The 52831-nt window shown below is 59.4% G+C and carries 41 protein-coding genes and 1 pseudogene (1 of these 42 cut by a window edge); 21 read left to right on the top strand and 21 right to left on the bottom strand.

Annotated features, from left to right (window positions below):
* Window positions 1-396 precede the first annotated feature (396 nt).
* The 3 genes from ACT53S_RS14155 to ACT53S_RS14145 all read right to left on the bottom strand — a co-directional run bounded on the left by ACT53S_RS14155 (window position 397) and on the right by ACT53S_RS14145 (window position 2904).
* A complete protein-coding gene (locus tag ACT53S_RS14155; protein ID WP_476067456.1) occupies window positions 397-918 on the bottom strand; it encodes a GNAT family N-acetyltransferase in 522 nt (173 codons plus the stop codon).
* A gap of 238 nt (window positions 919-1156) precedes the next feature.
* Window positions 1157-2179 (bottom strand): ATP-binding protein, encoded by a 1023-nt coding sequence (locus ACT53S_RS14150; RefSeq protein ID WP_476067455.1) that lies wholly within the window; start codon window positions 2177-2179, stop codon window positions 1157-1159.
* A 35-nt stretch (window positions 2180-2214) separates the two neighbouring features.
* Window positions 2215-2904 carry a response regulator gene (locus ACT53S_RS14145; protein WP_476067454.1) on the bottom strand — a complete coding sequence of 230 codons (690 nt, stop codon included), beginning with the start codon at window positions 2902-2904 and terminating at the stop codon, window positions 2215-2217.
* Here ACT53S_RS14145 and ACT53S_RS14140 point away from each other — a divergent pair.
* Window positions 2812-4230 carry an efflux RND transporter periplasmic adaptor subunit gene (locus ACT53S_RS14140; protein ID WP_476067453.1) on the top strand — a complete coding sequence of 473 codons (1419 nt, stop codon included), beginning with the start codon at window positions 2812-2814 and terminating at the stop codon, window positions 4228-4230. The two genes, ACT53S_RS14145 and ACT53S_RS14140, sit on opposite strands and share 93 nt — an antisense overlap.
* A 10-nt stretch (window positions 4231-4240) precedes the next feature.
* Complete coding sequence (locus ACT53S_RS14135) at window positions 4241-7354, top strand: multidrug efflux RND transporter permease subunit (RefSeq protein WP_476067452.1); 3114 nt, start codon at window positions 4241-4243, stop codon at window positions 7352-7354.
* Between the two features lie 187 nt (window positions 7355-7541).
* On the opposite strand, the gene ACT53S_RS14130 is transcribed toward ACT53S_RS14135, so the two are convergent.
* The 7 genes from ACT53S_RS14130 to ACT53S_RS14100 all read right to left on the bottom strand — a co-directional run bounded on the left by ACT53S_RS14130 (window position 7542) and on the right by ACT53S_RS14100 (window position 14203).
* Entirely contained in the window at window positions 7542-7934 is a 393-nt protein-coding gene (locus ACT53S_RS14130) for a hypothetical protein (protein ID WP_476067451.1), read from the bottom strand.
* Between the two features lie 46 nt (window positions 7935-7980).
* Complete coding sequence (locus tag ACT53S_RS14125; RefSeq protein WP_476067450.1) at window positions 7981-8493, bottom strand: VOC family protein; 513 nt, start codon at window positions 8491-8493, stop codon at window positions 7981-7983.
* Between the two features lie 314 nt (window positions 8494-8807).
* Window positions 8808-9800 (bottom strand): GntR family transcriptional regulator, encoded by a 993-nt coding sequence (locus ACT53S_RS14120; protein ID WP_476067491.1) that lies wholly within the window; start codon window positions 9798-9800, stop codon window positions 8808-8810.
* The gene (locus tag ACT53S_RS14115; protein WP_160143214.1) at window positions 9797-10750 is read right to left on the bottom strand and encodes a glycine betaine ABC transporter substrate-binding protein; all 954 of its coding nucleotides are present in this window, start codon (window positions 10748-10750) and stop codon (window positions 9797-9799) included. The genes ACT53S_RS14120 and ACT53S_RS14115 overlap by 4 nt, the downstream gene beginning before the upstream one ends.
* 77 nt (window positions 10751-10827) lie before the next feature.
* Window positions 10828-12282: an amidase family protein gene (locus ACT53S_RS14110; RefSeq protein WP_142071164.1), complete on the bottom strand. Its 1455-nt coding sequence runs from the start codon at window positions 12280-12282 to the stop codon at window positions 10828-10830.
* An 86-nt stretch (window positions 12283-12368) separates the two neighbouring features.
* Window positions 12369-13412, bottom strand: a complete 1044-nt coding sequence (locus tag ACT53S_RS14105; protein ID WP_142071162.1) for an ATP-binding cassette domain-containing protein — start codon at window positions 13410-13412, stop codon at window positions 12369-12371.
* The gene (locus ACT53S_RS14100; RefSeq protein WP_476067449.1) at window positions 13409-14203 is read right to left on the bottom strand and encodes an SDR family NAD(P)-dependent oxidoreductase; all 795 of its coding nucleotides are present in this window, start codon (window positions 14201-14203) and stop codon (window positions 13409-13411) included. Before ACT53S_RS14100 ends, ACT53S_RS14105 begins: the two co-directional genes overlap by 4 nt.
* 194 nt (window positions 14204-14397) lie before the next feature.
* On the opposite strand from ACT53S_RS14100, the gene ACT53S_RS14095 reads away from it, so the two are divergent.
* The 4 genes from ACT53S_RS14095 (at window position 14398) to ACT53S_RS14080 (ending at window position 19495) form a co-directional block, all read left to right on the top strand.
* The gene (locus tag ACT53S_RS14095; RefSeq protein WP_476067448.1) at window positions 14398-15354 is read left to right on the top strand and encodes an ABC transporter substrate-binding protein; all 957 of its coding nucleotides are present in this window, start codon (window positions 14398-14400) and stop codon (window positions 15352-15354) included.
* Between the two features lie 147 nt (window positions 15355-15501).
* Window positions 15502-16458, top strand: coding sequence for an ABC transporter substrate-binding protein (locus tag ACT53S_RS14090; protein WP_476067447.1), 957 nt, complete (start codon window positions 15502-15504; stop codon window positions 16456-16458).
* Window positions 16446-18470, top strand: coding sequence for an ABC transporter permease (locus ACT53S_RS14085; protein ID WP_476067446.1), 2025 nt, complete (start codon window positions 16446-16448; stop codon window positions 18468-18470). Before ACT53S_RS14090 ends, ACT53S_RS14085 begins: the two co-directional genes overlap by 13 nt.
* A complete protein-coding gene (locus ACT53S_RS14080; RefSeq protein ID WP_476067445.1) occupies window positions 18467-19495 on the top strand; it encodes a histone deacetylase family protein in 1029 nt (342 codons plus the stop codon). Before ACT53S_RS14085 ends, ACT53S_RS14080 begins: the two co-directional genes overlap by 4 nt.
* A gap of 69 nt (window positions 19496-19564) precedes the next feature.
* On the opposite strand, the gene ggt is transcribed toward ACT53S_RS14080, so the two are convergent.
* The 7 genes from ggt to ACT53S_RS14045 form a co-directional block, all read right to left on the bottom strand.
* Window positions 19565-21151, bottom strand: a complete 1587-nt coding sequence (gene ggt / locus ACT53S_RS14075) for a gamma-glutamyltransferase (RefSeq protein WP_476067444.1) — start codon at window positions 21149-21151, stop codon at window positions 19565-19567.
* A 175-nt stretch (window positions 21152-21326) separates the two neighbouring features.
* A complete protein-coding gene (locus ACT53S_RS14070) occupies window positions 21327-22127 on the bottom strand; it encodes an amino acid ABC transporter ATP-binding protein (protein ID WP_476067443.1) in 801 nt (266 codons plus the stop codon).
* Complete coding sequence (locus ACT53S_RS14065) at window positions 22124-22903, bottom strand: amino acid ABC transporter permease (RefSeq protein ID WP_476067442.1); 780 nt, start codon at window positions 22901-22903, stop codon at window positions 22124-22126. Before ACT53S_RS14065 ends, ACT53S_RS14070 begins: the two co-directional genes overlap by 4 nt.
* A 10-nt stretch (window positions 22904-22913) precedes the next feature.
* A complete protein-coding gene (locus ACT53S_RS14060) occupies window positions 22914-23723 on the bottom strand; it encodes an ABC transporter substrate-binding protein (RefSeq protein ID WP_476067441.1) in 810 nt (269 codons plus the stop codon).
* Between the two features lie 593 nt (window positions 23724-24316).
* Window positions 24317-26731 carry an aminotransferase class III-fold pyridoxal phosphate-dependent enzyme gene (locus ACT53S_RS14055; protein WP_476067440.1) on the bottom strand — a complete coding sequence of 805 codons (2415 nt, stop codon included), beginning with the start codon at window positions 26729-26731 and terminating at the stop codon, window positions 24317-24319.
* Window positions 26732-26913: 182 nt separating this feature from the next.
* A complete protein-coding gene (locus ACT53S_RS14050) occupies window positions 26914-27897 on the bottom strand; it encodes a LysR family transcriptional regulator (protein ID WP_210244120.1) in 984 nt (327 codons plus the stop codon).
* A 216-nt stretch (window positions 27898-28113) separates the two neighbouring features.
* Complete coding sequence (locus ACT53S_RS14045) at window positions 28114-29604, bottom strand: aldehyde dehydrogenase family protein (protein WP_476067439.1); 1491 nt, start codon at window positions 29602-29604, stop codon at window positions 28114-28116.
* 327 nt (window positions 29605-29931) lie between these two features.
* Between ACT53S_RS14045 and speB the strand changes: the two genes are divergently transcribed.
* The 4 genes from speB to ACT53S_RS14025 all read left to right on the top strand — a co-directional run bounded on the left by speB (window position 29932) and on the right by ACT53S_RS14025 (window position 34749).
* Window positions 29932-30969, top strand: coding sequence for an agmatinase (speB, locus tag ACT53S_RS14040; protein WP_476067438.1), 1038 nt, complete (start codon window positions 29932-29934; stop codon window positions 30967-30969).
* A 59-nt stretch (window positions 30970-31028) separates the two neighbouring features.
* Window positions 31029-31514, top strand: coding sequence for a DUF3237 domain-containing protein (locus ACT53S_RS14035; protein WP_476067437.1), 486 nt, complete (start codon window positions 31029-31031; stop codon window positions 31512-31514).
* 456 nt (window positions 31515-31970) lie between these two features.
* Window positions 31971-34151 (top strand): methyl-accepting chemotaxis protein, encoded by a 2181-nt coding sequence (locus ACT53S_RS14030; protein WP_476067436.1) that lies wholly within the window; start codon window positions 31971-31973, stop codon window positions 34149-34151.
* A 427-nt stretch (window positions 34152-34578) separates the two neighbouring features.
* Complete coding sequence (locus ACT53S_RS14025; RefSeq protein ID WP_476067435.1) at window positions 34579-34749, top strand: hypothetical protein; 171 nt, start codon at window positions 34579-34581, stop codon at window positions 34747-34749.
* A 38-nt stretch (window positions 34750-34787) separates the two neighbouring features.
* Here ACT53S_RS14025 and ACT53S_RS14020 read toward each other — a convergent pair whose 3' ends face one another.
* Window positions 34788-35735 carry a LysR family transcriptional regulator gene (locus tag ACT53S_RS14020; protein WP_476067434.1) on the bottom strand — a complete coding sequence of 316 codons (948 nt, stop codon included), beginning with the start codon at window positions 35733-35735 and terminating at the stop codon, window positions 34788-34790.
* Between the two features lie 148 nt (window positions 35736-35883).
* Here ACT53S_RS14020 and ACT53S_RS14015 point away from each other — a divergent pair, with 148 nt between their 5' ends.
* The 6 genes and pseudogenes from ACT53S_RS14015 (at window position 35884) to ACT53S_RS13990 (ending at window position 44245) form a co-directional block, all read left to right on the top strand.
* On the top strand, window positions 35884-36678 hold the full coding sequence (locus ACT53S_RS14015) for an alpha/beta hydrolase fold domain-containing protein (RefSeq protein ID WP_476067433.1): 795 nt from the start codon (window positions 35884-35886) through the stop codon (window positions 36676-36678).
* Between the two features lie 61 nt (window positions 36679-36739).
* Window positions 36740-37915, top strand: a complete 1176-nt coding sequence (locus ACT53S_RS14010; protein WP_476067432.1) for an efflux RND transporter periplasmic adaptor subunit — start codon at window positions 36740-36742, stop codon at window positions 37913-37915.
* A gap of 139 nt (window positions 37916-38054) precedes the next feature.
* Complete coding sequence (locus ACT53S_RS14005) at window positions 38055-41237, top strand: efflux RND transporter permease subunit (protein ID WP_476067431.1); 3183 nt, start codon at window positions 38055-38057, stop codon at window positions 41235-41237.
* 108 nt (window positions 41238-41345) lie between these two features.
* A pseudogene (locus ACT53S_RS14000) lies at window positions 41346-41990 on the top strand (transposase); the annotation flags it as partial.
* A 498-nt stretch (window positions 41991-42488) separates the two neighbouring features.
* On the top strand, window positions 42489-43517 hold the full coding sequence (locus ACT53S_RS13995) for a four-carbon acid sugar kinase family protein (RefSeq protein ID WP_476067430.1): 1029 nt from the start codon (window positions 42489-42491) through the stop codon (window positions 43515-43517).
* A gap of 2 nt (window positions 43518-43519) precedes the next feature.
* Window positions 43520-44245 carry a FadR/GntR family transcriptional regulator gene (locus ACT53S_RS13990; protein WP_142071114.1) on the top strand — a complete coding sequence of 242 codons (726 nt, stop codon included), beginning with the start codon at window positions 43520-43522 and terminating at the stop codon, window positions 44243-44245.
* 81 nt (window positions 44246-44326) lie between these two features.
* Here the strand turns inward: ACT53S_RS13990 and ACT53S_RS13985 are convergent, their stop codons facing one another.
* Genes ACT53S_RS13985 through ACT53S_RS13975 form a run of 3 tightly spaced genes read right to left on the bottom strand, consistent with a single transcriptional unit; the run spans window position 44327 to window position 47593 of the window.
* Window positions 44327-45448 (bottom strand): iron-containing alcohol dehydrogenase, encoded by a 1122-nt coding sequence (locus ACT53S_RS13985; RefSeq protein ID WP_113378704.1) that lies wholly within the window; start codon window positions 45446-45448, stop codon window positions 44327-44329.
* On the bottom strand, window positions 45445-46401 hold the full coding sequence (gene pdxA, locus ACT53S_RS13980) for a 4-hydroxythreonine-4-phosphate dehydrogenase PdxA (protein ID WP_476067429.1): 957 nt from the start codon (window positions 46399-46401) through the stop codon (window positions 45445-45447). Before pdxA ends, ACT53S_RS13985 begins: the two co-directional genes overlap by 4 nt.
* Window position 46402: 1 nt before the next feature.
* Window positions 46403-47593, bottom strand: a complete 1191-nt coding sequence (locus tag ACT53S_RS13975) for a sialidase family protein (protein WP_476067428.1) — start codon at window positions 47591-47593, stop codon at window positions 46403-46405.
* Between the two features lie 232 nt (window positions 47594-47825).
* On the opposite strand from ACT53S_RS13975, the gene ACT53S_RS13970 reads away from it, so the two are divergent.
* From ACT53S_RS13970 to ACT53S_RS13950, 5 genes are all read left to right on the top strand, one after another.
* Entirely contained in the window at window positions 47826-48701 is an 876-nt protein-coding gene (locus ACT53S_RS13970) for a DMT family transporter (protein WP_476067427.1), read from the top strand.
* A gap of 23 nt (window positions 48702-48724) precedes the next feature.
* The gene (locus ACT53S_RS13965; RefSeq protein WP_174238527.1) at window positions 48725-50224 is read left to right on the top strand and encodes an ABC transporter substrate-binding protein; all 1500 of its coding nucleotides are present in this window, start codon (window positions 48725-48727) and stop codon (window positions 50222-50224) included.
* An 80-nt stretch (window positions 50225-50304) separates the two neighbouring features.
* Window positions 50305-51219 (top strand): ABC transporter permease, encoded by a 915-nt coding sequence (locus ACT53S_RS13960; RefSeq protein WP_113378699.1) that lies wholly within the window; start codon window positions 50305-50307, stop codon window positions 51217-51219.
* Window positions 51220-51229: 10 nt separating this feature from the next.
* Window positions 51230-52147: an ABC transporter permease gene (locus ACT53S_RS13955; protein WP_476067426.1), complete on the top strand. Its 918-nt coding sequence runs from the start codon at window positions 51230-51232 to the stop codon at window positions 52145-52147.
* On the top strand, window positions 52140-52831 hold the 5' portion of the coding sequence (locus tag ACT53S_RS13950) for an ABC transporter ATP-binding protein (protein WP_476067425.1). It continues 928 nt past the right edge of the window; 692 of the gene's 1620 nt are visible here — the first part of the coding sequence; it begins with the start codon at window positions 52140-52142; its stop codon lies beyond the right edge, outside the window. The genes ACT53S_RS13955 and ACT53S_RS13950 overlap by 8 nt, the downstream gene beginning before the upstream one ends.

The following is a 52831-nucleotide window of genomic DNA, read 5'->3' as shown; positions in this document are numbered from 1 at the left end:
CGGGGTGGAGCAGCCCGGTAGCTCGTCAGGCTCATAACCTGAAGGCCGCAGGTTCAAATCCTGCCCCCGCAACCAAAACCGTCCAAAACAAATCCGCAACCGCCTCTGTATAACAGGGGCGTTTTTTGCGTTTCTGGAGGCGGCGGAAGAGCAGGCGATCCCGAGCTTGGCAAGCGTTGGAGCACTTTGTGCAGTGGGAGGGATTTGATTAAAGGGGCACCTTAGCAAAGCTTATAACAATAACAGGGACGTAACCTGCTAATGTTTATAGGGCGCCGGTTCAGAATCCTTTAAGAGCGCGGGTTCTGGCAGCTAAGTGACGCATGTTCACCATTGTCGCGGCCGACGCTATTCGCTGGAATCAGCAATCGCCTGCAACGCGTGATATTGACTGCGTTAACGCATCACCTTCTCAAACAGAAACCCTTCGTCGTCCGGCAGATCACTCGGACCTGGTCGATGTGCATCGGGGAACTTGGCGTGGTGAAACGCGATGATCTTGAAGCCGCACTTGTTCACGTAGAAGTGGATGTTGCGCTTCTCGAAATAGGGCGTATGGGTTTGCCAGGTGATCGTCTTCGGATAGCGCGCTTCGATTGCAAGCCACGCGTTGTGACCCAGCCCTTGGCCATGCTCGCCAACCTTGAGGAAAAAGAGGTCCAGCGTGTTGTGATGCGTTTCCTCGTCGATGGTCACGACCGCGCCACCGACCTTTTTGCCGTCCGAGAGAATATGCAAGGCAGCAGCGCCTTGTGCATGGATGGATTGATCCAGATCTTCGTCGGAAGGGACCGGGCCATCTGGCAGAGCCCCGTACCTATCAATTACGGCGACCGCAAATGCTTCCTGGAGTTCTCTCTTGAAGTCCTGCAGATCATCCGGATGAGCGACTGCCAGGGTAACGGTTTGATTGGTCACGATGTCTCTCCTAGAGGTTGCTGAAGCGGAGCGCGGTTCTGCGCCCTTAGCCACGCCACCGATCCTCCAAAGCACAGCATCCTGCTGAGGCCTGTGACCCCGGGATGATTTCGTCAAAAGAGGAGCTAGCAGACCAGCGTTGGCGAGTTGTGGAGGTCTTGTGGAGGATGTGTGGAGGCGTGCAGTCAATGGGAAGGAGCCTCGGGATTTCGGTGGATGAGTTGCAATCAATTGCAAGTCAGGAGACTACCTCACCGAGATTAATCTCGAACATGGCGCCGCCAGTGCCTGACCGGGCGTAGCGGACTGTCCCACCATGAGCCTCGACGATTGCACGGACGACGGAGAGACCCAGACCATTTCCGCCCTTCTCCCGCGAGCCTGACTGTCCGCCTCTCCGGAAGGGTTCGAACGCGGACGTGGCGATGTCGGGGGCGAGACCGGGACCTTCGTCGGCGACACGCAGGATCACCTTGTTGCTTTCCACGCCAAATCTGATTTCGATGAGGCCTCGATGCGCATATCGGCGGGCATTGGTGACGAGGGCGAGGAGGGCCTGCCGGATCCGCATTGGGTCAACCTGCACCATCACATCGGAAAGGTCGAGCTTCAGCTCGAAGCCTTCTTGTTTCAGGTCCTGCTCCAGCACGGCAGCAAGTTTGTGGATCTCGTCCTTGAGCCGAACAGGCTGTAGGTGAAGATCAAGGTGACCACTATCGGCAAGGGTGACCGTGCGCAGATCTTCCACCAGCCTTGCCAGGGAATCCACCTGCAGGACAAGCGCCTGAAGCGATTTTTCGTCGGGCTCGAATAGGCCGTCGATCATGCCCTGCAGGCGGCCCTTCAGAATGGTCAGAGGCGTCCGCAGTTCATGGGCAATGGTCGCATTCCAGAGCTTCATGTCCGAGGCCATGTCCTGCAGGCGCTGCGCCATGGCGTTGAAGTCTTCAACAAGAAGGGCTGTTTCCCCTAGAGAGTGGTCGCCTGGGATAGCGCGAGCCGAAAGATCGCCGTCCTTAATGTGTCGGGCGCTTATCGCCAAGGATTCCAAGGGTTCAAGAATGCGACGCGCCAATCTGATCGAAGCGATCGCCGCGACAATCAGCGCGATCAGGATAAGAATGGCCAGTATGATGAAATCGAAACCCGTCAGCCAATTGTCCGTGTCTTCGGACCAAGGGGAGAAATAAAAGAGGATGGTGAAGGCGAGATAGGTGCCAAAGAATACGAGCAGACCCGCGGCCACGGTGACTGACGCCATGGCAAGCAAGATCTGACGGCTGAGCCCCCTCACGATCACGGATCGACCCCGAGGCGGTAGCCAACGCCTCGAATGCTGATCAACAAGCCTTCGCCTCCCGCCTGTTCGAGCTTCTTGCGCAACTTGCTCAGATGGCTGTCGATCGTTCGATCCAAAGCGTCAGAGCCGGGCAGGCAGGCGTCAACGAGTTCGGCGCGCGAGAAGACCTTGTTGGGTGTTCGAGCGAGATGGGCAAGGAGCCTGAATTCGGTCAGTGTGAGGGGAACGGCCACCGGTCCACTCTCCTTCTCGATCTTGACCTGATAGCTGTCGAGATCAATGGTCAGGCTTCCAACCCGGATTACAGCCCCCGCCTGAGCTAAACCTGCGCGACGCAACACGGCCTTGGCCCGCGCGACGACTTCGATCGGATTGAACGGCTTGACGATGTAGTCGTCCGCGCCGATGCGCAGTCCCTGCAGGCGGTCGGCATCCTCATCAAGCGCCGTGATCATGATGACGGGTGTGCGGCCTCGTCTCTGAATCTCGGCGAGGAGCTCAAAGCCATCCAGGCGCGGCATGGTGATGTCAGCGAGAACGATATCGGGTTTCAAGGATCGGTGCAGATCGAGTGCGACCTGCCCGTCGCGGGCATGCACTGTGCGGAAACCTTCGCGGGCAAAATAGGCTTCGAGGATACCGGCGATCTCCGCATCGTCCTCAGCTATCAAAATAAGTTCTGCCATGATCGTAGCACTCCTTACGATTTACATGACACCGAAGCGTCTGTCCGTCGAGCCGCCATCTTCCGCCTCCACACGATCGCAACAAAACCTCCACAATCCGCCAATGGAAGGCTTCTAGAGCATCGCCATCGACCAATTCCTCACGAGATGATGGTGACCCAGATGCGAAACGTCGCGCGGTTTTGGATTTTCTGCATGTTATGTGTGCCGCTACTTCTGCTCCTTGCTTGCAGTGGTGAGCAGGATGCTGAGGCGAATGCAACGGCCAAGCCGCAGGCCGTGCGGGTCGGCGTAATGACGGTGCAGCCGCAAGCCGTCACTGTTTATGACGAATTGCCCGGTCGGGTCAGTGCTTTGCGCACGGCCGAGATCCGGCCGCAGGTCAGCGGCATCATTCAAAAGAAGCTCTTCCAAGAGGGCTCTTTCGTCACTGCCGATGCGCCGCTCTTCCAGATCGATCCGTCGCCCTTTGTGGCCGACGTCGATGCAGCATCCGCCGCGCTTGCGCGGGCAAACGCCGAACTTGTCAACGCGAAGGTGAAGTTCGAGCGCGCTCAGCTTCTCTCGGCACAGAAGATCACCAGTGACGAGGCTTTCAACAATGCGACCGCGACGCTTGCCCAGGCCAAAGCGAACGTCGCAGAGGCCTCGGCCAATCTGGCACGGCGAAAGCTTGACCTGGCAAATGCGACGATCCGCAGCCCGATCAGTGGGACAATTGGTCAGTCGTTCATGACGGAAGGCGGGCTCGCTTCCTCATCCGGGAGCACGCCGCTTGCCGTGATCCAGCAGATTGATCAGGTCTATGTGGATATCCGGCAATCCTCCATGAGCGTGGAGAGCCTGCGTGAGACAGTGACGGGTTCAAAACTTGGCGATCCTGAGAAACTGCCGGTCAAGATCAAGACGATTACGGACAAGCCCTACGCCCATACCGGCACCATCTTGTTTTCCGACATCTCGGTCGATACCGCCACGGGGAGTCTGGGGATCCGCGTCATTGTCCCTAACCCGGAAAACCATTTGCTGCCGGGCATGTTCGTGCGTGCACTCGTGCCACGCGAAGTCTATTCCGCAGCTCTGCTCGTGCCTCAAGAGGCCGTTATGCGTGATCTGACCGGAAAACCGCAACTCGTCATCGTCACCGCCGACGGGACGGGAGAGAGACGCCAGGTCGAACTGGGGCCGCTCATCAATCGGAACTACCTCGTAAAGCGAGGTCTTGCGGCGGGTGAAACCGTCGTCGTTCAAGGCCAGGACAGGGTCCAGACTGATCAACTTCTGGAGACGTCACCGGTCCAAACCGCCCCCGATCCGCAGAGCTGAGATACTTATCATGCCGCAATTTTTCATCGAACGGCCTGTCTTCGCATGGGTCATCGCGATCATGATCGTGATCGCTGGTCTGGTTGCCATCCCGCAATTGCCCGTTTCACGCTACCCAGCGATTGCCCCACCGAGCGTGTCGATATTTGCGAGCTATCCGGGCGCTACCCCGCAGGTCATCAACGACAGCGTCACAAGCGTCATTGAACGCGAGATCTCCGGTGCCAAGAATGTGCTTTACTTCGATTCGTCGGCGGACTCTTCGGGATCCACAACGGTCACTGTCACCTTCAAGCCGGGCACCAATCCGGAACTCGCACAGGTAGACGTCCAGAACAGGTTGAAGGCCGTCGAATCGCGGTTGCCTGAAGTGGTACGCCGGGGCGGGCTGTCGGTGGAATCGGCTTCGTCGGGCTTCCTGATGATTGTCTCCTTGAAGTCCAAAGACGGCAGCATCGACGCATTGGCGCTCGACGATTATCTCGTGCGCAACATCGCTCCTGAACTGAAGCGCGTATCCGGCGTCGGCCGCGTCCAGTCCTTCGGATCGGAAGCTGCCATGCGGATCTGGGTTGATCCCGCGCGCCTCCTCGCGCACTCGCTCTCGATGGCCGAGGTCACGCAGGCAATTCAGTCGCAGAACCTTCAGGTTGCGCCTGGGCGGCTTGGCGATGCGCCGACTGTTCCGGGGCAGAAGGTCACTGTGCCGCTCAATGTCAGAGGTCAACTCCAGACAGTTGACGAATTCTCGGGCATCATCCTTCGCTCCAATCCGGACGGCTCTCGCCTGACATTGGGGGAGATTGCGCGCATCGAGATTGGGGCGCAGTCATCGAGCTTTGCCATTCTCGACGGCGGTAAACCTGCAACGGCTGCCGCCATCCAGGTGACCCCCGGGGCAAATGCGGTCACGACCTCGAACGGTGTTCGCGCACGGCTCGCAGAGCTTTCCCTCACCCTGCCGGCGGGCATCGAGTATGCAATCTCTTACGACACGGCACCTTTCGTGAAGGTCTCGATCCAAAAAGTGGCGCAGACATTGGCTGAGGCCATGCTGCTCGTCTTTCTCATCATGCTGCTCTTCCTACAAAACATTCGCTACACGCTGATCCCGGCAGTCGTCGCACCGATCGCACTGCTTGGCACCTTCGCCGTCATGCTGGCTTTAGGCTATTCCATCAATGTGTTGACGATGTTCGGAATGGTTCTCGCGATCGGTATTATCGTCGATGACGCAATTGTTGTCGTCGAAAACGTCGAGCGACTTATGGCAAAGGAAGGGCTGTCGCCGCTTGAGGCCACACGCAAAGCCATGAGCGAGATCACCGGCGCAGTGATTGGGATCACGCTTGTCCTGACGGCCGTGCTTCTTCCGATGGGCCTGGCTTCAGGCTCGGTTGGCGCGATCTACCGCCAGTTTACGGTGTCGATGGCGGTCTCAATCGCATTCTCGGCGTTTCTGGCTCTCAGCCTCACCCCCGCTCTTTGCGCGACCCTGTTGAAGCCGATCGACCCCACTCATCATCATCGGAAAGGGTTATTCGGTTGGTTCAACCAAGGTTTTGACCGCTTGACCGAGGGCTACACGGATCGGGTCAAACGTCTTGTCCAAAAGACCGGCCGGACAATGCTCGCCTATCTCGCGATTGTGGGCGCAGTCGCCTATGGCTACAGCACGCTGGCCACGGCATTCGTGCCGGAGGAAGACCAGGGTTCCTTCATGACCTCCATCACGCTGCCTGCAGAGGCGACGGCTGAACGCACGCGAGACGTCGTCAATCTTTTTGAAAAGCATGTCCAGACGAGGCCGGATATCGTCAACAACCTGACGATTATGGGTTTTGGTTTCTCGGGCTCGGGTACCAACACCGCCATGGCCTTTACTAGCCTCAAGGATTGGGGCCAACGCTCTGGCAGCGTCGATGACGAGGTCAATGCAGCGACCGACGCCATGGCTGCCGCGCCGGAGGGCGAGGTCCTCAGCATGAAGCCGCCGGCAATCGATGAACTCGGTACGACGTCCGGGTTGTCACTCAGGTTGCAGGACCGCGCCAATCAAGGTGAAAAGGCGCTTGCTGAGGCTGCAGCACAACTCACGCAGCTTGCCTCTCAGAACAAATTGCTGAGCGACGTGCGGGTGGACGGGCTGCCAAATGGTCCAAGTGTCACCCTTGTGGTCGATCGCCAGAAGGCGAGTGCGCTGGGCGTTGCCTACACGACGATCAGTGACACGCTCAGCGGCTCTGTTGGTTCGAGCTATGTGAACGATTTCCCGCGTGACGGTCGGCTGCAACAGGTCATCGTTCAGGCCGAGGCGAAAAGCCGTATGCAGGTCGATGATATCCTTAACCTGCATGTTCGCAGCGATAGCGGCAAGATGGTCCAGCTCTCCGAGATCGTGACGGCGGAATGGTCGACCATTGCGCTGCAGGTGACACGGTATAATGGGTATCCGTCTCTCAGCCTATCGGGTTCGGCCGCAAAGGGTGTTTCAAGCGGCAAGGCCATGGATGAAATCGAGCAACTGGCGCTGAAGCTTCCCAAGGGCTTTGCCGTCGAATGGACGGGGCAGTCCCTGCAGGAGCGGCAATCGGGTGCCCAGGCGCCGATACTGATGGCCTTCTCGTTCCTGATTGTCTTTCTGGTCCTGGCTGCACTTTACGAAAGCTGGACCATTCCGCTCTCCGTCATGCTGGTCGTCCCGCTCGGCATTCTCGGGGCGGTTATCGCAGTTTATCTCCGAGGCCTGGAAAACGATGTGTTCTTCAAGGTCGGCCTCATTACCCTGATAGGCCTCTCCGCCAAGAATGCGGTGTTGATTGTGGAGTTCGCGCGCAAGCGTCAGCGCGACGGGCTGGGACTTGCGGACGCTGTCGTTGAAGCAGCGCGCCTGCGTCTGCGACCCATCGTCATGACCTCACTCGCTTTCACCCTGGGTGTCGTGCCGCTGGTCATTGCATCTGGTGCAAGCTCTGAAACCCAAATTGCCATTGGAACCGGACTGTTTGGCGGAATGATTTCCGGAACGGTGCTGGCGGTCCTGTTTGTCCCGATCTTCTACGTTGTCGTCACGCGGTTTACATGCCGAAAAGAAGGTTTTTACACCTTAAGTGCGAACAGCTAGTCGGCAGCAATGGCGTGCTAGTTCATGCCATCTCCGTCGGTTCGTCCGCTTTCGTCCCTCGCGGGGCGCAATCGCAAGGCTTGCCCCTGGGAGCGTGCCAAAAATGGTGCGCAAGTTTGGTGCATCTTGGCCGGCCGGAGTGAGCTCCTCACCGTGAAATTGTCCGCAGCGACAGCGGCCTTCCAAGTCAAGCGGTCGCGCTGGCTGTTTGGGCGTCTTCAAACTGGATATTGCATCCCCACGTATGGATCAGCCCTATCCATAGCTCCATCTTGAGGGCGTCCCCGAAGTGCGCGTTCCAAGCCTCGACACTGCGCGTGGTCAGATCCTGAAAGCGTGTCTGCAGTTCGGTATCGCTGGTCGAGATCTTGACAACGACGTCGGGAGCAGAGCCCGTCCGCACTGCCATTTTGTTGAAGGCCAGGGTCGTACAGCGATTGAGTTCCACGATGATATCATGATCGGGAACATGGAGAATGTTTCTGGCCGCGTCGAAAAAGAGGCTCATCAGCGCGTCGCTATCATTTTTTAAACGCGACTCCGCTTCGACGGATTTCGGAAAGACTTCAATATATGCCATCTGCAATTTGGTCCCTTGCCAGGTCGATCCATGGAGATCGCCATAGTCAGTCGGTCTTCTTGGGAATCTTGAATTCCATCAGTTCGATCGGGAAGCCCATGGGAGGATCCATGTCCATCTTCACCTCCGTCGAAACGTCGGACGAGATCTTGTCAGTCACTTGCCAGCCGAGTTTGCCGAGCCGTTCCAGTTCTGCGTCGAGATTGGGTGTCAGAAAGCCCACTTCGCTCAGGTGTCCGATCGGAAGCCCGCAGCCCGTGTCGTATCCGAGCGTCTGCCTTTCGAGCGGTTCCATCAGCTCAATGTAGAACTCGTCGTTGACCCATGTGCCGCTGACGGCCGCTTCGCCCTTGAATAGCTGACCTTCAACCCGAGTGAAGCCGCTTGCGCCGATGCCGAGCGACTCTGCAAGGACCTTCTCCATGCGATCGAGGTTTTCGACTCTGATGCAGATGTGATTCATGATGAGCCGGTTCTCGCGACGGCATTTTTCGATCAGACGCAACATGCGAGCGTCGATCGCTCCTTCGACGTCGTGATCCCTTCCTTGTTCCTGCATCACCACACCTCCCATGTGTTTGCTTGATTGTCAAAAGGACTGATGTTTTTGAGGCATATAAGCCTCCTGCGGGAATTTAGCTACAGTTAGGCGAGGAACATCATATGCGCCGCCATTTGCGGTGCACTCACGTTTCTTTAGCGTTCGACTGAATAAACCGCGATTATTGCAATATCACAGAAAACTCTTCAGGCAATCTCAAAAATATCACAAATGGAAATGTAAGTGCTTTTTTGTGAGGGCGAGATGCAAATAAGGGGTCGTCTACACAGTGCGTGTAGAAGTCAGGGACACGGTTAGTCGGGCGCGTTAGCCTAGGGTGCGGCGGTCGCCTCGGTCTTGCGCATCCGTCTTTTCTGGACGCTGAGACTGCTCGAGCTGCGCTCCATGTCCATCAACAAGGTCATTGCACGTTCCGCGTAACTCAAGGCTGCCACGAGAGCCGTCTGTGCGGCGAGAAGGTCTTTACGTCTGAGTGCTTCCAGGATCTCCAGCAGGTGAACATGGATCTTGCTGACAAATGCCGGTGCCTCAAAGATCGCGTTGGACGGCGGAGCGACGTGAACCCAGGCGTATTCGATCATTTCAATCAAGGCTGATGAGCCGCCGGTCCGGTAGATTTCCATCAGCATCGAATTAAAGCGCTGCGCATATCCGGCCGTCCTGCCGTGCTCGACTTCCTGGCGGATATTCTCAGCCTTATCGATCATCACCGCCAATTGCTGCGGCGTAATTCGCTCCGATGCCTTCTCGAGAGCGAGCGTCTCCAGTCTAACGGTGATCTCGTAGAACTCGCTGAAGCGGCGCTGGGAAATGACCGGCACGCGTGCCGACCTGTTTTCCTCGATCGTCAAGGCTCCTTCGTTGCCAAGACGCTTCAGGGCAAGTCTTACCGGCATAGGGCTGACACCGAATTCGGCGGCGAGATTCCGGATTTTCAAGGTATGGCCGGCCGGCCATCGACATTCCATCAGATCCTTGCGGATGGAATTGTAGATCTGGTCCGCGATGGTTTCCTTGCCGCCTTCTGTCAGGCGTTTGTCGTTCATGGTTTTCGGCTTTCCGAAGCGGTCGAATGTCTCAGTTGGCGCGTCAGTTCTATAGGTCATTCGTACTCGGCTGCCACAACAGTTTTCAAGTCTTCGCAAATCAGAGCCGTCAGCCCACCATTTTGATGGCTCCCGATGTTTCCGCCGTCTGTACTTTGGCCTTGAGACAGTCCTGTGGGGCAGGGCGAACTCAGATGACGCTGGAGGCAAGTCGCCTGAAGCTTGTTTGTCGGAGCACGCCCTGCCATCCCAGATCACTTTATCCAAGCACTCCAAACGGCCTCATTGCTGGACAGCCATGCAGACGCCACCTCGTCCGCTGCCTTGCCATCAACTTCCTGCAGCTTGATGGCGTTGGCTACCTCTTCGGTGCCAAGCGTCATCTTTTTCAATATGTCGATAGCGTAGGGTTCCTTCGCCGCAAAATCGGTGTTCACCAGCTTGAAGACAGATCCTTCAGGCGGTGCGCAATCGCGTGTGGCGTTCGGGTTCGGTCCCCAAGCCGGGTCGTCGTAGCAGGCCTGCTCGAAGGCCGGCAGAGCGATGAAGCTGCCTTCGGTGCCGCCATAGAGCCAGTGGGGCGAGAAGCCGTAACCGATTACCGGGGTCTTCTTCTGAATATCGCCCTGCATGGTGGCAATCATGGTCCCCAGCGATCCGGGCGGTGTGATCTTGATGTCGAGCTGCAGTGCTTGCGCGGTTTCGACGGGACCGATGATATCTGCCGGCACGCCCAGGAAGTTGATCTTGCCTTCCGTTTCCGGTGTGGACAGTGCCTTGACGCATGCGGGTTCCAGCAGGGCTTTCCAGTCCGGGAGGCCTGGGCAAAGCTCACCGACATAGGATGGGTACCAGAGGCCCTCCTTCACCACGACGCCAACCTCGCCGACCTTTTCGACACTTCCACTCGCAAGTGCCTTGTCGATCTGTTCCTTGACTGAACTCCAAGCCGCGGGAGACGCGTCGATATCGCCAAACTCGAGAGCGGTGAAGTGCGCGCTGTAATCTGTCTTCACATATTCAACTGCATAGCCGGCCTTCGTCAGCACCTGGCCCAAGACATTGCTGATGAAATCGGCGTCCGGAATGTTGAAGACAGCGAGCCTTATCGGATCCGTCGACTGCGGTGCGCCGGCTGCGAAGGCTGCTCCCGGCAAGGCCGTCGACGCAAGAAGCGCTGCTGCTGCCACCCATTTCAGATTGTTCATTTGCTTCCCCTTTTTTGCTTGTATGAACTTGTTGTTCGTCGTGCAGGACCTCGCTGAACCGAGGCCCGACCCGTTGATCATGCGTAGCCGGACGGCGGGACGAAGGTGCCGAAGATCTCGTCACAAAGCTGGGAGAAGGCCAGGGTGGTCCTGTCGCCGTAGGAAGGGCCGATCAGTTGAACACCCGCCGGCAATCCGCCCACTTTCCAGGGAAGCGGACGTGCAGTCGATGGCAGGTGGGCCAGGGTCGCCACCCCAGGCCAAAGGAGATTCTCCAGATAAGGAACCTTCTCGCCACCGACATCCAGGGTTCGCGCCATGCTGGGCACGGGGCCGTCGCCGTCTTGATTCTGATGGCGGAAGGCCGGTGTCATCGAGACCGGAGTGATGAGTATGTCGAAATTCTGGAACCAGGCGTTCCATTTGGCGATGTGCTGAGCCTGTCTTTCAAGCAGGATGAAGAAATCGGCCGTGCTGCCGCGGATTGCCCGGGCGGCCTGTCCAGCGACAGTGTCTGCCGCATAGATGGCCGCCGCATGGTCGTAGTCGGAGAGGTCTGCTCCCGCGAGTTCTCCGCCGATCACCGCAAAGAGAAGGGAGATGTAGAGATTTTCATCTCCTACAAGCGGATGCGGTGTCGCGTCGAGTTCGACGACCGACGCACCTTCTTTCGCCAAGGCCTGACCGAACAGGGAAATGGCCGCGCGATACTCCGGATCGACGGGGTAGCCACCCGACCAGACTGCGACACGAAAATCCTTCAGAATACCGGCCCGGCTCTCTGGCAAATTGAGCGCCCATGCTTCTCCGGGAGGCGCACCGGCCAGGATGTCGAGACCGAGGATCAGGTCGGCGGAGCTTCTCGCCATGGGGCCGCAGACAGCGATCGGTGACTGGACCAAGGCACCCGGGTTCGGCGGAACCTGCCCGCGCTGCGAAACAATCCCATAGCTCGGCTTGTGGCCCCAGGTGCCGCAGAAATGCGAGGGTATGCGGATCGAGCCCCCGATGTCGCTGCCAAGCTCGAGGGAGGTGAAGCCCGCCGCCAAGGCCGCAGCCGAGCCACCGGAGGAGCCACCGGGCGTCCGTTCATGGTCCCACGGATTGTTGGTGACGCCGAAGATCGGATTGTAGCTCTGGTGGTCGGCTGCAGCGAGCGGCACATTGGTCTTGCCCCAGAACACCGCTCCTGCCGAACGCAGCCGCGCGACGGCGTCAGCGTCGCGCGCCGATCTGTAGTCGGTCAATTCGGGAATTCCGGCGCGGCAGCCAAAGCCTTCAACCTCAAACGTATCCTTGATGGTCATCGGCAGGCCCGCAAGGGAGCCCTTGATCTTGCCGTCGTCCACGGCACGCGCTGTTTGGAAGGCCGCCTCGAATTGCGTTTCAATGACGGCGTTGATCTGAGGTCCGAGCGTTTCGGCCCTCGTCTTCATGTGCGTCAGAAGTTCTACCGCGCCGATTCTGCCGCTGTGCAGTTCCTCAAGCGTCTCTGTTGCTGTCCACCAATGCGGGGGCGTCGTCTTCGGCATGATTTCCTCACAGCGCTTGTCGCGGGGTCTCTTGATAAGAATTTTTTGGGTGTCCAGGACGGAACTGAAGTCCTGCGCTGCACCGTTCAAACGATTGGGTGGTGCTGCAGCGGACCAGCGAGTTCGGAGGCTGCCAGGGCCTCGCCGAGCTTTTCCCGTCGCATGAAGCCCACGGTCTTCTGGCTCTCGTCGCAGAAGGCCACGACGTTCGCGCCGTCTGCAAACGCACGCGAAACATCCTTCAGGCTTGTGCGCTTCGGAAGGCGCTTGTCGAACGCCGGTGGTTGCCCAAGCTCCATGAAGCGCTCAGCCATGTAGACCCGACCCCGATCGACTTCGGCCGTAAATGCGCGGACATAGTCGTCAACGGGGTTTGTCACGAGCTCTTCTGCAGTGCCGCACTGAACGAGGCGGCCCCGACGCAAGATGGCGATCCGGTCGCCGAGCCGGGCAGCCTCCTCGAAATCGTGGGTCACGAAGATGACGGCCTTGGCGAGCGAAGACTGGAGCCGCAGCACCTCATCCTGCATTTCCCGTCTGATCAGCGGATCGAGCGCGGAAAAAGGCTCATCGAGAAGCCACAGCGCCGGGTTGCTGCAAAGGCTTCGGGCAATGCCGACGCGCTGCTGCTGGCCGCCCGACAATTCGTGCGGGTAGTGATCTTCCTTCGATTTCAGGCCGACCAGTTCGATCATTTCCAAGGCTGCAGCGCGGCGAGACTTCGCATCCCGCTTCTGGATCTCGAGCGGCAATTCGACATTGCCGAGAACCGTGCGGTGCGGGAGCAGGGCAAAGTTCTGGAAGACCATGCTCATGTGCTGCCTGCGCAGCGCCAAGAGATCAGCGCGCGCCATGCCCGTGATCCGTGTGCCCTCGTAGAGAACCTCGCCGGATGTCGGCTCGATCAGCCGCGTCAGACAGCGCAGAAGCGTCGATTTGCCCGATCCCGACAGGCCCATGATAACGAGTGTCTCGCCACGACCGACACCGATATTGATGTCCGCTAGTGCGACATAAGCCCCAGTCTTCTCGGCAAGTTCAATCCGCTCCTGAACGGAGTGGGTTCCCTTGTCCAAGGCAGCGCCGCCGTCCCCGTAGATCTTCCAGAGGTTCTCGCATTCGATGATCATGGGTGGTCTCCGGAGCTTGTCTTCGATGCCTGGAAGTGTCTGGCCTCGTTCAACATGATTGGGTCCGAGGATGTGTAGCCCCCGTCCACCACGACCATGGCGCCGGTGACGAAACTGGCCTTGGGGGAGGCCAGAAATCCAACAACGTTGGCGACTTCTTCCGGCGTCCCGTCTCTGCCTAAAGGCGTCACCGAGGCAGAGTCGGACGAACCTTCGCTCGTCATGTCCGTTGAGATCCAACCGGGCGCCACGGCGTTGACGCGAATGTTCCTGGATCCAAAATTGCAGGCGAGGCTGCGGGTGAGATTGTTGAGCGCAGCCTTAGAGGCTGCATAGGCCATGCTGGCATAGGAGCCGATCATGCCGTCCGTGGACGACACCATGACGATTGAGCCGCCATTCGTTACCCTTTCCTTCAAGCCGAGCGAGAAACGAAGGATCGAGCTGACATTGGTTTCGAGCGTCCGGTCCCAAATTCCCTGGTCATAGTCATCGAAGTCTTCAAACTCGATCATGCCGGCGTTGAAGATCAGGCAGTTGAAGGAGGCCGCCGACAATTCGCCGATGAGCTTCTCCTGACTGGCAGGCGAGGTCGCGTCGAGGTGATGAAGGGTAACCTTCCGACCGAGTTTCTCACCAAAGCTCACCAGTTCCTTCGCTGTGTCGGCCTTGGTCCGGTAGGTGGCGTGAAGATCGTATCCCTCCTGCAGGAGATGCTCTGCAATGGCTCGACCTATGCCTCGAGAGGCGCCCGTCACCAGGGCTACTGGCGTATCTTTCTGATTTCTCATTGTATTCCCTTGGATGGGCTTGAGCCCAGGCATAAGTCCCTGTCTGTTCCTCATCATAAGAAGCACAAAAAAATCACAAATCAATCGGAAATCGGCAAGAAAGACCGATAAATTTCACTTTGAGATATTTTTGTGATTGACAGATTGGCTCGATAGGCTCTCACTTGTGATGATAAGAACAAGGGGAACCAGATATGAGATCTTATTGCACCAACCGGGCGATCGCGCTTGCCATGTCGCTCGCCGCGTCAACGGGAATTGCCGTTGCTCAGGATGGCAAATTTGAAGACACAGTCCGTGTCGCCGTCTTCAACATCCCGGACTCGGACTTCGTGGACCACACCTTCGGTCAGGTGCTGGAAAAGGCCGGATATCAGGTGGAGTATGTGAAGATCGACTACACTGCGCATTTCACGGCGCTGGAGTTTGGAGATGTCGACATATCGCCGGCGGTTTGGGAGACCAGCAAGGTGTTGATCGACAAAGCCGTCGCATCCGGTAGCGTGGCCACTGCGGGTTCGGTCGGGGTTAAGACCAGGGAAACCTGGTGGTATCCGAACTATGTCGGCGAACTTTGCCCAGGACTGCCTGACTGGAAGGCTCTCAAAGATCCAGCCTGCGTGAAGGCACTCTCCACCTCATCATCAGAAGGCAAGATCAACTATCTCGGCACCCCGCCGGATTCTGCTGCTTACGACGAGGAGCGTATCGCCGCGCTTGGTCTCGATGTGCATATCACGCGGCCGGGCACCGTCGGCGCCATGGTCGCCACCATGAGAGGCGCCATGCAGAAAAAGGAGCCTATCATTGGCTGGGGCATGGTTCCCCACTGGCTCTACGGCTCCGGAGAGGGCCAGTTCGTAGAGTTTCCCGAATTCGATGCCGCGTGCGAAAGCGATCCGAGCTGGGGCGAAAATCCCGATGCCACATGGGATTGTGCCGTTCCCTCCGGGCAGATCGTCAAGCTGTACAATGTCGAGTTTGCCGAGAAGGCTCCCGACGTCATCAAAGTGCTCGAGAGCTTCAAGCTGACCGTCGACGACGTTGCCCGTGGCATCTCACGTCAGGATCTTGATGGTGTGACGCCGGAGCAAGCAGCGAAGGAATGGATTGAAGCCAATTCCGCGCTCTGGTCCCCCTGGACCAAATGATCAGGCGGGCGGCTCGCGTTTGGGCCGCCTCACTCCGTCCGTGGCGCTGCACGGTCCACCCAGACATTCCGAACTGCGCCAACAGGCCTCTTCCGCCGCCGACCGTTCCGGCCGGCTTTCCTAAGGTCGTCCAACAAGGGGAACACAATGAACAACCGACGCCTCAATCTTACCATTGCCAGCGCACTTTCACTCTTGCTCCCGGCGAGCGGCGCGCTTTCACAGGATGCCAAATTCCAGGAGACGGTGCGGATCCCCGTCTACAACGTCCCGGATTCCGACTTCGTCGACTATGTCTTCGGCCAAGTTCTGCAAAAAGCGGGCTACAATGTCGAGTTCGTCAAGATCGACTACACGGCGCATTTCACGGCTCTCGAATTCGGCGATGTCGATCTTTCGCCGGCCGTATGGGGCACGAGCAAGGATCTGATCAACAAGACGCTGGAATCAGGGTCGGTCAAGAATGCCGGCTCTGCCGGTGTGGAGACCAAGGAGAGCTGGTGGTATCCCACCTATGTCGGCGAGTTGTGCCCCGGTCTTCCCGACTGGAAGGCCCTCAAGGATCCGGCCTGCGTGAAGGCACTGTCCACATCGACGTCAGACGGCAAGATCAACTATCTCGGGACCCCACCTGACTTCGCGGCCTATGACGATGAGCGCATCAAGGCACTCGGTCTCGATGTGAAGATCACGCTGCCGGGCACGGTCGGCACGATGGTTGCGACCATGCAGGGGGCGATCCAGAAGAAGGAGCCGATTATCGGCTGGGGGATGACCCCACACTGGCTCTATGGATCCGACCAGGGCCGGTTCGTCGAGTTCCCCGAGTTTGACGATCGCTGCCCGACAGATGCCAGCTGGGGCATTAACCCCGATGCCGTCTGGGATTGCGCTCTTTCGACCGGTGATATCGTCAAACTCTACAATGTCGATTTTTCAGAGAAGGCCCCCGACGTCCTGAAGATTTTCGAGAGTTTCAAGCTGACCTCCGCCGATGTCGCCAAGGGCATAGCTCGTCAGGATATCGATGGTGTTACGCCGGAAGCGGCAGCCAAGGAATGGATCGACGCCAATAACGGGATCTGGTCGTCATGGCTGCAGTAACCGAAGTCAATCACACGCCGGCAGCTCCTGCTGCCGGCATTTTCGGCGCCAACGCCACGAAGCTCTTGCTGTTTACCGCGCTCGCCATCTTCGTGCTCGGCTATTTTGCCAGGAGCATCTTGCCGGAGGGCCTGTATGCCTGGCCCCAAGCCTACCGAATACCGCTTCAGGCAGCGGCGAACGACTGGCTCGATCAATTGCTCCGCCGCACCGAGATTTTCGATCAACCGCTGCGGATCTATACGCGCAGCCTCGGAGAACTGCTCGGGGTGCCGATGCGCTTCATTCAAAGCGCACTGGCCAATGGCTGGAGCTATGTCGGGGCGGATGGCGCACGTGACAGCATCCCGCCGCTGCCGTGGATCGTCGTGACCGCGGTTTTTGTCGCTTCGGCCTGGTTTGCAGCCGGGTCTCGGCTCGCCGCCTTCACCTTGGCAACCTTCGTCTATTACGCCGCTTTCGGCCTGTGGAACGAGGCGATGCTGACGCTTGCCTCCGTGTCGGTGACGATTGTTCTCGGGGTCGTGCTCGGGTTGCTGGCGGGTATCGCGCTCTGGCGTTGGCCGCGACTGGAGAAAGTGCTCAATCCGATTTTCGACATCATGCAGACGATACCGCCGTTCAGCTATCTGGTGCCGGTTCTCGTGCTGTTCGGGTTCGGTCCGGTTGCGGCTCTCGTCGCCACCATGATTTTTGCGCTCCCTCCCATGGCCAAGGCAACGGCCTATGCGCTCCGGCGTGTGCCGGCCTCGGTGATCGAGCTTTCAGAGATGACCGGCGCAAGCTTCTGGCAGCAACAGTGGAAGATCCTCATCTCGACCGCTCGTACCGATATCCTGCTTGGCTTGAACCAGCTCGTGATGATGTCGCTCGCCATGGTCATCCTTGCGTCGATGATCGGCGCGGGCGGGCTCGGTGGCGAAGTGTTGAAGGCACTTCAGTCCCTCCGCTTCGGTCGCGGGCTGGAAGCCGGTATCGCCATCACGCTCATGGCCATACAGCTCTACAGTTTCGGTCATGCCGTTGCCACCCGCCGGCCCTCACACGAGGATGGTCAGGAACGCCGCAAGAGATATGCAGTCGTTTTGGCCGTCATTTCACTGTCGGTCGCTCTTGCGCTTCTGTCGTCGAGCTTCCGACAGTTTCCGGAAACCTGGACCGTGTCCTCATCCGATGTCTGGTCGAAAGCGATCGTCTGGTTGAACGGTCACTGGGGATCTTACTTCGAAGCCTTCCGCACTTTCATGACGTTCTGGATCCTGCGTCCGCTTCTGGACGCCATGCAGGGTGTCGGGTGGTTCGCCACGGCGTTGGGCCTTGCGGTTCTCTGCCTGGCATTCAAGCGACCACAGGTGGCACTGCTATCCGTTCTCATCATCCTGGCAATTTCGGCGATCGGCTATTGGGAGGCGGCGGTGATTACGCTGCATCTCGTCTTCGCTGGCACGCTCCTGTCCCTCATCGTTGGGGTGCCTTTGGGAATGTGGGCATCGTCGTCGCGACGGGTCTACAAGATCACGGATGGCATCGTGACGACACTCCAGACTCTGCCGTCCTTCGTGTATCTGATCCCCATCGTGATGCTGCTGGGGCCTGGCGATGTGTCCGGTCTTCTGGCGATCGCCATCTACTCGATGGCGACAACGATCCGTTACGTCTCTCATGCGCTCAAGGAGGTCGACAAGGGGGTCCTGGAGGCAGCCGAAATGTTCGGTGCCAGTTACTGGCAGACCTTCTTCAAGGTGCGTCTGCCGCTTGCCTGGCCGGGCCTGCTTCTGGCGCTCAACCAGACACTGATGATGGCTGTCGGTATGGTTGTCATCACATCGCTCATCGGTACTCGCGGTCTGGAATTGGAAACGATCGAAGCCATCGCGAAGGTCCAGGCGGGCCGGAGTCTCGTGGCAGGTCTCGCCATCTGCGCTCTGGCCATCTTGATCGACCGCATCCTGAACGCGGCGGCAGAAAGCTGCTCGCCTGAGAAATCACGCAAGGCAAGGGTCACCGCATGAAAATCTTCAGCCATGGCGGGCATCGGGCTCATGAAGCACGATGTGAACTGGTTCCGGGAGAACTGGTTCCGACGATCGAAACCGCCGACCGGATAGACCTCGTGTGGGAGGCACTTGCTGAGCGGGGATTCAAGGCTCCGGTGGATTGCCTTCCTTTGACGGCAGCGGATCTGCTTGCCATTCATGATCGACATTACCTGTCATTCCTGGAAGCTGCTTGGGACGAATGGACTGCAGGTTTCGGCGACGAACATGATGGCATCGCCTTCGTCTGGCCACACCGAAACCGTCCACCGCGCCCCCCGAGGGCAATCGAGGGTAAACTCGGCTACTACTTCTTTGACGGGGTTAGCCCGGTCACGCAGCATGTCTGGTCCGCCGCGACAGGGGCAGCCGGGGCTGCCCGCAGCGCTGCCGAGCATCTGCTGGTTTCCGGCAAATCGTCATTTGCGCTCGTCAGACCGCCGGGCCATCACGCCTGTCGCGACATGGGCGGCGGAACCAGTTACCTCAACCACACGGCGCTCGCAGCCTCGACACTTGCAGCGAGCGGAGCCCGTGTGGCTATTCTCGACGTGGATGCGCATCACGGGAACGGCACACAAGACATATTCTGGAAGAACTCGGATGTCCTGACAGTGTCGATCCATACGGATCCTGCTGATGATTATCCGTATTTTTCGGGATATGCCGATGAGATCGGGGAGGGAGCCGGCGAGGGGTTCAACCTGAACCTGCCCCTGCAACCAGGATCGACCTTGGAAACCTATGGTGCTGCACTCGATGCCGCGCGCGCCAGGATCCATGACTTCGCGCCCGATTATCTCGTCATCGCGCTCGGCGTTGACGGCTATCGGGGCGATCCCTCAGGCAAGCTGAACCTCAGACAGGAAGACTTCTCCCGTATTGGCGAGGCCATCGCGGCGCTGAAGGCACCCAGAATGTTCGTCTTCGAGGGGGGGTATGACAAAGCTGCGCTCGGGGATTGTGTTGCCAGGGTGCTGGAGCCCAGCCGTCACCTGTAAGTGTCGCTGTTCGTCTCCGCCCTCCGGGCATTACGCTTGGAGGGCAGAGACAAAGACTGCTGGCAGCGCTCAGTAACCGAGCGCACACCCGTCCATACGGCTGTCCGATCCTCCGATCAGGACGCCTTCCTTCCAGTCGATCATGATCATCTGTCCGCCGCCATGCGGTTCCGGTGCAACGACGACCTTGTGGCCCATTTCCTGAAGCCCTCTGATCGCGGCTCCTGGAATCCCGCGTTCGACGATGGTTTCGCCCATGCTGTGGAAGATGCGCGGCTGGTCGATCGCCTCCTGCGGATCAAGGCCGAAATCCGTGACGCCGGTGAGCACATGCGTATGCCCGAAGGGTTGATAGTCCCCGCCCATGACGCCGTAAACCAGATAGGGCCGCCCGTCCTTCAATGTCATGCCGGGCATGATGGTATGGAGTGGGCGCTTGCCGGGTCCGATTGCGTTCGGATGGTCCGGGTTGAGCGAGAAGCCCATTCCCCGGTTCTGCAAGGTGATGCCATAGGTCGGTGACACCCGCGTCGAACCGAAACCCCAGTAAACCGAGTTGATGAAACTGACGCAGTTGCGATCACGGTCTACCACGGTGAGATAGACCGTATCGGTTCGGCGCATCAGCGGTGGGGGCAGATGGGTCGCGAAACGGTCCGTGCTGATTTCGGCGCGCAGTCGCGCGGCATAGTCCTTGGACAGGATCTCTTCAAAGGGGAAGGAGGCTTTTGATGTATCGCAGACGAAGGCGTCGCGATCACGATAGGCGAGACGTCCGGCTTCGACTTCCAGGTGAAGCCGCTCGGCGTTCATCGGTTGAAGTTCAGAGAGATCGTAACCTTCCAGGATGTTCAGCATCAGAAGCGCCGTGATGCCCTGGTTGTTTGGCGGGATCTGGCAGACTTCCATGCCGCGATAGGTCGTCCGCACGGGCGTTACGTATTCCCCTTGCGCGATCGCAAAGTCTTCTTCCGTGTGGTAGCCGCCGAGACCGCGCAGATACTCGACGATTTCTTTTGCAACCGGTCCCTTGTAGAACCCATCCCGACCGTTCCGGGCAATGAGGTCAAGCGCTTCGGCCAGTCCGGGATTGCGGAAGACCTCGCCGGCGCGCATCGGCCGGCCCTTGGACAGGAAAACCTTCAGTGCGTTCGGATCGCGCTGCAGACGCGGCGCATCCTCCACCCAGTCGCGGGCGACCCGTGGATGAACCGGGAAGCCGTTGCGCGCGAAATCAATGGCCGGCGCCAGAAGTTCGCCGATCTCCTTGCGTCCGTGGTCGGCAACCAGACGAGTCCAGGCATCGATCGCACCGGGAATGGTCACGGCATGGGCACTGTTGTCCTCCACTTGTGTCGCGCCCTCCGGGGCAAGACCGCTCGTGGGCAATCCGCGCGGCGTACGACCGGAACCGTTATAGCCGATCACCTCATCGGTGCCGTTCTTGCTCATCAGAACAAAACAGTCCCCGCCGATGCCGGTTTGCTGCGGTTCAACCACCGCAAGAACGGCAGCAGCAGCAACGGCGGCGTCGATCGCAGCGCCACCGCTGCGAAGGACTTCGATCGCAACCCTTGTCGCGTGGGGATTGTGGCTGGCTGCCATTCCATTCATCGCCATTGCGGCGGAGCGGCCAGGAAGTTGAAAATCACGCATCGTGAACTCCGTTTTGCAAGAGGCGGCTGGCGGCGGCTCTGCCGCACCATTACGATCTTGCCTTTGCTGTCGCCAGTGATCGTCTCACGCTATCAGAGCAAGGACCATCGGCATATTCTATCGGGTGGACGCCCGTCCGAGCCGGACGAACGTTAATTTTTGGCAGCTCTTTGGATCAGTGGTCCCGTTTGCCGATCACGCGCGAGAGGAAGGTGGCCGTTCGCTCGTGCTTCGGGGCGGTGAAAAAAACCCCCGGCGGTTCATCTTCGATGATGCGTCCTTCGTGCATCATGATGACCCGATTGGCGACCTCGCGCGCGAAGCCCATCTCATGACTGACGACAATCATTGTCATGCCTTCGCGAGCCAACTCCTTCATGACGTCCAGCACCTCGCCGATCATTTCGGGGTCGAGCGCGCTGGTGGGCTCGTCAAAGAGCATGACCGATGGCCGCATTGCGAGCGCACGTGCAATGGCTACACGTTGTTGTTGTCCGCCGGATAGCTGCGAAGGATAGAAGTCTTGCTTGTCCGCAAGCCCGACCCGTGCCAGCAGGGCGCGGCCCGTCTGGATTGCCTCATCGCGATCAATTTTGCGAACATGGACCGGCGCTTCGATGATGTTCTCGAGGGCCGTCAGATGCGGAAAAAGGTGGAACAGCTGGAAGACCATTCCCACTTCGCATCGCTGCCTCGCAATGTTGCGCTCCGTATCCTCGACCATCCGACCATTCTGTTCGCGATAGCCGATCAGATGGCCATTCACCTCGATGCGGCCATTCTGGATCTTTTCCAGATGATTGATGCAACGGATGAAGGTGGTCTTGCCAGATCCCGAAGAGCCCACGATGACAATGACCTCGCCTTTGTAGACGTCGAGATCGATGCCCTTCAGGACGTGTAGGTCGCCGTATCGCTTTTCGACGCCCCGAACCCTCACGATCGGTGTCTGCCTGTTGTCATGCGTATTGGTCATTTCGGCTCCTTGACGGCACCAAACCCAAGCATCCGAAGATAGATGGATCCCGCTTTCTTGTAGGCGGCTCGCGCGGCGGGATCTCCGTATCTCCGTTCGATACGAACTTGAATGAAGCCCCAGAGTGTGGTCAGGGTCAGGAAGTAACAGGCAACGACCAGGTAAAGTTCGAACACGCGGAATGTCACCGTGGTGACCATCTGCGTGGCCAGGAGCAGTTCCGGCACGCCAATGACGCTGAGAAGGGTGGTGTTCTTCAGCATGGCATTGAACTCATTGCCAAGCGGTGGAATGACGACACGTGCGGCTTGCGGGAGAATAATGCGCCGCATGTAGAGGGGATAGGTCATGCCAAGCGATTTGGAGGCTTCTGCCTGGCCAACGCCTACGGACCCTATACCGGCTCGTATGATCTCGGCCATGTAGGCAGCGGCATTCAGCGTCAGTGCCAAGACGCCGGCCTGGATGTTGCCCGGCAAGACGGCAATACCGAGATCAACGTCTTCAAAGCGGTAGAGACCTGCTGCAGCAAGCCCTGTATAGATGAACACAATCTGGACCAGAAGCGGCGTGCCCCGAAATGCCCACACGAAGAATCGTGCGGGCACGCTGAGCGAGCGGTATCTGGAAATCGTGGCCATCGCGAGAAAGAGCCCCAGCAAGGTGCCCAGCGCCTGAGCGATGACACTGATGCTGAGGGTTAGCCAAAGGCCGTTTAGGTATACCGAACTCGGTCTGAGCAGATATTCCCAGAAGATACTCGGATCAAAATTCATCGGTCAGGTCCTACTCGATCGCGTCGGCCCCGAGCTCCCATTTCTCAAGCAGCTTCGTATAGGTCCCGTCTTCCCGGATGGAATCGAAAGCCTTCTGAAGCGCGCCAATCGTCTCGGCTTCTCCCTTGCGGATCGCCATGCCCGTCTTGATCTTGTTGAAGGGTTCTCCCGCAATGTCAAAGATCTGGCCGGCCTTTGTGAAGAAGAAGGCGGCGGTCTCCAGCGTCGTGCCATACGCGTCGACCTGACCAGTCTGCAGCGCCTGACGTGCGTCGGCGTCCTTCGGGAAGACGACGATGTTCGCTTCCGGCTTGCCGGCTTCCTTGAAAAGCTTGTTCTGCTCATCGAGAAGGCTTTGGATTGTCGTTCCGTTGCCGACGGACACCTTCAGGCCAGAGAGGTCAGCAAGGCCCTTGATGTTGTTCGGATTGCCCTTCGGGGCCAGTAGCGACTGGCTCGAATACATGTAGTTGATGAAGTCGACGACTTCGCGACGCTCCGGCTTGTCGAAGAGCTGGGAGAGAATGGCGTCGCATTGCTTGGCCATCAGCGCCGGGATGATCGCGCTGAAGGCGACCTCCTTCCACTGCACTTCCAGACCCATGCGCTTGGCCAGTTCGGTTCCGAGTTCAATCTCGAAGCCCGTCAGCACCTGAGCCTCATCATAAAAGCCGAGCGGTGGGTTGCCGAACTCGGCGCAAAAGGTCAGTTTGCCGGCCTGCGTAAGATTGGCTGGAGGGGCAACACTGGCTGCATTGGCGGTGCCTGCCATGAGCATCAGCGCTATGGCGCTGGTCAGTTTAAGCGGTGAACGCTTCATGTCGATGTTCTCCTTCTGGATGTTCTTCGCGCGGAGGCTTCTGCATCTCGAGCGAGAGACCATTTTTTATTTATTGGTGGGCACTTACATTCGGCCGAGGCACAGCTGGCCAAGCTGAGGCGGTGAGGATGGGGAACCGAAGTCTCGCGCTGCTATGACTACCGCAAGGTTTGCCAACAGATGATCGAACATGGGCATTTCGGGCCCTCGTCAATCACCGGCACGCGACGTCCGATCGCTTGTTGCGGATGCCCCAACCACTCTGCGACAGAAGAATGATAGCCCCGCGATTTCCCGCGTTACTTAGTAAATCCTCGTAGTATCGACGGGGATTTTTCCGACTTTCGGCCGTGCCCCGACGTGCGCGAACACGACCGGAAGCTGGCAGCAAAGCCGCACGCGTGGGAGAGGCGAGCAAAAATGAGAGCGCCAGAAGTCGCAGTGATCTCGTGCAGGGGGCCAACTGCGCTGATCTCGCAAGGTTTCTGAGGCTCTGCAAGAGAACCGCTGTCAGAGCGGAGCAGGTGCGGCCAGCAAAGCAGGCGCAGCATCAGCCAAAATCTGAGGCGCCCTCGACGTGAACTGGCTTCGCCTCAGAGGCCTTTTGTCCTCAGGTCCGCGGGGATCTCGGCAATGGCTTGATCGAGTGTCTCAAGGCATCGGGCAACGTCTGCCAGGCTGAAGACCAGAGGTGGGCGGATCTTGATGATGTTACCGAACGGGCCTGTCGACGAGACGAGGACGCCAAGCGATTTCAGCCGTTCACGAACCCAACGTGCGGCGAGCTTTGCCGGCGCCTTCGTTGCGTGGTCGGTCACCAGTTCGACGCCGATGAACAATCCTCGACCGTGAATGTGGCCGATGATGCCATGCCGGCTCATCAGCGCTTCCAGACCCTGTTTCAGCGCTGCCCCGCTTCTGGCGGCATTGGCCTGCAGGTTCTCTCCGATCAGGACATCGAGGCAGGCGTTGCCCACCACGGCTGATACCGTGTTGCCACCGAAGGTGTTGAAGTACCCCGTCCGCTTCTGCAGCAATTCTGCGATCTCGCGCCTGGTCACAAGGGCAGCGATCGGATGACCATTGCCCATCGGTTTGCCCATGGTAACGATGTCGGGTTCAACGCCGAAGGCTTCAAAACCCCACATATGCGTTCCTGAGCGGGCAAAGCCCATCTGAACTTCGTCGGCGATCGTGAGTGCCCCGGCTGTTCTGGCTGCCGCATAGGCGCGCGGCAGGTAATCCGGGGGCGGTACAAGCGCGCCATTGGCGTCGAAGATCGAGTCGATCATCAAGCCGGCCATGCCGTGAGAGCGGCGATCCAGCCGTTCGGCCGCCTGCTCTACGTGATCGGCATATCTGGCGCCGGCATCGGGTTGTCCGTCCCGGTAGATGCCTCTGTAGAGATTGGGGGGCGATACTGTTTCGACCCAGCCGGGTTTGTGCTGTGGATCGTAATCGATGAGCGAGAGGGGCGAGACGGTCGTCGTGTTGCCGTGATAGCTGTTCTCGGTGACGACGATCCCGTCCTTGCCGGTCGCGATCCGTGAGAGTTGGACAGCGAGGTCGTTTGCTTCCGATCCGGAGCAGACGAAGAACCAGGTGTCGAGGTTATCCGGTAATGTGGCGCCCAGCCGTTCCCCCAGCCTTACGATCTCGGTGTGCAAATAGCGGGAGTTGGTGTTGAGGGTGCTTGCCTGACGTGCCAGGGCATCGACGACGTACGGATGGCAATGGCCCAGGTTGGCTACGTTGTTATAGCAGTCGAGATATTCCTTGCCGGAGGCGTCAAACAGCTTGCTGCCCTTACCGCGAACAATTTCGAGGGGTTCGTTGTAAAATGTGTAGGTCTTGCCCAGCACTGCTTCGCGCCGCTTCAGCAGGCCCGTCGTCGGCGTAAACGCCGTGGTGCCCCGCTTGCTGACATCGGGCACCACTGACGGCATCATCCCCTGAAGGAATTCTTCGTTTGGCAGCGCGTGCAGTTTCAGCAAAACGTCGACATACATCGACTGCAGTTCATCGAGCTTAGAGCCGGGCGCGCCGTCCTGAGCCGCTTGATGCGCGACGAGGCCAACCTGCAAGAGAAGGCGCGCCATCACGAGTGGCTTGAGGACCTCGAGTTCCTCGGTCTCCAACGGCATCTGGCGCTGGAAGCCACGGACAAGGCAACCGGCTGCATAGACGGGATCAGCTGACCAATGGATGAGGGAGGCGATCGTCACACTCAGATCCTGGACCACAGGTGCGAAGATCATGTCGCCGAAATCGATGATTCCATCAATTCTGAAGGAGGGATCGAGGCTGACGAGGACGTTGGATTCGTGAAAATCGTGATAGACGACCTGTGCCCGAAGGCGCGGCAGCTGCTCTGACAGCACAATTCTCAGGTCGCTCAAAATGGACTGGAGTACCGGACTGACCTCTGCCGGCATTGTCGCTTTCAGGGTGTCCGTGAACAGCAGTCCGTTCGCAAGGTCCCAAGGCATGACCTCGGGAGCGCCGTCGCCACGAAAGCCCTGCATTGCTCGCGCCAAGCGGCCACTCATCTCGCCCAGTGCCATCAGTTCTTCGGCGCCAAGAACCGTGCCGGTGGCCCTTACAACTTCAAGGAGGGTGCTGCCTGCAACAAACGTCAGGATCCGGAGAGCATAACTGCGCCCCTCTGCATCGGTGATGCTGGAGATCGCCTTGGCGGACAATGTGTGCTTCACGCGTGGCGCCGGTATCTCAGGATCGATCCGTTCGATATGCTGAAGAGCATTGATCTGGAACATCAGGCTTTCCAGAGGTTCAGTCTGGGCTGCAATCTTCACCACGAAGCGATTACCATCGGCTGTCGTCAGCCGAAAATTCTGTTCGCGCTCGCCGCCAAGACGCTTCCACTCTCCGGTCAGGCCGTAGACTTCTTCAACGCGTTGAGCGATCCGCTCGACAGGCAGGTCTGGTGCCGAAATGCTGCCGAGCAGAATCTCGGTCTCCTCTGCGTTCGGAACACGGAGCATCATTGATCAAAGTTCCCTTCATGAAAGACCAGATTGGACCATCTGCTACACCAGGGCATGGTGGTCAGCGGTACATCATCGGTCAGCACCGGTCAGTCTTCTCACGGCTCGCGGATGGTGCACATTAGGATTGGCCCGAGTTTACTTCGGACAATGCCAAACATTCACTGAGCCAGGGGGCGAGGTCAGGCTGGCAGCGTGCCTGTCGATGCCTGACCCGAAGGCTGCGGACGATCCGAACCTTCCCGAATGGTTCTGCTGATGATGTCGATGAAGGTTTTCACCGTCGGACGGCTTTTCCAGTCTTCGAGCGTCGCCAGCTGGAACTTGGCCTTGTAGGAGAAGAGGCTGGGGCGGATCAGTCTCAGCCGCCCTGCCTTGACGAATTGCGAGGCGAAGTGATCGGGCAGATAACCCAGATAGGCACCAGACAGAATGAGGAAGGCTTCGGCTTCCATGTTGGAGACAGTCGCATGTGGCGTGGCGATGGCGAAGATCTTGATGTCGCGCGTTGCCCAATAGCTCCGACCGATGATCCGATACGTCCGCACGAGGTCGATCCCGATCCCATCATCCGGCATCGAAAACAGCGGGTGACTTGAGCCGCAGTAAAAATTCTGCTGCTCATCGTAAAGATCGATGTAGGAAAGCCCGAGGGCCATGCGGGGAAAACTTCCGACCGCGAGGTCCAGCTTTCGCGCGACCACATCCCTCAGAAGCTCGCCGGGGGATCGCGTCTCGATGAGGAGATGCAATGACGGTGCCACCTCCGAAAGTGCCGCGAAAGTTGACGCGATCGGAGAGGTTGGATCCGTGATCATGTTATCGACAAGACCTATGGACAGGCTGCCGCTGAGGTTGGATTTGAGGCCCGACACCTTTCGCCTGAACTGATCGATCGAACCGAACAAACGCTGGCATTCGTCGAAGACGAGCCGCCCGCTTTCGGTCAGCTCAAATCCTCCTCTTCCTCTCTTACACAGGGTGAGGCCCATGCGGTGCTCAAGCGATGATATCTTCTCGGAGATGGTCGAGAGGGACAGGTTGAGCTCTGCCTGTGCGGCCGAAAGGCCGCCTGACTCGACCACCTTGATGAAGATGCGGATGAGGCGGATGTCCATATTGTCAACGGAGATGAGATTGCGCCCCGTGTTCCCGTTTTTTGGCATCGCTGCACCCCTTATCATGCCGGCAACAGTGCCCGCACCGTTGTCCCCACCGCCGAAACTACGGAGAGTGTGGATGTATCGCAAGAGAACCGCTGGCGGTCCGTGGGGCCAGCCGCCGGCGCCCACTGGGAGACGCGGGCAATTGAAGCTGAAAGTTTGCGCCCAACCAAATGTACACGTCTTCCGGCTACTGCGGTCATGCGATATGGGCGGAGGCTACGCCGCCCGTGTCACGTGCTTGACCGCTCGATAGGCGTTCAGACCCCACGGCCCGAGCTCACGACCGATCCCGCTGGCCTTGAAGCCGCCCCAGGCGCTGTTCGGTGAGATCAACTGAAGGGAATTCACCCATACGTGGCCGGCATCGATCTGAGATGCAACCGCGTTGGCCTGCACAAGGTCTGTGCCGACAATTGTCGCGGCCAGTCCGTAGTCGGTGTCGTTTGCGATCGTGACCGCCTGTTTGGTGGTGGCAAAGGAAGTGAGCGCCAATACCGGGCCGAAGATCTCCTCGCGCCAGATGGGGTGGTCCATCGGCACGTCTCGGTAGATGGTCGGTTCGACGAAAAAGCCACTCCTATTGCGCAAAACACTGCCGCCCGTCAGGCAATCCAGTCCGCTTGCACCGGCGGTATCGAAGGTTGCTGCGACCTTGTTGAATTGTGGGGAAGTGGTCAAAGGACCCATCTCAGCTTCCGGCTGATCATGTCCTCCGATGACGATCGACCTTGCCTTAGCGACGAGTGCGTCGGTGAACCGGTCAGCGACGCGCTTTGACACCAGCAGGCGAGATGTTGCTGAGCACATTTGTCCGCAGTTGTAGAAGATCCCCGCTGCCGCGATATCGACGGCCTGAGAGATATCGGCGTCCTCCAGGATAATGATCGGCGACTTTCCGCCGAGCTCGAGCGAAATGGGAACAACGCGCGAGGCTGCCGCAGCCATGACCCGAGCACCGGTCGCATTCGATCCGGTGAAAGAGATTTTGCGGAAGCGGCCGTTGGCGGAGAGGGCCGCGCCAATCTCGCCGGCTCCGGGGACAATGTTCAGCACGCCTGCGGGCAGACCGGCCTCCAATGCGATATCCCCATAAACCAGTTCGGCCAATGTGGTGAACTCAGAGGGCTTGAACACCACTGTGCAGCCGGCGGCCAAAGCGGGTGCCAGTTTCCACGCGGTCGTCACCAGCGGAAAGTTCCAGGCGACAATCAGGGCCACCGGCCCCAAGGGTTCAAAATAGGTGGCACCGGCCAGTCCCTCCTGTCCCAAATCGACCGGGTTCGCCTGCGCGTCATCCAGTGTCTCGGCCAGCGAGGCGTAGTAGTCGAACGTCGCCGCCGCGTCGTCGACGTCGGTTTCTGCCTCGAAGCGGGGCTTGCCGTTGTTGAGGATCTGGAGGGCTGCAAGCTCTGGCTTGCGCTTGCGCAGGCCATCGGCGAAGCTCCTCAGGAACTGCGACCGGCTCTTTCCGTCACGTCGTCTCCAGGTGGTGAAAGCACCTGTTGCTGCTTCGGCAGCGTCAGACACCTGATCTATCGATGCAGGCTGGAATTCAGCAAACGGAGAAGCGGTCGAGGGATCGACTGCCAAGATTGCCGATTTTCCCTCCCCCTTGACCCATTGACCATTGATGAAGACCGCGTGCGGCCGGTCGAGCAATTGGGGGGAGATCTGGAGATATGACGGGCGGGGGAAGGTCTTGCTCACAGGGGCCATCCTTGGATTGCGACGATGTTGGTCGGTTGCGGCTTGGTGCGCCACGCATAGCTGGGACTTTTATCGCTGCTCAAAATGGAGGGTCTTTGAGAAACCCGCAGGCGCGATAAAGATGGGGATGGGCTATCAATTCTCGCAACGATGTTGATCATTCCGGCTTCCTCGTGCCGTCTCGTCGCCTCCCATACTCCTGGCAGGATATTCGCGTCCTGAAGGCGGCCGATACATCAGGATTCGATCGTTGCTCACTTCGAACAAATCGGAAGTATCGATCGGCCCATGGGCTCTATTGTCCGTATCAACGATGAGGAGAGATAAATGGCGGACGAAGCGCATCTGAAGGCACTCCGGGAAAAATACGGCAATGCGTCCGGCGGTGACATCTTCGATGCCCACTTCCGACGCGTAGCTGAAGCGCAGTTTACCGGTGGGGATAAAAGGAAGTGGCCGTTTGCGGGTATTCCAACGCTTCTCGATGCGCCTGCCATGCCAGATGCCGCTGCACGCGACGATTTCGGCGGGCTGGATATCGCGCTTGTCGGCGTGCCGATGGATCTTGGGGTCACCAACCGCAACGGGTCCCGTTTTGGTCCCCGTGCAGTGCGCACGATTGAACGTGTTGGGCCATACGACCACGTACTGCGCGTGTCGCCGATGTCGCAGGCGAAGATCGCCGATATTGGCGATGTGCCGATGCAGAGCCGTTATGATCTCGGCCGCTGCCATCAAGATATCGAAGCCTTCTATCAGCGCCTCGTTGCGGCGGGTGTGCGGCCGCTGAGCGTTGGTGGCGATCATTCGATCTCCTCATCGATCCTGAAGGCCGTCGGCGCCAAGGAGCCGGTCAGCCTCATCCATATCGACGCGCATTGTGACACAGCCGGGCCTTACGAAGGCACGAAGTTCCAGCACGGCGGCCCGTTCCGCCTCGCGGTTCTCGACGGCGTCATCGACCCGAAGCGGACGATCCAGATCGGGATCCGTGGTCCTGCTGAATATCTTTGGGAATTCTCTTACGAGAGTGGCATGACCGTCGTTCATGCCGAGCAAGTTCGCGAAAGCAATATCGAGAACATCATTGCGCAGGCTCGTGCTCTCGTCGGCAATACGCCAACTTACATTTCCTTCGATATCGACAGCGTCGATCCAGGCTTTGCTCCAGGTACCGGCACACCAGAGGTCGGCGGTCTGGCACCTCGTGAAGTGCTGCAAATCCTGCGAGGCCTGGCTGGCTTGAACATCATCGGCGGGGATGTCGTGGAAGTCGCTCCCCAATATGATCCCACCAGCAACACCGCCCAGATCGCGGCGCAAGTCCTGCATACGATCCTGTGCCTTATGGTCATGGCGCGATAGGTGACGATCCTGCGGCCTGGAACAACGTTGCCCGTCAAATGAGCGACCGGAGGGTGCCCATGAAGCCTGAACACAATTCCATCGACATGATCAGCGTCGGCGCCGGTCAGACCCTCGGTCTTCCCGTTTTGACCAAGGCCTGCGTGATCCGGGCCGATACGGGTCCCGCGATCGAGTTCAAGACAAGCGAGGGCCATGTCCGAGCCTATTTCCCGATCATCGGTGGCGAAGTGCGCGGCAATGGTTGGGCAGGGCGGGTCGTGTCGGGTGGCGCTGACTTTGCCATTGCTTTGCCTGATGGCTCTTATGCCATCGAAGCGCGGTACATGCTGGAAATGGATGACGGAACACCCGTCATGGTCACGAACATCGGCAAGATGGCCCCGCAGCCTGATGGCACCTACCATGGTAGAACGCGGGCGACCCTGGAGGTGCCTGAAGGCCCTCATGCCGCCTTGGGCAAAGCGGTTTATTTCGGAACTGCTTTAGCCGAAAAGGACGATCAGGATCACGTTTATATCGAGCTCTGGGAAGCGACAATCTGATGTAAATGCCATCTCAAACGAGCTGGACTGGAACTGACTGGCTTGTTTGCCAAGCTGCTAGTGACAACGCCAAGCCACAGTATTCCAATTCGCTGCCATCGCCTCGGTGTCGGCGAATAGTAATATACTCGTTTATCGGCGTGGAAATTTCATAATAGTCGGAGATTTCATAGAACACGTCAATTATTATATTTTTGATCCCCACCTCGACCTCGATAAATTCGAGGTCATTTTTTTATTTTGCCTGACTGTTATTCAGGGATTCATTCAGGGGTCCGGTGCCTTCTGAAATCTGTTCACTTGTCTGCATTCCAAATCCACGAGAATATCCCCAAATTCGCAATTTTACATCACAAGCCTTGTCGATATTAGCAAATTCTTATCACAGCGCATTCACAGTGAACGCGAGGATTGTTTGGCGGCCGGGTATCTGTTCTGCCTGAAGGGACAAGTTCTATGAGAAAGACACTCGCATTCAAGCTGCTCAGCGTCAGTGCCACCGCCATCTTGCTCTGTTTGGCATTAACATTCGTGGCCGTGATTCTTCAGGTGCGTGACCGGACAGTGGCAATGACGCTGGATCAGGCGCGGGCAGATGCCAAAGCGACCGCCTCGGGAGTTGCCTCGCAACTCAACAATTTGGCGGGTTCGGTGAAGGCGATGGCCTCCGTTGTCGAGCGAACCGATGTTACGCGAGCCCAGTTGACGGCGATGTTGCCGGCCCTCATCGAGAAATTCGATCTCGTCTTCGGATCTTGGATGCTTGAGGACCTGAATGGCTTCGACGGTTCGAAGTCCGAAGCGGATCCTGCGATCGGAACAAATGCCAATGGCGAATATACCCCGTACTGGACCCGTGGGGCGAACGGCCTTGAGCTTATCGTGCCCGATGTCATCAACCGCGAAGAAGCGTATTTCGCGTTGCCGGCGAGCAAACGCGTGGGGGTGGCTACGGAGCCCTATGTGGAGGCTGAAGCCGGCAACATGCTGATGATGAGCATTGTCTATCCCGTGATTACAAATGAGAAGCTGCGGGGCGTGCTCGGTGTTGATGTGGGGCTGGAAACGCTTGCTGCTTCGCTGAAGGACCAACGTCCATTTGGGAGCGGGCGCATCTATCTGCTGACCGCGCTGGGAAGCTGGCTCACTGCGCCGGATCAGGCGAGCGTCATGAAGCCTTACGAGTTCGAAGGCGATGCCGCGGCAAAGGCCGCCGCCCTCAAGGGCGAAACCGTTATCCTTGAAAACGTCATTGGCGCAGACCAGCAACCCGTCTTCCGCGTTGTCATGCCCTTTGACCTTCCCGGTCTCAACACTCGCTGGATGGTCGTCGAAGACGTGCCTGTGACGGTTGTTTCCAAGGTGGTCAACCAGCAGACGCTGATCCTGATCGCGGGTGGTCTGGTGATCATGGCGGCGGTCATCATCTCGCTGCTGATCGCCGTTCGTCTGTTCATCCAGAAGCCGATCGGATCACTGCTCAACGAAGTTGGTCGCCTGTCCGGGGGCGACTACGAACAACCAGTGGCCGGGCAGGAGCGCCAGGACGAAGTGGGCGCGCTTGCGACTTCGCTCGATGTGTTCCGCCACAAGCTCGCCGAGGGCCGCAGCCTCGAAACGGTGGCAGAACGTCAGCGTCTCGCCGCCGAGGAGCAGCGCAGTCAGACGGAAGCGGAGCGTCTCGGCGTTGCGGAAACCCAGCGCAAGGTTGTGATTGCACTGGGCAAGGGCCTGCAGCAGCTTGCCGACGGCAACCTGTCACACCGTATCACCGAGCCTTTCCCGGGCTCCTATGAAGAGCTGCGCGATCACTACAACTCCGCTGTTCAGAGCCTTGAAGAGACGGTCATCCGCCTCAACGTAACGGTCGATACCTTGAACGGTGGTACGCGCGAAATCAGCCGCAGCTCTGATGAACTGTCCAAGCGGACGGAGCAGCAGGCAGCAAGCCTCGAGGAAACCACGGCAGCACTCGGCGAAATCGCCGACAAGCTCAACGAAAGCGCCGGCAATGCACAGTTGGCGGCCGGCAAGGTGAAGACCGCCTGCACGGAGGCTGAACGATCCGGCGAGGTCGTTCGCAAGGCTATCGCGGCCATGGAGGGGATCGAAGACAGCTCGAGCAAGGTCAGCCAGATCATCGGCGTGATCGACGAGATTGCGTTCCAGACGAATTTGCTGGCTCTGAATGCCGGGGTCGAGGCTGCCCGCGCTGGCGAAGCCGGCAAGGGTTTTGCCGTGGTCGCGCAGGAGGTGCGGGAGCTCGCGCAGCGCTCTGCCCAAGCTGCTCGCGAAATCAAGGCGCTCATTTCCGCCTCGAACGAGCAGGTCGGTCAGGGTGTGACCCTCGTCGCAGAAACCGGCGGTGCCCTCGACAGGATTGCCGAACAGGTTCAGGCGATCGATTCTCTCATGCAGCAGATTTCACGGGCGACCGGCGAACAGGCCTCGGGTCTGCGGGAAATCAACATGGCTGTAAACCATATGGATCAGGCAACGCAGCAAAACGCGGCGATGGTCGAAGAAACGACGGCTGCTTCCGCCGTGCTGAATGGCGAAGCCAACACGCTGAGCCAGATGATCTCCCGGTTCGTCGTCGGGCGGTCCAAGGCCTGGGAGGACCGCAAGTCAGCGTGACAGACAAGGTTTCAACAAGGATTGTGGGAGGATTGCACCGGCGCAAGCCGCGCCGGGCTCATCGCAGACACGATCATTCTTTTGAGTCGTCACTGTCAATCGCTCCGATTTTCTGCAAGGCTTTGGAGCGGACGCGCCAAGAGTTCGAAAATGATGCCAAACTGCAAGTGGTTGGTTTCAGCGCTCTAGGTACGGGCTTTATTCAAGTCTCCGTGCAATCTGGCCATTTCAGACCAGTCCCATTGGTAATTTTCTGATATGGCGATCTGAACGCTCTCTCAGCGTAACCTGCGAAATGCTTTTGTACTTTGTCTTCACTGTCGATCTCCCCTGACGCAACTAGCGGCATGAAGTCTTTCCTCGCAGCCGCGATGAACTGCTGCTTCATGACATCAATCGCATCCATCGAAGCCATGATCTTGGCGGTATGGCCGTGGACTTCAAGGCTCGCCGGCTGATGGCCAGGCGACTTGCCGATGACGGTCTGGATGATATCACACCCGCTCGGCATCAGCCGGCGCTTGGTTGCATCGTCAGCGTCGTTGCGCGCGAGGAAGATCAGCTTGCGGATGGCAATCTCGATGCTTCCCGGCTTTGAACTGCGCCTTCAGCTTCTCGATCTTCCGGGAAAAATCGCTATCTGGCCTCTGCGCCCGGCGCGAGGGACTTGAGCCGCGCTTCGGAATTCTGTGCCTCGTTGAGCTTCTTCGCCAGCCAATCGACAAAAACCCGCACCTTGTTGCTCAAGTGGCGTGTCTGTGGGTAGACGATGTAGAGGGGGACGGGATCGCGTGGCCAGTCGGGCAAGATTTCGACGAGTTCGCCGCGATCCACATAATCCCGGACGGTGAAGGCGATCGCCTGGGCGACGCCGATGCCGGCAACGGCTGCGGCCATGTAGCTCCTGAATTCATTCACCGAGATCACATAATCCAGCCTGACTTCGACCTCCTCGTCTCCTTTGCGAAACTGCAGCGGGAAGACGCGGCCTTCATAGGCTTTCATGTAGCCGACGCCGAAGTGCCCGTTTTCGAGATCGCGCGGGTGGCGGGGGATCCCCATCCGCTCGAGATAGATCGGCGAGGCATAGGTCCGCAGTTCGAGGTCTGCCACTTTCCGTGCCACAAGCGACTGGTCCGTCGGAGTGCCCGCCCGCAAGGCGCAGTCGATATTCTCGGCGACGTAGTCAACGATCCGGTCGCCAATATCGAATTCGAGCTGGATCTTCGGATAGCGCGTGTGGAAGTCGCACAGGGCCGGCATGATGAAACGATCGGCAAAGGCACCGGAGAGAGCAACTCTGACCTTGCCTGATGGCTGTGCCTGCGAGCTGGAGAGACTTCCATCGAGCTCGTCCAGCTCCGATAGGATACGCGCAGCGCGTTCGTAGTAGAGCGCGCCATCGGTCGTCACCACCACCTTGCGGGTGGTCCGGTTCAAGAGCTTGGTCGCCAGATGCGCCTCCAGAGCCTGAACCGCAGTGGTGACGGTGGTCTTCGGCATCTTGAGCGAGTGGGCCGCCTTGGAAAAGTTGCCGGTCTCCACCACTCTCGTGAACACCCGCATGGCCGATAGCTGATCCATAAATTGCGCCTTAGCTTCAACAAGAGGGTTATTATTCAAAATATCGGAACAGAGCTCTCAGATTTGCAAGGCTTGTGCCGCTTCAATGGATAATAATATAAAGACCCAACAAGCGGAAGCTGAATTCAGCAGATGACCACGGAACAGCATGAGCAAGGAATGGAAGAGCGGAGAGGACGGAGAGATAGGGTTTCCCGTGCCGTTCCGCGTCTATGACGGGACTGGCAAAGGAAAGCGCCGGCCGCTCGTTTTGTACTTTTCCGGCAATGCGTTCGGTGCAGCTCCACCTCGTCTGGGTGATGCACCGGCCGCAGCGGCCATGGCAGAAGCCGGCGCCCTGGTCGTGGAAGCCGATTTTGGCGGGCCGACGCGCAACCTGTTTCCAGGGGCGCTCGAAAAGGCTTTCGAGGCGTTGAAGCATCTGTTCGCCAAGCGCAAGCGCTTCGCCAACCTGCATTCTCCAGTCTTGGTTGCCGGCGATGAGGCGGGCGGGAACCTCGCTGCGAGCCTCGCTCTGAAGGCGCGTGATGCCATGCCGGGAGAGCTTGCGGGGCAGGTTCTTCTGTCTCCCATGCTCGATCCGCGCATGGTGACAGTGTCCTTTCGCAAGGCCGATGCGATCGGGCTTCAACAGCGCTGGTCGGACGGCTGGGACCATTACCTGACCCAGGCGAGCGACGGCCAGCATCCCTATGCCGCCCCGTGTCTGTGCACGCGGCTGATGGGAGCGGCTCCGGCCCTAGTCGTGACGTCGGATGACGATCCGCTGCGCGACGAGGCCCTGGATTATGCGGCACGTCTGCAGTCGTCAGGCGTGTCCGTGAAGACCAGAATATTGCCCGACCATCTCGGATGGACAGGGCTTTATCATGGTCGAGACGGCGAATGGCATTCGCAAGTCTCGACCGAATTTTCGCAGTTCCTGCAGGAACTGCCGCACTGACGGCGGGCTCCCAACCCGCTTCCACCACATAGCGGTTCTAGGCGAACCGAAGGAGACGATCATGACCGCAAGGATCAGGAACGCGGCCCTATGGGGTTCCGCGATGGCGACAGCTTTGGCAATTGCCGGCGTCGTCTATTTCGAACCAACCTGGGATGCGCACGCTGCATCGACGGAAACCGCATCCGCACCACCGGCCGTGCCAGTCACGGTCGCGACAGTCCAACCTCGACCGGTGCAGGTCTGGCGTGAAGTCTCCGGCCGCTTCGAGGCCGTCGATCGTGTCGAAATCCGCTCGCGCGTCGCAGGCGCGATCCAGGCCGTCCATTTCCGCGAGGGCGGCCATGTCGGCCAGGGTGACCTGCTCTTCTCGATTGATCCGGAGCCCTATCGCGCCGTGGTCGACCAGGCACGCGGCGCGGTGGCATCCGCCGAAGCTCGGCTGGTGCTTGCTGAGACGGAACTCGAACGCGGCAACGCGCTGCTTGAACGCAACACGATTTCTCAAAGCGAAGTGGCCCAGCGCAAGAGCACGAAAGCTTCGACCGAAGCCGAGCTGCAGTCTGCCAAGGCGGCCTTGAAGCTTGCCGAACTCGATCTCGCCTATACCGAAATCCGTGCGCCGATTGCAGGTCGCATCGGCACCTTGGATGTCACCGTCGGCAATCTGGTTGCCGCCGGCCCCTCTTCGCCCTCCCTGGTGACGCTGGTCTCGGTCGACCCGATCTATGCAAGCTTCACGATCGCCGAAGACCATCTGCGCGATGTCCTTTCGACCCTGCCGGCCAATGATGCAGGCCTGCTGCTTGAGCAGATCCCGGTCGAAGTCGAGGCGGCTCCGGGAAGCCCTCCCATTCCCGGTCGGCTGCAGCTGATCAACAACGAGATTGACGCAGCGACGGGGACGATCCGCGTGCGCGCCGTCTTCGACAATCCTGATGGCCGCCTCATTCCCGGACAGTTTGCGCGCATCCGGCTCGGCCAGGCGAAGGCACAAGACCGCATGACAATCTCCGAACGCGCTGTTGGGACCGATCAGGACAAGAAATTCGTCTTCGTCGTCGCCCCGGACAATACGGTCAGCTATCGGCAGGTCGAGCTTGGCGCTGCGGTTGATGGCCAACGGATTGTGGAAACCGGCCTCGAGGCCGGCGACCGGATCGTGGTGAGCGGCCTGCAGCGCATTCGCCCGGGCGCGGTGGTCGCGCCGCAGGAACAGACAGCGCTCAAGAACTGATCAGCCAGGTGGCGAACGAATAGCTTTGATATCTTCGTCAGAGCGCTTCGCCACCACCCAACACCTTGATCGAAATTTGCCCCTCCCGTGATGCCGATCGCGGGATCGCTCCCCCTTTGTCCGCCTTATGGGTCCTCAGATGAATTTCTCCCGCTTTTTCGTCGATCGGCCGGTCTTCGCCGGCGTGCTTTCGATCCTCATTCTCGTCGCCGGCCTCATCGGTCTGCGCGCACTTCCGATCTCCGAATATCCGGAGGTCGTGCCGCCATCCGTGGTGGTCCGTGCGGTCTATCCAGGCGCCAACCCCACCGTTATCGCCCAAACCGTGGCGACGCCGCTCGAAGAGCAGATCAATGGCGTGGAGGACATGCTCTACATGTCGAGCCAGGCCACGTCCGACGGCGTGCTCACCCTGACCGTCACCTTCCGTCTCGGGACCGATCCGGACAAGGCGCAGCAGCTCGTTCAAAACCGCGTTGCGCAGGCCGAGCCACGGCTGCCGGCTGAAGTGCGGGCGCTTGGCGTGACGACGGTGAAGAGTTCGCCTGACCTGATGATGGTAGTGCATCTTGTCTCCACCGGTGATCGCTATGACCTGACTTATCTGCGCAATTATGCCACGCTCAACATCAAGGACCGCCTGGCACGCATCGAAGGCGTGGGCCAGGTCCAGATCTTCGGCGCTGGCGACTATTCGATGCGCATCTGGCTCGACCCGCAAAAGGTGGCCGAGCACGGGCTGGCGGCCAGCGACATCACGAACGCCATTGCCCAGCAGAACGTCCAGGCGGCCGCCGGCACGATCGGCGCTTCGCCCTCGCCACAAGGGGTCGACCTTCAGCTGAACATCAATGCGCGCGGTCGCCTTCAGTCGCCGGAAGAATTCGGTGCGATCGTGGTCAAGGCGGGCCCGAACGGCGAGATCACCCGTCTTGCCGATGTCGCGCGCATCGAGCTCGGGGCCGCAGAATACTCACTCCGCTCGCTTCTCGACGGCGAACCGGCCGTCGCCATTCCGATCTTTCAGGCTCCGGGCTCCAACGCGATCGCCATTTCGGATGCCGTACAGCAGACCATGGCCGACCTGCAGCAGGCCATGCCGGAAGGTGTTCGCTTCGAGATCGTCTATGACACCACCGAATTCGTTCGTGCCTCGATCGACAAGGTCGTCGACACCCTTCTCGAGGCGATTGCCCTTGTCGTGCTCGTCGTGATCCTCTTCCTCCAGACCTGGCGTGCCTCGATCATTCCGCTGATCGCCGTCCCGGTCTCTATCATCGGCACGTTTGCGGTCATGTACGCGTTCGGCTTTTCCATCAATGCGCTGACGCTGTTCGGTCTCGTGCTGGCGATCGGCATCGTGGTCGATGACGCGATCGTCGTGGTCGAAAACGTCGAGCGCAACATCGAAAACGGTCTCTCGCCGCGCGAGGCTACCTATCGCGCGATGAAGGAAGTCTCCGGGCCGATCATCGCCATCGCTCTGGTACTCGTCGCGGTCTTCGTACCGCTTGCCTTCATCACCGGTCTCTCGGGACAGTTCTATCGTCAATTTGCCCTGACGATCGCCATTTCGACTGTCATCTCGGCGATCAACTCTCTCACGCTTTCGCCGGCGCTCGCGGCCCTGCTCCTGAAGGACCACCACGCACCGAAGGATCGGCTGACCCGCGTGATGGACAGCCTGCTTGGCTGGTTCTTCCGCGGCTTCAACCGGGCCTTTGGCGCGGCCTCAAACGGCTACGGAAAGACGGTCGGTGGACTGCTCGGCCGCAAGAGCCTGGTGATGGTGATCTATCTCGCGCTGGTCGCCGCCACCTATGGCATGTTCACCAGCGTGCCCGGCGGCTTCGTTCCGGCCCAGGACAAGCAGTACCTCATCGGCTTTGCGCAACTGCCTGACGGGGCAACACTTGACCGCACGGAAGAGGTCATCCGTCGGATGAGCGACATCGCGCTCGAGGAACCGGGCGTGAAGAACGCGCTCGCCTTCCCGGGCCTGTCGATCAACGGCTTCACCATCGGCTCGAATGCCGGCATCGTCTTTGCGGTGCTCGACGATTTCGACGAGCGCAAGGATCCGTCCTTGTCGGGTGGGGCCATCGCCATGGCGCTCAATCAGAAGTTCGCTGCCATCGACGGCGCCTTCATCGCCATGTTCCCGCCGCCGCCCGTCAATGGTCTCGGTTCCACCGGCGGCTTCAAGCTGCAGATCGAGGATCGCGCCGGCTTTGGCTATCAGACGCTGGACGAGACGACCAAGGCGGTTCTTGCCAAGGCTTACCAGACGCCGGAACTTGCCGGCATATTCTCGAGCTTCCAGATCAACGTGCCGCAGCTCTTTGCCGATCTCGACCGGGTGAAGGCGCAGCAGCTCGGCGTGTCGGTGACGGACGTCTTCCAGACCCTGCAGATCTATCTGGGTTCGCTCTACGTCAACGACTTCAACGCGTTCGGTCGCACCTACAGTGTGCGCGTTCAGGCGGATGCGCAATATCGCGCCCAGCCGGAAGACATCGGTCAGTTGAGGGTGCGTTCGGCAAGCGGCGAGATGATCCCGCTCTCGGCCCTGCTCAAGGTCGAGACCTCGACCGGCCCGGAACGCACGACACGCTACAACGGCTTCCTCGCTGCGGACATCAATGGTGGCCCAGCACCCGGCTTTTCCTCGGGGCAGGCGCAGGCGGCGATGGAGAAGATCCTCAAGGAAACCATGCCGGCCGGCATTGATTTCGAATGGACGGATCTGACCTATCAGCAGATCCTGGCGGGCAATTCGAGTATCGTCGTGTTCCCGCTTGCCCTGCTGCTCGTCTATCTCGTTCTGGCCGCGCAGTATGAAAGCCTGACCCTGCCGCTCTCGATCATCATGATCGTGCCCATGGGCGTGCTCGCCGCATTGGTCGGTGTCTGGTACACGGGCGGAGACAACAACATCTTCACCCAGATCGGGCTTGTCGTGCTGGTGGGGCTTTCGGCGAAGAACGCGATCTTGATCGTCGAATTTGCGCGCGAACTCGAGTTCGAGGGCCGCACGCCGTTTCAGGCCGCAGTCGAAGCCAGCCGCCTGCGCCTTCGGCCGATCCTGATGACGTCGATGGCCTTCATCATGGGCGTCATCCCGCTCGTCGTTTCGACCGGCGCGGGGGCGGAGATGCGCTCCGCCATGGGCGTCGCCGTGTTCTCCGGCATGATCGGCGTCACCCTGTTCGGCATCTTCATGACGCCGGTCTTCTACCTCCTGGCCCGGTTGCTTGCCGGAAACCGGCCGCTGCGCCAGCATGGAAACGAAGACATCGCGCAAATGACCGCGGCCGAATGAGGCTCTCGCCCGAGGTTTAGGTCCGGCCCTGCAGCACAGTGAGCGCAGGGCCGGACTGTCCATCAAGGAGACGGACGGATGAAGCGTTCACGGTTTACTGAAGAGTAGATCATCGGGATATTGAAGGAACAGGAGGTGGGCGCGCAGACGGTTGATGTCTGCCGCAAGCACGGCATCTCGGATGCAACCTTCCACAAATAGAAGGCGAAGTATGGCGGCATGGACGTGTCGGATGCCCGCAAGCTGAAGGCGCTCGAGGACGAGAATGCCAAACAGAAGAAGCTACTCGTCGAGGCCATGCTGGACAATGCGATCCTGAAGGATGCCGTTGCAAAAAATGGTGACGCCCGATGTGAAGCGGAATGCGGTGGCGGACTCTGTGCGCAGCGTGGAGTGAGCCAGCGTTGGGCGTGCGAGGTTCTATCGTCTGATCGGTCGAGCATGCGATATCGCCGTGTGCGGCCTGACGATGCGGTCATTCGGGAGGCGATGAAGAAGGTGGCATCCGAGCGGTGGCGCTTCGATTATCCATTGGCCGTCAGGTGATTGCAAAGCAATCACCATCAGGCGGCGCATCCACGTCATGCCCGACCGACAGGGGATCGTCATGAACCTGAAGAAGCTTCGACGTCTCTATCGGTAGGAGACGCTGACGGTGCGCAAGCGTGTGGCAGAAAGCGGGCCTTGGGAACGAGGCGTCCTCTGGCTCTGCCCTCACGCCCCAATGAGCGCTGGAGCCTGGGCTTCGTCAGCGCGCCCTCACCGTTTGCCGTCGCTTCCAGTCGGACCGGATGTTGTCAACGACCGAACGACTGCGGGCAGGCTTCAGATTTCGTTCGATAGAACATTCCTGAAACATGGTCTTGTCCGGCGACGATCCGCCTCAGCTTTGCATTCTTCTCCTCAAGCTGGCGCATCCGCTTCATCTGGGAGGCATCGGACCTGAATTCTTCTTGTGCCGATTGCAGGAGGTTGCATCAGAAATGCCCGCTTTCCCGCGGACCTGGCCAACCCGTGAGCTGTCCACCCCCTGCTTCAGAACGAACCCGATCAGCGCTGCATTGGCTCCATCAGATTTCACTCTCTTCCGCAGGAACTATGAATGGACAATGCAAGTCGGGACGAATTTCTTGGGGGTATGTCAGACAAGCGCGCACTGATTTTTCCATCAAAGATTTGTTAGTGGCAGATTGCATTCCTATGAAAATAAAGGCATCTTTTCTGCACAAAGATAACAACTAGGAGCTTTTTGTGCTCGTCATCGTTGCCGACGATCTCACCGGCGCACTGGATACGGCCGCGCCTTTCGCGGCGCGTGGACTTCACACGGAAGTTGCCCTGAAACTCGGTGCTGTCGCTGATGCCCTGGCTTTGTCACCGGATGTCCTTTCGATCAACTTGGCGAGCCGTGAGAAGTCTCCGCAGGAGGCCTTCCAGTCGATGCGGCAGGTTATCGAGCATCTTCCTGCGCGCGTTCGTTTGTTCAAGAAGATCGATTCTCGGCTGAAGGGTCACATTTCCGCTGAACTGGAGGCAATTTCCTATCGGCGTGCCTTGGTCGCCCCTGCTATTCCTGCATTCGAACGGATCGTTCGCAACGGATCGATCGAGGGCTTCGGCGTTGCCGCTCCGATCCCGATTGCGGACATGCTGGGGCACCATGCGGCCCGCGCGCTCATTCCCGATACGGTGGACGATGATGACCTGGTCAGGGCGTTGTATGTGGCGGAGGCCAGCGATGTCGATCTTCTGGTTGGAGCGAGGGGGCTTGCCGAGGCACTCGCATCCCGCATGACGGGGCGGGCCGATGCGGAGCTGATCGCTCCGCCTGTGGGAGCTGCACTCTTCGTCATTGGCTCGCATGATCGGATTACAAACGAACAGGTCGAGCAATTGCGGCGTCTCGATATGGTCGGCTACAATCCCGCTCCAAACGGTGTCGTGGCGCCTTCTGCGCAAAATTCGGCCCCTGCGGTCCTTGTACAGGCGACCAAGGGTGAAGCGCAGATCTCATCCGAGACGGTCTCGGAAAACCTCGCGCTGAGCGTCCATCCGCGCTTGACGAGCAAGGCGGGAACCGTGCTCCTGTGTGGCGGGGCGACGGCCGAAGTTGTTCTGGATCATATGGGCATCGACTGTTTCCGTCTGGAGGGCGAATGCATGCCGGGTCTGGGGCTGGCTCATGCCAAAGGCCAGTGTATCATCGCCAAGTCCGGTGGATTCGGGCAGCCGGACACCTTGGTGAAGCTCGCCGAAAAACTGCATGGGGGCAGGCGCTGACAATGGGACTGCAGAGCGGAACAGCGCGCAAGAGCCTTGCGGATCTGGTTTTCGAGCGCATGCATCGGGCGATCAAGTCGGGGTCTTACCAGCCGGATGAGCGGCTGCCGACCGAACATGATCTGGCAATCGAGTTCGAAGTGTCGCGTCCCATTATCCGTGAAGCCCTGCGCCGGCTGCGGGAGCAGGGTTTCATCTACTCGCGGCGTGGTGCCGGCAGCTTCGTGCGGTCTGTCGGCATGAAACAGCCTCTCGGCTTCGGGCAGTTGGAGAATGTCGCGGACCTTCTCAACTGCTACGAGTTTCGCCTGACGCTTGAGCCGGCTGCGGCAGAAGCGGCTGCCATGCGCCATACGCCGGCCGCACTCCTAGCGATCCGTGAGGCTCTCGAACTCATGCGAGACGCGACCAATCGCCAGGCGCATCGGGAGGATGCGGATTTCCAGTTCCATCTCGCCATCGCACGGGCCGCCAACAACACGTACTTCTCGACCGCTATGGAGGCCCTAAAGGACCATATTGCCGTCGGCATGCGTTTCCACGGCGTCTCGGTCAAGCGTGACACGGCCGGGTTGTCGCGGGTGTTTGCCGAGCACGAAGCGATTGCGACGGCGATTGTGGCAGGGGAAGGCGCGCGGGCCAAAGAACTCATGCATGCCCATCTGACCGGTTCGCGTGCACGGCTCTTCCAGACGAGTGCCTCACTTACAGCTTCGCTGGAAGGTTGAGTTTCTGCCGCCAGGCAGGCCAAATCCGGAAAGAAGAAGGGGCCGACAGGCCCCTAATCATTTCATTGCGATGCCGACGGCTCAATAAGCCGCTCGATAGATCGCCAGCACGTCCTCGACTGCCATGTCGGCGGGATTGTTGTCCATGAGACGCCGATTGGCATGCGCTTCCGCTGCATATGCTGCCAGAGCGTCTTCTTTCGCGCCATGACGGGAAAGCTGCATCTCGATATCGAGATCGGTGCAGAAACGGCAAGCGTTTTCGAGCAGAGCCCCTGCCGAACTCGTGCCGAAGCCGAGTGCCTCGGCGACTTCGGCTGTCTTGTCCGGAACCACCGGCTGGTTGAAGGCGAGCACATGGGGGAAGACGATGGCATTGGCCAGACCATGGGGCAGACCAAGACGGGTGCCGAGGGGGTAGGCGATCGCGTGGCCTGCCGCGGTGTTGACCGGGCCGAGGCAGATGCCCCCATAGTAGGATGCGAGCATCATGCCTTCGCGGGCTTCCGTGTCCGAGCCATCCCTGACCGCGCGGGCGAGATATTTGCCGACCAGGCGGAAACCCATGCGGGCAAAGCCGTCGATCATCGGATGGGCGCGCTTGTTGGTGAAGGCCTCGACGCAGTGGGCCATGGCATCGACGCCCGTGGCAGCCGTGACCGCCGGCGGGACAGTGAAGGTCAACTGCGGATCGAGGACTGCTATATCGGCGATCATGTGGGGGCTTTCCACCGCGATTTTGGCGCCCTTCACCGGATCGGTGATCAGCGAGCGGATGCCGGCTTCGGACCCGGTGCCTGCCGTGGTTGCGACCTGCACGAGCCGGGTTTTGCGTCCGGCCACCTTGTTGGGGCCCGCGACGTCGGCGAGTGTCTGTTCGCTGTCCCAGAGAACCGCCACGAGTTTTGCGACGTCGAGCACGGAGCCACCGCCGAGGCCTATGACCACCTCCGGCTTGACCCGACGCGCCGCGGCAAGCGCCGCCTCAAGGGTCGCCACATCGGGCTCACCCGGGATTGCGTCGAAGATTTCGATCTTGGCCGGCAGCTTCAGCCGGTCAACGAAACCTGCTGTGATGGGTGTGGCGATGACAAGTGCTGATTTTGCGTCGGATACGAGGCCGCCGACCTCGCCGATTGTACCGGCGCCGACGAGCAGTCGGCGCGGCTGGTGAAGGGTGATGGATGCAGTCATCGTTGTCATCCTTGATTGGTTTTTCCAGCGACCAGCCTGCGGGCATAGGCGATGGCGGAATTCATGTTGCCGTGATTGGCGATGCCCTTGCCGGCGATATCGAAGGCTGTGCCATGGTCGACCGAAGTCCGGTCGATCGGCAGTTCTACCGAGACGTTGACGGCCGTGTCGAAAGCGACCAGCTTGATCGGGATGTGGCCCTGATCGTGATACTGGGCCACGACGAGATCGAAGGCGCCGGAATAGGCGCGGTAGAACACCGTGTCGGCGGAGATCGGACCCTGGACATCAATGCCCTCAGCCCGCGCCGCGGCGACGGCCGGCGCGATCTGGTTGTCATCTTCCGTGCCGAAGAGGCCGTTTTCGCCGCAGTGCGGATTGACGCCTGCCACCGCGATGCGCGGTTTGTCATAACCGATGCGCTTCAGGTGATCATGGCCCGCCTTGATCGTTGCCAGAACACGCTCCGTCGTGGCGCGCTGGATGGCTTCCTGCAGAGAGACATGGGTGGAGACATGAATGACTTTCAATCGCTCTGAAGCGAGCAGCATATAGGCCGCCTTCGAGCCCGTCAGGCTTCGCAGCATGCCGGTATGGCCATCGTAATGATGGCCGGCGAGGTTGAGCGCTTCCTTGTTGATCGGAGCGGTGACGATGCAGTCGATCTTGCCGGCCTCGGCGTCGCGCACGGCTTTCTCGATGAAGCGAAAGGCAGCATCACCCGCGACCGGGCTCAGCGTTCCCCAGGGCAGGGGTGCGCCTTCAACCTCGATGTCGACGACATGAGGCGAAAGGTCCAGATCAAGCCCAAGTGCGGTGCGGGCGGCTTCGAGTGTCGCCAAGTTACCGTAGATCCGCGTGGCAGCGCGATCCGGTGCCGACATTTCTGCCAGAGCGCGGACTGATATTTCGGGGCCGACGCCGCAGGGATCGCCCATGGTGATGCCGATGATGCCGCTCATGTCATTCTCCGTTTTCGGTGCGATCCCAGCCGGGGGCGAGACGGACATATTTGATCGCGCGCCGGTGGTAGGTGTAGGCGATGTGCAGAGAACCATCCTGATCGGCGAGCAGCCAGGGATAGGACATTTCCTTGTTTCGCCCGTCAGTCGAATCGTTGGAAAGGCAGGTGCCCGGACCATTTTCGATCTGGATACGCTGCGGGAAGGTCAGTCCGCCATCGCTCGAAATGCAGACGGTGACTGGCGCTCGTGGCACGCCCCAGACGGGCGCACAGCCCCCCGTTGGGTCCGCCTCCGGCCTGTCATCCTGTTCTCCGAGTTCATCGTAGAGAGAGGTCCGACGGTCCGGCGAGGCTGCAGCATTGACAGGATTACAGATAATCGCAATCCGGCCGTCATCGAGCGAGATCGCCGCGATGGAAGAGTTGTTGTTCGGCAGGTCGGTCGGTGCAGGGATCGCCCATGTGAGGCCCTGATCCATGCTCTCGGTGCGATAGACGAAGTCTGCCTGACGACGGCGGAAAAAGGCGGCTGTCCTAGTCGCGTCCAGGGGCACCGGAGACATGTGCACGCAGCCGATGGAATTCGGGAGCTCATCGAGTGACCACGTCTCGCCTGCATCTCTGCTGATGCCGATAGCTGCCGTGTCGTGGCTGCCATTCCATTTCTGCCCGGGGCGCGGGATGCATCGGAAGATAGGGAGAAGCCAGGCGCCGTCGGCGCGGACGACGACGGGCGCGCGCACGAAACTGCCGCGAGGCAGGTCGAGATAGCGCCCTTCCGCAGCGGTCAGTCGCGTCGAGTCGGCGGCATCCATTGCAATCTCCGTCATCCTGATCCGGCATTCGTCCTGATTTCCCGAAGGCTGCGAAGTGTGGATCAGGAGCAGACGGCCGTCGGGTGCTTGGAACAGGACAGGGTTCTGCTCGGAATGGTTGGGATCGGAGCTCAGGCGCTGCGGTGGTCCCCAGGTTGACGCGCCTTTCGGCAATACCGAGGCGTAGATGGAAATATCGGACTTGCCTTCGAGTGATCCGCCGAACCAGGCGCAGATGAGGCTGCCGTCAGCCCGTCTGTGCAGGAAAGAGGCATGGTTCTGGATCATCGGTGATGGCAGGAATGCCTCGATCCGGCCTTCGTGGGTCGCGGTGAGTGCGCCGGTCATGCGCCGGGCGATATCATCAGGGGTCATGGAGCACTCCTCTCAGTCTCTGAATTCCGCCTTTTCGATAAAGTTGTCAAGTTTGTTTATGTTGGAATGAGGCGAATTTTTTTGAGATGTGAAATCTAAATATCTGATATACATATAGATATTTAAATGGTCCGACTTGATTGAATTTTACATAGCAAAATCATTTGACAAACAAGAGAGGAAGTTGGATGGTTCGCACATGCCGACGAGGAGGTCGGTCTGGGAGGGTGTCATGCAATGTGAAGAGAGGCGCGAACGGGTTTCCGCAGCAGTGCTCTTCGCGATCGGAGCTGCTGCGCTCGCGGCATCCGACGCCGTGATCGTGCGTGCCCTTGATGGCGCCGTCCATCCGTTTGTCATCGCGTTTTTCCGGGCTCTTTTTGGCGTCGTTCTTGTGCTGCCTTTCCTGGCTCTGAGGCCGCGGGTGCTTATTTCGAGTTTTAGGCTTGGTCAGCATGCTTTGCGGGCTTTGTTCAAGCTCTTGGCGATGGTTGCCTTTTTCGCTGCGTTCAGCATGGGGCCGCTGGCGGATGTGACGGCTATCGCCTTCATGTCGCCGATCTTCGTCGTGCTCGGGGCTGCCTTTGTGCTCGGCGAAAGGCCGGGGCTTGCCATGTTTTGTGCAGTGCTGGTTGGTTTTTCAGGGGCGATGATCGTTGTCGGTCCATCTGCCTCGGGTTTCACGCTGGCCATCGGTCTCGCTCTCGTCGGTGCATTTCTGCAGGCCGGTATCCAGTTGATCCTGAAATCAATGTCACGCGGCGATGCGACCTCGACCCTTGTCGTGTGGAATCTGCTGCTCACCGTGCCGATATCGCTTGTGATGGCTGTGCCCTTTTTCGCCGTGCCCGGAAATCGGGAGCTGGCATTGCTGGCCCTCCAGGGCGTGGTCGGCACAAGCTGCATGGGTCTCATGACCCACGCCATGTCGCTTGCCCCCGCAAGTGTCGTCGCGCCAGTCGACTTTCTGCGGCTGCCCCTCGTGGCGCTCGGTGGTTTTGCATTGTTCAAGGAAGCCATCGCCCTGACGACCGTGGTCGGTGCCGTTCTGATCTGCCTCGCTGCGCTCATGGCTGCGCGCTCGAGAGGCGTGAAAGCTTCAAACTGAATTCATCTGGGAGGAGAATGGAAATGAGAAAGACTGCATTGTTGTGTGCCCTGGTTATGGGGACGTCCCTATCGCCTGTTTATGCCGGATCCGGTCCGATCAAGGTGGTGCTTGCCGAAGAGGCCGACCTGCTCGAGCCCTGCATGGCGACCCGCTCGAACATTGGCCGCATCATCATGGAGAATGTCAGCGAGACGCTGACGGAACTCGACATCCGTGGCGGCACCGGTGTTCAGCCCCGTCTCGCTGAGAAGTGGGAGCAGAATGCCGACGGTAGCTGGCGCTTCCATCTCCGCCAGGGCGTGAAGTTCTCCGACGGCACGGGTTTTGATGCCAAGGACGTCAAGCACAGCTTCGACCGCATCATGAGTGACAAGAACACCTGCGAGTCGCGTCGCTACTTCGGCGGCATGACGGTGACCCCGACCGTGGTCGACGACTACACGGTGGATTTCAAGGCTGATCCGGTTCAGCCGATCCTGCCTTTGCTGCTCACGCTGGTGACCATCGTTCCCGAGGAAACGCCGCTCGAATTCGTCCGCGAACCTGTCGGTACCGGCCCTTACAAGCTGTCCAACTGGACGCCCGGCCAGCAGATCGTTCTGACCAGCCGCGACGACTACTGGGGTGCGAAGCCGGAAGTGACCGAAGCGACTTACCTGTTCCGCGCCGATCCTGCTGTCCGCGCCGCGATGGTTCAGGCCGGTGAAGCCGATCTTTCGCCGTCGATCTCGCAGGTCGAGGCCACCAATCCGGCAACCGACTTCTCCTATCTTGACAGTGAAACCGTCTATCTGCGCATCGATCACAACATCGAGCCGCTGAACGATATCCGGATCCGCCGGGCGCTGAACCTTGCGATCGATCGTCAGGCCTTCCTCGGGACGCTGTTGCCGGACAGCGCCCTGCTGGCCACCGCCATCGTGCCGCCGCCGACACTCGGCTGGAACAAGGACGTGAAGGTGCCGGCCTATGATCCCGAGGCAGCCAAGAAGCTGATCGAGGAAGCCAAGGCTGACGGCGTGAAGGTCGATACCCCGATCACCATCATCGCCCGTTCGGCCAATTTCCCGAACGTCACCGAAATCATGGAAGCCATCCAGCAGCAGCTGCAGGAAGTCGGCCTCAAGGTCGATCTGAAGTTCGTGGAAGTCGCCGAGCACGAGCAGTATTACTCGAAGCCCTTCGCCGAAGGCCGCGGTCCGCAGCTTGTCGCTGCCATGCACGACAACTCGAAGGGCGATCCATCCTTCTCGATGTTCTTCAAGTATGCGACTGACGGTACTCAATCTGGCTTCTCCGACCCCAAGGTCGATGACCTGATCAAGCGTGCGTCGGCTGCCGTCGGCGACGAGCGCGCGAAGCTCTGGTCTGAGCTGATCGCTTATCTGCATGACGATGTCGTCGCCGATGTGCTTCTCTTCCACATGGTTGGTTTCTCGCGTGTCTCCGAGCGTCTGGACTTCAAGCCGACCATGGCGACGAATTCCATGCTCCAGCTGTCCGAGATCAAGATAAAGTAACTACCGGGCGGCATCGCCGCCCGCGCAACGCAAGTCATGCGGCGGGATGATCCCGCCGCATCGTTTTCTCCGAGGGTGCCATGCTGAGCTTCATCCGAAAACGCGCCGTGGCCAGTCTGATCTCGTTGATCGGGCTCGTCGTCATGGTCTTCTTCCTCTCCCGTCTGACCGGCGACCCGGCGGCTCTCTTCCTGCCGGTCGAAGCTTCGGAGGAGATGAAGAACCAGTTCCGGGAACTCCATGGTCTGAATGATCCACTTCTGGTGCAGTTCGGTCATTACGTCGCCGACGTGGCAACCGGGGATCTGGGTGAGTCCCTCCGCAAGGCGCGGCCGGCCCTTGACGTCGTGCTGGAAGCTTTCGTGTGGACGCTGTGGCTGGCGGTGATCACCATGAGCCTCGTCACGGCCGCCGCCATCGTTGTCGGTTCACTCGCCGCCTTCCGGGCCGGCGGCTTCTTTGACCGTTTCTCGTCCATCGTTTCGCTCGTAGGAGCCTCGGTCCCTGATTTCTGGCTGGCCATCGTCGCGATCGTCATTTTCGCAGTGAACCTGTCCTGGCTGCCGACATCGGGCACCGGCACCATCTGGCATTGGATCCTGCCGATATCCGTCCTATTCGTCAGGCCCTTCGGCATCATCGTTCAGGTTGTGCGCGGGTCGATGATTTCTGCGCTGTCATCTGCCTATGTCAAAACTGCGCGGGCCAAGGGGGTGAAATCGACCCCGATCATCTTTGTACACGCGCTGCGCAACGCCATGCTCCCGGTCATCACTGTTATCGGCGACCAGGCCGCCAGCCTTCTCAACGGGGCCGTGATCATCGAGACCATCTTCGGCTTTCCCGGCGTGGGCAAGCTGATGATCGATTCCATCCTGCAACGCGACTTCAACGTGGTCTTGGCGGCGATCCTTGTGACGGCGCTTGCCATCTTCCTCATGAACCTGCTGATCGACCTCGCCTATGCGCTGCTCGATCCGCGTATCCGGAACTGAGGAGGCGGACATGTCTATCGAAGCAACTGCCTTGATTGATGAGCCCCATGCGGCAAAGCGCATGTTCCGCATGCTGATGGCCGATAAGTTTGCCCTCTGCGCGGCAATCTTCCTGATCGTCATCGTGGTCATGGCGATCATCGGTCCGACTTGGCTTGGCGATCTTGCCACCAAGCAGAACCTGCGCGGGCGAAACGCCGCCCCGTTCGATTTCGAGAAGGCCTGGGTCTGGTGGATGGGCGCCGATGCGCTTGGTCGTCCGCTGCTCGCGCGCATCATCGTCGCCACCCAGAACACCGTCATGGTTGCCGCCGGTGCCGTGCTGATATCGGCCATCACCGGCACGGTTCTCGGCCTGATCGCTGGTTTTTCTTCGCCGCGGGTCAGTCAGATCATCATGCGGCTGGCCGACGTCATCATGTCCTTCCCGTCGCTGTTGATCGCCGTGATCGTGCTCTACATCCTCGGTTCGTCGATCCTGAACCTCATGATGGTGCTCGCGATCACGCGCATCCCCGTCTATCTGCGCACCACGCGAGCGGAGGTGCTGGAGATCCGCGAACGCATGTTCGTCCAGGCCGCCCGCGTCATGGGAGCATCGAGCAAACGCATTCTCTTCCGGCATATCCTGCCGGTGGTTCTCCCCACGCTCACCACGCTGGCAACGCTCGATTTTGCCTATGTCATGCTGGCCGAAAGCGCGCTTTCCTTCCTCGGCATCGGCATTCAGCCGCCGGAGATCACCTGGGGCCTTATGATCAGCCAGGGTCGGCAGTATCTCACCAATGCCTGGTGGCTTTCCTTCTGGCCGGGCCTTGCGATCATCCTGACGACGATGTCGCTCAACCTTCTCTCGAACTGGATGCGGATTGCGCTTGATCCGGTGCAGCGCTGGCGCCTGGAAATGAAAGGGGCCAAGCATGGCTGACCACCTTCTCGAAGTCCGCAACCTTTCTGTCGAGTTCCATACGGCCGTCGGCGTGGTCAAAGCGGTGCGTGACATGTCCTATCATCTCGATCGCGGCGAGACGCTCGCGATCCTCGGTGAGAGTGGGTCGGGCAAGTCGGTCTCATCGTCGGCGATCATGAACCTCATCGACATGCCGCCGGGGCGCATCAGCTCGGGCGAAATCCTGCTCGACGGCGCCGACCTTCTGAAGATGCCGCTCGCTGAGCGGCGTGAGGTCAATGGTCGCAAGATTGCGATGATCTTTCAGGATCCGCTCAGCCATCTCAATCCGGTCTATACGGTCGGCTGGCAGATCCGAGAGGCGCTGACCACGCATGGCACCGACAATACGACAGCCCAGTCGGAGGCCCTTCGCCTTCTCGGCCGCGTTGGCATCCCCGATCCGGCTCATGCGCTGGACAAATACCCGCATGAATTCTCAGGTGGTCAGCGCCAGCGCGTGATGATCGCGATGGCGCTGGCGTTGCGTCCCGATCTCCTGATTGCGGATGAGCCGACCACTGCGCTCGACGTTACCGTGCAGGCCGAAGTGCTGGCGCTTCTCAAGGAGCTGCAGCGCGAGACCGGGATGGCCGTTCTCATCATCACACACGATCTCGGCGTCGTCGCCGAGATCGCGGACCGTGTCGTGGTGATGGAAAA

This window comes from Allorhizobium sp. DMC15, from assembly GCF_056314065.1.
This window is presented reverse-complemented; position numbering and strand designations above follow the sequence as displayed.

Excerpts from the sequence above, each read along its gene's own strand:
- ACT53S_RS14035 (WP_476067437.1), top strand. The coding sequence starts at position 31,029 with ATGAAGCCTGAACACAATTCCATCGACATGATCAGCGTCGGCGCCGGT.
- ACT53S_RS14010 (WP_476067432.1), top strand. The coding sequence starts at position 36,740 with ATGACCGCAAGGATCAGGAACGCGGCCCTATGGGGTTCCGCGATGGCG.
- ACT53S_RS14020 (WP_476067434.1), bottom strand. The coding sequence starts at position 35,735 with ATGGATCAGCTATCGGCCATGCGGGTGTTCACGAGAGTGGTGGAGACC.
- ACT53S_RS14060 (WP_476067441.1), bottom strand. The coding sequence starts at position 23,723 with ATGAAGCGTTCACCGCTTAAACTGACCAGCGCCATAGCGCTGATGCTC.
- ACT53S_RS14115 (WP_160143214.1), bottom strand. The coding sequence starts at position 10,750 with ATGAACAATCTGAAATGGGTGGCAGCAGCAGCGCTTCTTGCGTCGACG.
- ACT53S_RS14105 (WP_142071162.1), bottom strand. The coding sequence starts at position 13,412 with ATGATCATCGAATGCGAGAACCTCTGGAAGATCTACGGGGACGGCGGC.
- speB (WP_476067438.1), top strand. The coding sequence starts at position 29,932 with ATGGCGGACGAAGCGCATCTGAAGGCACTCCGGGAAAAATACGGCAAT.
- ACT53S_RS14055 (WP_476067440.1), bottom strand. The coding sequence starts at position 26,731 with ATGATGCTCCGTGTTCCGAACGCAGAGGAGACCGAGATTCTGCTCGGC.
- ACT53S_RS14025 (WP_476067435.1), top strand. The coding sequence starts at position 34,579 with ATGGCCGTGGACTTCAAGGCTCGCCGGCTGATGGCCAGGCGACTTGCC.
- ACT53S_RS14050 (WP_210244120.1), bottom strand. The coding sequence starts at position 27,897 with ATGCCAAAAAACGGGAACACGGGGCGCAATCTCATCTCCGTTGACAAT.
- ACT53S_RS14125 (WP_476067450.1), bottom strand. The coding sequence starts at position 8,493 with ATGCAGGAACAAGGAAGGGATCACGACGTCGAAGGAGCGATCGACGCT.
- ACT53S_RS14080 (WP_476067445.1), top strand. The coding sequence starts at position 18,467 with ATGAAAATCTTCAGCCATGGCGGGCATCGGGCTCATGAAGCACGATGT.
- ACT53S_RS14130 (WP_476067451.1), bottom strand. The coding sequence starts at position 7,934 with ATGGCATATATTGAAGTCTTTCCGAAATCCGTCGAAGCGGAGTCGCGT.
- ACT53S_RS13970 (WP_476067427.1), top strand. The coding sequence starts at position 47,826 with ATGCAATGTGAAGAGAGGCGCGAACGGGTTTCCGCAGCAGTGCTCTTC.
- ACT53S_RS14005 (WP_476067431.1), top strand. The coding sequence starts at position 38,055 with ATGAATTTCTCCCGCTTTTTCGTCGATCGGCCGGTCTTCGCCGGCGTG.
- ACT53S_RS14085 (WP_476067446.1), top strand. The coding sequence starts at position 16,446 with ATGGCTGCAGTAACCGAAGTCAATCACACGCCGGCAGCTCCTGCTGCC.
- ACT53S_RS13990 (WP_142071114.1), top strand. The coding sequence starts at position 43,520 with ATGGGACTGCAGAGCGGAACAGCGCGCAAGAGCCTTGCGGATCTGGTT.
- ACT53S_RS13960 (WP_113378699.1), top strand. The coding sequence starts at position 50,305 with ATGCTGAGCTTCATCCGAAAACGCGCCGTGGCCAGTCTGATCTCGTTG.
- ACT53S_RS14015 (WP_476067433.1), top strand. The coding sequence starts at position 35,884 with ATGAGCAAGGAATGGAAGAGCGGAGAGGACGGAGAGATAGGGTTTCCC.
- ACT53S_RS14070 (WP_476067443.1), bottom strand. The coding sequence starts at position 22,127 with ATGACCAATACGCATGACAACAGGCAGACACCGATCGTGAGGGTTCGG.
- ACT53S_RS14100 (WP_476067449.1), bottom strand. The coding sequence starts at position 14,203 with ATGAGAAATCAGAAAGATACGCCAGTAGCCCTGGTGACGGGCGCCTCT.
- ACT53S_RS14065 (WP_476067442.1), bottom strand. The coding sequence starts at position 22,903 with ATGAATTTTGATCCGAGTATCTTCTGGGAATATCTGCTCAGACCGAGT.
- ACT53S_RS14135 (WP_476067452.1), top strand. The coding sequence starts at position 4,241 with ATGCCGCAATTTTTCATCGAACGGCCTGTCTTCGCATGGGTCATCGCG.
- ACT53S_RS13955 (WP_476067426.1), top strand. The coding sequence starts at position 51,230 with ATGTCTATCGAAGCAACTGCCTTGATTGATGAGCCCCATGCGGCAAAG.
- ACT53S_RS14145 (WP_476067454.1), bottom strand. The coding sequence starts at position 2,904 with ATGGCAGAACTTATTTTGATAGCTGAGGACGATGCGGAGATCGCCGGT.
- ACT53S_RS14095 (WP_476067448.1), top strand. The coding sequence starts at position 14,398 with ATGAGATCTTATTGCACCAACCGGGCGATCGCGCTTGCCATGTCGCTC.
- ACT53S_RS14090 (WP_476067447.1), top strand. The coding sequence starts at position 15,502 with ATGAACAACCGACGCCTCAATCTTACCATTGCCAGCGCACTTTCACTC.
- ACT53S_RS14110 (WP_142071164.1), bottom strand. The coding sequence starts at position 12,282 with ATGCCGAAGACGACGCCCCCGCATTGGTGGACAGCAACAGAGACGCTT.
- ACT53S_RS13975 (WP_476067428.1), bottom strand. The coding sequence starts at position 47,593 with ATGACCCCTGATGATATCGCCCGGCGCATGACCGGCGCACTCACCGCG.
- ACT53S_RS13965 (WP_174238527.1), top strand. The coding sequence starts at position 48,725 with ATGAGAAAGACTGCATTGTTGTGTGCCCTGGTTATGGGGACGTCCCTA.
- ggt (WP_476067444.1), bottom strand. The coding sequence starts at position 21,151 with ATGCGTGATTTTCAACTTCCTGGCCGCTCCGCCGCAATGGCGATGAAT.
- ACT53S_RS13985 (WP_113378704.1), bottom strand. The coding sequence starts at position 45,448 with ATGACAACGATGACTGCATCCATCACCCTTCACCAGCCGCGCCGACTG.
- pdxA (WP_476067429.1), bottom strand. The coding sequence starts at position 46,401 with ATGAGCGGCATCATCGGCATCACCATGGGCGATCCCTGCGGCGTCGGC.
- ACT53S_RS14030 (WP_476067436.1), top strand. The coding sequence starts at position 31,971 with ATGAGAAAGACACTCGCATTCAAGCTGCTCAGCGTCAGTGCCACCGCC.
- ACT53S_RS14150 (WP_476067455.1), bottom strand. The coding sequence starts at position 2,179 with ATGGCGTCAGTCACCGTGGCCGCGGGTCTGCTCGTATTCTTTGGCACC.
- ACT53S_RS14140 (WP_476067453.1), top strand. The coding sequence starts at position 2,812 with ATGCACTGTGCGGAAACCTTCGCGGGCAAAATAGGCTTCGAGGATACC.